We start from the raw sequence: 55801 nt of genomic DNA, 5'->3' as shown, positions 1-55801 counted from the left end.
CTACGAGGCCGTCGAGGTCGCCGTCCTGCCGCCCTTCACCGACCTGCGCTCCGTGCAGACCCTGGTCGACGGCGACAAGCTCAAGATCAAGTACGGCGCCCAGGACATCTCGGCGCACGACGGGGGCGCCTACACCGGCGAGATCTCCGGCGCCATGCTGGCCAAGCTGAAGTGCACGTACGTGGCCGTCGGCCACTCCGAGCGCCGCCAGTACCACGCCGAGACCGACGAGCTGGTCAACGCCAAGGTCAAGGCCGCCTACAAGCACGGCCTCACCCCGATCCTGTGCGTGGGCGAGGAGCTGGAGGTCCGCGAGGCGGGCAACCACGTCTCCCACACCCTCGCCCAGGTCGAGGGCGGCCTGAAGGACCTCCCGGCCGAGCAGGCCGAGACCGTCGTCATCGCCTACGAGCCCGTGTGGGCCATCGGCACCGGCAAGGTCTGCGGCGCCGAGGACGCCCAGGAAGTCTGCGCCGCCATCCGCGGCAAGGTCGCCGAGCTGTACTCCCAGGAGCTGGCCGACAAGGTCCGCATCCAGTACGGCGGCTCCGTGAAGTCGGGCAACGTCGCGGAGATCATGGCCCAGGCCGACATCGACGGCGCCCTGGTCGGCGGCGCCTCGCTGGACGCCGACGAGTTCGTCAAGATCGTGCGCTTCCGCGACCAGTGAGTATGCGGTAGCGGCGATCCGTCGTACCCTTGCGGGGGCGCAGCGACGTCGCTGCGCCCCCGTCGTCATCCGAATCCGAGGAAGTTGGTCCAGCCGTGGTTTTGGGGTTCTCGATCGCCCTGATCGTCTTCAGCCTGCTGCTGATGCTGCTGGTGCTGATGCACAAGGGAAAGGGCGGCGGCCTCTCCGACATGTTCGGTGGCGGTATGCAGTCCTCCGTCGGCGGCTCCTCGGTCGCCGAGCGCAACCTCGACCGCATCACCGTGGTGATCGGTCTGCTGTGGTTCGCGTGCATCGTCGTCCTCGGCATCCTCATGAAGACGAACAGCTGAGCGGACGACCGGCCGCTGAGCGGTCGCCCTGCTGAGAGCGCACACAAACGCACATTCCTCACGTAACGCCCCATGTTCGGTACGCGCGGCTGACCGCGGCCTATCATGGACGCTTGCAGCGCGGGTCCTGTAACTCCGGTCACTGGACGCGCGTTGGGCCTTACGTAGACTGAGGCGCTCGCGGCGAAGCGAAACCCGACTCGCTTCGCGGCACCATCACGCAGGGAGTTACGACCGTGGCAAGTGGCAACGCGATCCGGGGAAGCCGGGTCGGGGCGGGGCCGATGGGCGAGGCCGAGCGCGGTGAGTCAGCGCCGCGTCTGCGCATCTCCTTCTGGTGCTCCAACGGGCATGAGACGCAGCCCAGCTTCGCCAGCGACGCGCAGGTGCCCGAGACCTGGGACTGCCCGCGCTGCGGCTTCCCGGCCGGCCAGGACCGGGACAACCCCCCGGCCCCGCCGCGCACCGAGCCCTACAAGACGCACCTCGCCTATGTGCGGGAGCGGCGCAGCGACGCGGACGGCGAGGCGATCCTCGCCGAGGCGCTCGCCAAACTGCGGGGCGAGATCTAGGAGTTGGAGACCGGCCGGGTGCCTTCGGGTACCTGGCCGGTCGCTTTCCGCCCCGCGCGCGCCGGCCGCCCGGTCCCGCCCGCTCGCGTGGGCCGTGAGGCGAACCGCCCCTTTCGGCCGTATCTGTTGTCGCACCCCCGCACGGGCCCGCGTCAGCTCACCTCGTGGGCTGATCAATTAGGTTGATACCCGAGCGGGACAAGACGCGCAGCACGGACAGGCGAGGAAGAGGGCTGGCTCGACATGAACGCAGACGGCACGAGGCTCAATCAGATGCCCGAGTGGACCGCTCTGGCCAAGCACCGTGAACAGCTCGGCGGGGTGGGGCTGCGCGAGCTGTTCGCCGACGACCCGGGGCGCGGCGAGACGTACACCCTGCAGGTCGGCGACCTGCACATCGACTACTCCAAGCACCTCGTCACCGACGAGACGCTGCGGCTGCTGCGCGAGCTGGCCGCCGCCACCGACGTCTTCGGCCTGCGGGACGCCATGTTCCGCGGCGAGAGGATCAACACCACCGAGGACCGCGCCGTCCTGCACACCGCGCTGCGCGCCCCGCGCGACGCGGTGATCGAGGTCGACGGGCAGAACGTGGTCCCCGCGGTGCACGCCGTCCTCGACAGGATGGCCGACTTCGCGGGCCGGGTCCGCTCAGGCGAGTGGACCGGCCACACCGGCCGCCGCATCCGCAACGTCGTCAACATCGGCATCGGCGGCTCCGACCTCGGCCCGGCCATGGCCTACGAGGTGCTGCGCGCCTTCACCGACCGCGACCTCACGGTCCGTTTCGTCTCCAACGTCGACGGCGCCGACCTGCACGAGGCGACACGGGACCTGGACCCGGCCGAGACGCTGTTCATCGTCGCGTCCAAGACGTTCACCACCATCGAGACGATCACCAACGCCGGCTCGGCCCGCGCGTGGGTGCTGGACGCCCTCGGCGACGACGCCGCTGTGGCGAAGCACTTCGTCGCGCTGTCCACCAACGCCGAGAAGGTCGCCGACTTCGGCATCGACACGGCCAACATGTTCGAGTTCTGGGACTGGGTCGGCGGGCGGTACTCCTTCGACTCGGCGATCGGGCTCTCCCTGATGATCGCCGTCGGCCCGGACCGCTTCCGTGAGATGCTCGACGGCTTCCGGCTCGTCGACGAGCACTTCCGCACCGCGCCCGCCGAGGCCAACGCCCCTTTGCTGCTCGGGCTGCTGGGCGTCTGGTACGGCAACTTCCACGACGCGCAGTCGCACGCCGTGCTGCCGTACAGCCACTACCTGTCCAAGTTCGCCGCTTACCTTCAGCAGTTGGACATGGAGTCCAACGGCAAGTACGTCGGCCGCGACGGCCGGGAGGTGGACTGGCAGACGGGCCCGGTGGTGTGGGGCACGCCGGGCACCAACGGCCAGCACGCCTACTACCAGTTGATCCACCAGGGGACGAAGCTGATCCCGGCGGACTTCATCGGCTTCGCCGAGCCGGTCGCCGAGCTCAGCGACCGCCTCAAGGCGCAGCACGACCTGCTGATGGCCAACTTCTTCGCCCAGACGCAGGCGCTGGCCTTCGGCAAGACGCCGGACGAGGTGCGCGAGGAGGGAGTGCCCGAGGAGCTGGTCGCCCACAAGACGTTCAAGGGCGACCACCCGACGACGACGATCCTCGCGGGCGAGCTGACGCCGTCGGTCCTCGGCCAGCTCATCGCCCTCTACGAGCACAAGGTGTTCGTGCAGGGCGCGATCTGGAACATCGACTCCTTCGACCAGTGGGGCGTGGAGCTGGGCAAGGTCCTCGCCAAGCGCGTCGAGCCGGCCCTGACCGAGGGCGCGGACGTGCCGGGCCTGGACGCCTCCACACGGGCCCTGGTCGCCAGGTACCGCACACTGCGCGGCCGCTGAGCACGCCGCTCAGGTCATGAGCACGCCGCTCAGGTCACGGCGCTGAGCGTGTCCGCGAGTCTGCGGCGCGAGGCGCGGGCGGCCGGAAGCGCCGCCAGGGCGGCCGCGCCCAGCACGGCCGCCGCGCCGAGCAGCAGCAGGAGCGGCAGGGGCGGGGACTGCGCGATCCCCGCCCCGATGCCGCTGGACCGGCCCTGGGCGTCGATCAGCCAGAGCGCGAGAGGCGTGCCCAGGGCCGTGCCCACCACGGCCGCCGTCAGCGTCGTGCAGGCGGTGGCCGTCACCGTGATCGCTGTGATCTGGCGGGGGGACAGACCGACGGCCTTGAGGGCGAGCAGATCGCGTTCGCTTTCACGGACCGTGCCGCCGATCACCGTCAGCAGCTCGATCAGCCCGATCAGGGCCAGGACGGCGATCACCGCCACCACCACCCCGCGCAGCGGGGAGAGCCCGTCGGCCGGGTTGACGGCGGTGTGGACGTCCAGACGGCCCTGGCCGGCCGCGGTGAGGCGGGCCGCGACCTCGGCCGGGTCGGCGCCGGGGGTCAGCCGGAGCTGGTAGAGGGTCGGGCCGCCCAGCCCGGGCGCGTTCTCGTGGAGCGTGTCGAGCGAGGTGGAGATGACCCGGCCGGCGTTCTCCGGTTCGATGCTGCGCCCCACGATGTGCAGGATCTGCGGCTGGTCGCCCACCGTCATCCGCACCCAGTCGCCGACGCCCACGTCCAGCAGGTCGAGCAGCCCCTGCCCGGCCACCGCCTCGTCCGGGCCGTGCGCCGGACGGCCCTCGGCCAGGGTGTACGGGTAGGGGTCCTGGCGGGTGCCGTAGCCGCGCAGGGCGATCGTGGCCGTCTGGCCGGGGACCAGGGCCGCCACCTCCACACCGGGGTAGGCGGCGGCGACCTGCGGATCGCGGGTGAGGAGCGCGCGTGTGGAGGCATCGGCGAGCGCGGCGTCCGGGTGGACCGTGAGCGCGGTGGGCAGGCCCGTGCGCTCGGGTGCGCTGTGGAAGCGGTCGATCGTGGTCCAGGCGCTCAACGCGACCACGATCAGCAGCAGCGGCAGCGCGAGCCGGGCCACCGTCGCCAGGGACCTCAGCCGGCGGGTGAGGAAGGCCTTGTGCCAGCCGAGGACCAGCGCGGGCGGCAGCCGCAGCCCGAGCGCCCGCAGCGCCGCCCCGGACAGCCGTCCGCCCGACGGCGAGACCGGACGCGGCACCGGCACCGGCGGCACACGCCCCGCCCGCCACGCGGCGAGACCGGTGATCGCGGCGATGAACAGCACCGCCCCCGCCGGCACCGCGAACAACGCCACCGTGTGCCCCGGCAGCCCCTGCCAGACGCCGACCGCGTCCCCGAGCCGGCCGGGGACGAGACTGCCCAGCGCCTGGGTGAGGGCCGCCGCGGCCGTCGCGCCCAGCAGCGCGTAGGCGATGTGCTGGAGCAGGAAGATCCGCACGACCTGGCCGGGGGTGAAGCCGATCGCCTTCAGGATCGAGATGTCCCGCAGATGACCGCGGATCCGGGTGGCGATCGCACCGTGCACCGCGAACCCGGCGGCGACGAGGGCGCCCAGCCCGAACAGGCCCAGCACCTGCCCCAGCAGCCGGTTGTCGCCCTGGGCCTCGGCACGCGCCTGCTGCCAGGTGGAGACCTCGCTGACCGCGCCGGCGCCCAGCACCGTGACCGCGCGCTGGACGGCGTAGTCCGTGTCCTCGGGATCGGCCAGGCGCAGCCCGACCACCTGGCCGGACGGATCCGGCACGGCGGACGGCAGCGCCCAGACGAGGCCGGGCCGGTCGCCCGGGCTGTAGCGGGGCTCGGCGCTGTCGGCGATGCCGAGCACGGTCAGTTCGTGCGCGGCGCCGGGCAGGGCGAGGGTGTCACCGGGCTCGGCGACCAGAGTGCGGGCGAGACGGCTCTCCAGGACCACGCCGTCGGGCGTCGCGGGATCCAGCCAGCGGCCGGAGAGCAGCAGCGGGCGGCCCACGGCCGGCTGCTCGGACGTGCCGCGCAGCTCGACAGAGGCGCGGGCGCCGCGCGAGGTCACGGTGGTGGAGGCGGTCGGCCAGGGCCCGGCGACGGAGTCGACGCCGTCCAGCGAGCGCAGCCCGTCCGTCGCGGCGGACGGGCCGGTGTGGATCCACACATGCGCGCCGCGCGCCTGGGTGAACACCCGCTGCCAGGGGTTGGTGGCGTACCCGAACAGCGCCGCCGCCAGCAGCAGTGAGGCGACGACGCCCGCCGTGGCCAGCACCAGGAACAGCGCCTCGCCGCGGTGCGTGCGCAGATCGGAGTGCGCCCAGCGCAAGGTGGCCCGCACCGTCTCAGCCCTTCCGGGATTCGTCGTACGCCCGCACGTCAGTCCCTCAGCTCCAGCACGCCCGAGATGCCGACGCCGCGCGCGGGAGCGCCGTCGAGGGTCGCGTCGTCGGCGATCCGCCCGTCGAAGAAGCTGATCACCCGGTCCGCGGCGCTCGCCAGCCGGGCGTCATGGGTGACGAGCACGATGCTCTGCCCGCGCCGGTGGAAGCGGGACAGCAGCCGCATCACCTCACGGGTGCCCTTGCTGTCGAGGCTGCCCGCGGGCTCGTCGGCCAGCAGCAGCGGCGGACGGTTCACGAGGGCGCGGGCCAGCGCCACCCGCTGCTGCTCGCCGCCGGACAGCTCGCCCGGCATGCTCCGCTCCTTGCCCGCGAGTCCCAGCTCGGCCAGCAGCCCCTCCCGCTCGGCACGCGCCTGCCTGGGGGAGACGCCGGCGAGCAGCGCGGGCAGTTCCACGTTGTCGGCGACGGACAGGTTCGACACCAGGTTGAAGAACTGGAAGACGATCCCGATGCGCTTCCTGCGCTCGATGGCCCAGCGCGCCTCGCTGTAGGCGTCCGTGCACTCGCCGTCCAGCCAGAGGCTGCCGGCGTCCGGCCGTTGCAGCCCGCCGAGCAGATGCAGCAGCGTCGACTTCCCGGCGCCGGAGGGACCCGTGATCGCCACGAACTCGCCGCGCTCCACGCACAGGTCCACCCCGCGCACCGCACGGGCCGGGGCGCCCTCGCCGTGATGCGTCTTGACCAGGCCCTCGGCGCGCAGCACCGGAGCGGGGCGCTCGCTCACTCCAGCTCCTCCAGCTCGTTCAGCTCTTCCAGTTCTTCCTGACACCGCTCCAGCCAGTCCAGGTCGGCCTGCAGGTGCAGCATCGCGCCCTCGATCAGCAGATGGGCGATGCGGTTGTTCCGGTCCTCGGCGGCCGCCAACTTCGACAGCGAGCGCATGGTGTTCAGGTACTGGCGCCGCTGCTGGTTGATGAGGGCGAGCTGGTCGGCGAGGCCGGTACGCGGGGCGAGGGCCAGCTTCATGAAGAACTCGTCCCGCACCCGCGGCTCGTCCTCGGGCTCCGAGAACCAGGTGCGCAGCGCCGCCCGCCCGTCGTCGGTGAGGTGGTAGACCTTCTTGTTGGGCCGGCTGGACTGCTCGACGGCCTCGCCCTCGATCAGCCCTTGCTTCTCGAGGCGGCCGAGGGTCACATAGATCTGGCCGACGTTCGGCTGAGGGTACGCGGAGCCCAGCAGTTGCTCAAGGTCCTGCTTCAGCTCGTACCCGTGGGCCGGTCCGCGCGCGAGAAGTGCCAGGAGGGGCAGGCGCACTCGTGCTGTCCTCCTGTCCTAGCCCTGGGGTCTATTGTGTTCCAGGCCCTAGTATCGCCCATACCTAACAGGTATACATGGCCTCTGACTCCGGGCGAAGGCGCCCGGGGCCCGGGTGCGCTGGGAGGAACCTATGCGGTGGATACGTGCCGCCGGTAGGGGACTCCTTGTTCTGATCGTGGTCATGACCGGGTACGTCGCCTCGGGCGCCCGCGCCGACGAGGGGGGCGGTGACGGCCGCGGGCCGCTGACACTCGCCACCGCCGGAGACCTCACCGGCTACCTCGGCCCCCTGCTCCAGGGCTGGAACCGCACCCACCCCGGCGAACGGGTCACCCTCGTCGAGCTTCCGGACTCCGCCGACGAGACCCACGCGCAGATGGCCACCGACCTGCGCGACGGCGACCGCAGCCGCTTCGACGTCCTCAACATCGACGTCAGCTGGACCTCCGAGTTCGCCGCCGCGGGCTGGATACGCCCGCTGCCCGCCGACCGCTTCCCCCTGCGGGACTTCCTGGCGCCGGTCGTGGACACGGCCACCTACGACGGGCGGCTGTACGCCGTCCCGTACGTCACCAACGCCGGCCTCCTCCTCTACCGCGCGGACGTGCTCGCGAAGGAGGGCGTCCCGCCGCCGCGCACCTGGGCCGAACTGGAACGGTACGCCCGGACCATCGCCCCGAAGCACCGGCTCGACGGCTACGCCGGACAGTTCCTGCCCTACGAGGGGCTCACCGTGAACGCCGCCGAGGCCGTCTACTCGGCGGGCGGCAGCATCCTCGGCGACGAGGGGGCGCGGGTCACCGTGGACTCGGCCGCCGCCCGCGAGGGCATCGGCTTCCTCGCCCGGGGCGTGCGCGAGGGATGGATACCGAAACGGGCCCTCACCTACAAGGAGGAGGAGTCCAGGCAGGCCTTCCAGGACGGCCGGCTGCTCTTCCTGCGCAACTGGCCCTACGCCTACGTCGCCGCCTCCGCCCCCTCCTCGAAGGTCGCCGGAAAGGTCGGCGCCGTGCCGCTGCCCGGACCGGACGGCCCCGGCACCAGCGTCCTGGGCGGCTCCAACCTCGCGGTGAACACGCACGCACGGCACCCCGACTCCGCCGCGCGGCTGATCGCCTACCTCACCAGCGAGCCCGTCCAGCGCCAGGTCCTCACCCGCGGCGCCCTGCCGCCGGTGCGCGCCGCGCTCTACGAGGACCCCGGACTGATCCGGGCGTTCCCGTATCTGCCGACCCTGCGCGAGAGCGTGCTCGCGGCCGCGCCGCGCCCCAAGAGCCCGCGCTACGACCAGGTCAGCCTGGTCGTGCAGTCGGTCGTGCACGACGCCATGGCCGGGCACGAGACGCCCGAGGCGGCGGTGCGCCGGCTGGCGCGGGAACTCGCCGCGATCTCCCGCTGACGAGAGCCGGCCGCGCGCTTCACTCCCTTCACGCCTCCTGTCCATAGTTACTTGTTAGGTAACGCGTAGGTCTCATCTGACCCCGGTGCGGGTTCTTTTCGTTGACATCTTCCTGACACGCTTACCTAACATGCATACATGTTGAGTAAGTACTGCTGGTGGCGGGACGCGGTGATCTACCAGGTCTACGTCCGCAGCTTTCTGGACAGCACCGGCGACGGCGTCGGCGACCTCGCCGGGGTCAGGGCCGGACTGCCCTATCTGAAGAAGCTCGGTGTGGACGGCATCTGGCTGAGCCCGTTCTACCCGTCCCCGCAGCACGACCACGGCTACGACGTCGCCGACTACTGCGACGTCGACCCGCTCTTCGGCGACCTCGCCGAGTTCGACCGGCTGGTGGCGGCCGCCCGCCGGCTCGGCGTCAAGGTGCTCCTGGACATCGTCCCCAACCACTGTTCCAGCGAGCACCCCTGGTTCCGTGAGGCGCTCGCCTCCGCGCCCGGCAGCGCGGCCCGCGCCCGCTTCCACTTCGCCGACGGCCGCGGCCCCGACGGCGCCGAACCGCCCAACAACTGGCACGCCATGTTCGGCGGCCCCGCCTGGACCCGGATCACCGAGCCCGACGGCCGGCCCGGCCAGTGGTACCTGCACATGTTCACCCCCGAGCAGCCGGACTGGAACTGGCGCACCCCCGAGGTCGCCGCCGAGTTCGACCGGGTCCTGCGCTTCTGGCTGGACCGGGGCGCCGACGGCTTCCGGATCGACGTCGCCGCCGGCCTCTACAAGCACCCCTCACTGCCCGACTCCGACGACCCCGAGGCCGACGCCCGCACTCGCGACTCGGTCAACCCGCTCGCCTGGAACCAGCCCGAGGTGCACGACGTGTGGCGGCACTGGCGGGCGGTCTGCGAGGAGTACACGGCCCGCGACGGCCGCGAACGGCTCCTGGTCGGCGAGGTCTCCGTCCCCACCGCCCGCGAACACGCGAAGTACGTCCGCCCGGACGAACTCCACCAGGCCTTCTTCTTCGACCTGCTGAGCGCCCCCTGGAACGCCGACGCCTTCCGCAAGGTCATCTCCGAGGCCATGGCCGACATCGCCGGCACCGGCTCCACGGTCACCTGGGTCCTCAACAACCACGACCAGGTCCGCACCGTCACCCGCTACGGCGAACCGGCCCCCGCCGGCAGCGGACTGGGCACCGCCCGCGCCCGCGCCGCGGCCCTGCTGATGCTGGCGCTGCCCGGCGCCGCCTACATCTACCAGGGCGAGGAACTCGGCCTGCCCGAGGTCGTCGACCTCCCCGACGACGTGCTCACCGACCCCATCTTCCGGCGCACCGGAAGCCGAGCCCGCATCCGCGACGGCTGCCGCGTCCCGCTGCCGTGGTCGGGACAGGCCTCGCCGTTCGGCTTCACCTCCGGCGCGGAGGGGGCCAAACCCTGGCTGCCGCAGCCCGACTACTTCGCCGAGCACGCCACCGACCGGGCCCTCGCCGACACCCGCTCCTTCTGGCACCTGTACCGCGACGGACTCCAACTGCGCTCCGCTCTGCCCCAGTTGGGTGAGGGCGCCATGCGCTGGCTGGACACCCCGCCCGGCGTCCTCGCCTTCGAACGCGGTGACGGCCTGGTCTGCGCCGTCAACTTCGGTACGGCGCCCACCCCCGCGCCGGTCGCCGGCGTCCCACTGCTGTCCAGCGACCCCTGCCCGGCTGGCGTCCTGCCCGGCTCGACCTCGGCCTGGTGGCTCAGCGACCTCTAAAACCCCGTCAACTCCCCACCTCTCGAAGGGACATCAACGATGATGCGACGACGTGCGACCCTGCTCTCCGGCTGCACCGCCCTCGCCCTCGCGCTCGGCGCCACCGCCTGCGGCGGCTCGGGACCGGTCGCGGCGGGCGGCGGCGACAAGGCGCTGAACGGCCAGACCGTCACCGTGGCCGGCGTCTGGTCCGGCAGCGAGCAGAAGAACTTCCAGAAGGTCCTGGACGCGTTCACCGAGAAGACCGGCGCGAAGACCCAGTTCACGTCCACCGGGGACAACGTCTCCACCGTCGTCGGCAGCAAGATCGAGGGCGGCAACGCCCCCGACGTCGTGATGGTCCCGCAGGTCGGGGTGCTTCAGCAGTTCGCCGCCAAGGGCTGGCTCACGCCGCTCTCCGACACCACCCGCAAGTCCGTCGAGGCCAACTACGCCCCGGTGTGGAAGACCTACGGCAGCGTCGGCGGCGCCCTCTACGGCCTGTACTTCAAGGCCGCCCACAAGTCGACCGTCTGGTACAGCCCCGACGCCCTCACCCAGGCCGGCGTCAAGCCCCCGGCCACCTACGCCGACCTGCTGAAGGCCGGACGCACCGTCTCCGACTCCGGCCTCGCCGCGTTCTCCGTCGCAGGGCAGGACGGCTGGACCCTCACCGACTGGTTCGAGAACGTCTACCTCTCCCAGGCCGGACCCGAGAAGTACGACGCCCTCGCCTCCCACAAGCTGAAGTGGACCGACGCCTCCGTCGTCAAGGCGCTCACCACGCTCGGCGAACTCTTCAAGGACAAGCAGCTCATCGCCGGCGGCCAGAAGGGCGCGCTGAACACCGACTTCCCCGGCTCGGTGGAGAAGGTGTTCGGGCCGAAGCCCGAGGCGGGCATGGTCTACGAGGGCGACTTCGTCGCCGGTGTCGCCAAGGACCAGTTCGGCCGGAAGATCGGCCAGGACGCGAACTTCTTCCCGTTCCCGGCGGTCGACGGCGGCGACGCCCCCGTGGTCAGCGGCGGCGACGCGGCCGTCGTCCTCAAGGACGGCAAGAACGCCAAGGCGGGCATGGCCCTCCTGGAGTACCTCGCGACCCCCGAGGCCGCCGCCGTCTGGGCCGAGGCGGGCGGCTTCCTGTCCCCGAACAAGAAGCTCGACCTCGCCTCCTACGGCGACGACGTCACCCGCGCCACCGCCAAGTCCCTCGTCGACGCCGGTGACTCGGTCCGCTTCGACATGTCCGACCAGGCGCCCGCCGCGTTCGGCGGCACCAAGGGCGCGGGGGAGTGGAAGCTGCTCCAGGACTTCCTGCGCGACCCGTCCGACCCCAAGGCGACCGCGGCCCAGCTGGAAGCCGCCGCGGCCAAGGCCTACAAGGGCTGACCGGACATGACCGCCACCCTCGCGAAAGAGGCGGCCACACCGCCCGCCGCCCCGGCCGGCCGCGCCCGGCGCCCGGGGCGGCGGGGGCGGGCCGTCGCCCTTCTCTTCGCCCTGCCCGCACTGCTCCTGCTCGGCGCCCTCGTCGTCTACCCGGTGCTCTTCTCCGTCGGCCGCAGCCTGTTCGACGCCTCCGGCACCCGCTTCGTCGGCGGCGACAACTACGCCGAGATGTTCCGCGACCCCGCCACCTTCAAGGCCGTACGCAACACGGCGATCTGGGTGGTCGTGGCCCCGGCGCTGCTGACCGGGCTGGGCCTGATCCTCGCCGTGCTGGTGGAGAAGATCCGCTGGGCGACGGCGTTCAAGCTGCTGCTGTTCATGCCGATGGCGGTGTCCTTCCTCGCCGCCGGCATCATCTTCCGCCTCGCCTACGACGAGGACCCGGACAAGGGTGTGCTCAACGCCGCCGCCGTCTCCCTCCACGACGCCTTCCAGGACACCTCGGCCTACCCGACGGCCCGCGCCCGCGACGGGCAGGGGCTCACCGCCGACCCGGACGGCTCCTACCGCACCGGCGCGGCCGTCTCGCCGGGCGACACGGTGAACCTCCCCCTCGTCGGCGTGGCGCCCAAGGACCTCCCCGCCGGCGCCGGGCCCGCGTACACCGCCGCCTCCCGCCCGGCCGCCCGGGACGGACTGAGCGGGGTGGTCTACCTCGACTTCACGCCCGGAGGGGGCGGGACGCCGGGCAAGGTCGACCGCAGCGAGAGCGGGCTGCCCGGGATGCGCGTCGAGGCGGTACGCGACGGCAGGACCGCAGCGACCGCCACCACCGCGCCGGACGGCTCCTTCGACTTCCCCCGGCTGGACGCCGGCTCCTACACACTGCGGCTGCCCGCCTCGAACTTCGCGCAGCCCTACGACGGCGTCTCCTGGCTCGGCCCCGCCCTGGTCACACCGGCGATCATCGGGGCGTACCTGTGGATCTGGACCGGCTTCGCGATGGTGCTGATCGGCGCGGGGCTCTCCACCCTGCCCAGGGACGCGCTGGAGGCGGCGCGGATGGACGGGGCGAACGAGTGGCAGATCTTCCGGCGGATCACCGTCCCGCTGCTCGCGCCCGTCCTCACCGTGGTCTTCGTGACCCTCGTCATCAACGTGATGAAGGTCTTCGACCTCGTCTACATCATCGCGCCCGGACCGGTGCAGGAGGACGCGACCGTGCTCGCCACCCAGATGTGGCTGGTGTCCTTCGGCGGCGGCAACGACCAGGGCCTCGGCAGCGCGCTCGGCGTACTGCTCCTGCTGCTGGTGGTCCCGGCGATGGTCTTCAACGTCCGCCGATTCAAGAGGAGTCAGCGATGAACGCCCTCAGGCGTCACCTCGGCAGCGGGATCGTGCAGGCCTTCCTGGTGCTGGTCGGCCTGGTGTGGATGACGCCCCTGGCGGGACTGTTCCTGTCCTCGCTCAGGTCGGCGGAGGACACCGCCGAGGGCGGCTGGTGGACGGTGTTCGCCAGTCCCGGGCAGCTGTCCTTCGACAACTACGCGTCGCTGCTGGGGAACGCCGGCATCACCCAGGCGTTCTGGAACACCGTGCTGATCTCGGTGCCCACGACCGTCCTCGTCGTCGTGCTGGCGGCGCTCGCCGGATACGCCTTCGCCTGGCTGGACTTCCCCGGCCGGGACGCCGTCTTCCTGGTCGTGGTCGCGCTGTTGGTGGTGCCGGTGCAGATCGGCCTGCTGCCGGTCGCCAAACTCTTCGGCCAGCTGGGCCTGTTCGGGACCATCCCCGGAGTGGTCCTGTTCCACGTGGCCTACGGGCTGCCGTTCGCGGTGTTCCTGCTGCGCAACTACTTCGTGGAGATCCCGAAGGAGATGCTGGAGGCGGCCCGCATGGACGGCGGCAGCGAGTGGCGCATCTTCACCCGGCTGGTCGTCCCCGTGGGGCGTCCCGCCCTCGCCAGCCTGGCCATCTTCCAGTTCCTGTGGGTGTGGAACGACATGCTGGTGGCGCTGCTCTTCGCCGACAGCTCCTCACAGCCGCTGACGGTCGCCCTCCAGTCCCAGATACGGCAGTTCGGCAGCAACATCGACGTGCTCGCGCCGGGCGCGTTCCTGTCGCTGGTGGTGCCGGTGGCGGTGTTCTTCGCCTTCCAGAAGCACTTCGTGCAGGGGGTGATGGCGGGCTCGGTGAAGTGAGCCCGCCGCGCACGCGAAGACGGGTGAGGGCGGCGGACCGTGTCGGTCCGCCGCCCTCACCCGTCGACCCGTGCTCAGGCCCCGGACCTCACGGCGAGGCCGGCGGGTACAGCGCCCTGGGCAGCTCGGAGGCGGCCGCCGAGTCCAGCAGCCACAGCGTGCGCGCACGGCCGCGCGCGCCGGCCGCCGGGGCCTGGATCTCGCCCGCGCCCGACAGGGCGATCGCCGCCGCCCGCGCCTTGTCCTCGCCGGCCGCCAGCAGCCACACCTCACGGGCCGCCCGGATCGCCGGGAGAGTAAAAGTGATACGAGTCGGCGGCGGCTTGGGCGCGCCGTGCACGCCGACCACCGTGCGCTCGGTCTCCCGCACGGCCGGCAGCTCCGGGAAGAGCGAGGCCACATGGGTGTCCGGGCCGACGCCCAGCATCAGGACGTCGAAGGTGGGCACGGCGCTGTGGTTCTCAGGGCCGGCCGCGCGGGCCAGTTCCTCGGCGTAGGCCTCGGCGGCGGCCTCCACGTCGGCGCCGTGGGGACCGTCCGACGCGGGCATGGCGTGCACGCGCTTCGGGTCCACGGGCACGGAGTCCAGCAGGGCCTCACGGGCCTGCGTGTCGTTGCGCTCCGGGTCGCCCTCGGGCAGGAAGCGCTCGTCGCCCCACCACAGGTCGATCCGGGACCAGTCGACGGCGTCCCGGGCGGGCGCGGTCGCCAGCGCGGCCAGCAGGCCGTTGCCGTTGCGCCCGCCGGTGAGGACCACGGAGGCGTGGCCCCGGGAGGCCTGCGCGTCCACGATCTTCGTGATCAGGCGGGCGGCGGCGGCCTGCGCCATCAGTTCCTTGTCGCGGTGCACGACGAGCTGAGGGGCGCTCACTTCGCCGCCGCCTTCCTCGCCGGGGCCTTGCGGGCGGTCTTCTTGGCCGCCTGCTGGGCGGGCGCCTTCGCGGCCTCCTCCACGGGAGTGTCGACGGCGGCCGGCTCACCTTCGGAGGAACCATCGGCAGCCGGTTCACCCGCAGCCGGACGCGGTTCCTCCGAAGCCGCGTCACCTGAAGCAGACTCACCCGAGCCGGCCTCTGCCCGCTCCGCCCGGGCCGCCGGCGTGACCTGTCCCGCCGCGAGCCGCTCCACGCCGAACCGCAGCGCCGAGGCGTACGTGTCGTCCGGGTCGAGCCGCCGCAGCTCCTCCGCGATCAGCTCGGCGGTGTCCCGGCGCTTGAGCGCCACCGCGCGGTCGGGCTGGCCCTCTATGGAGAGCGTCGCCAGCGAGCCGTCGGCCCGGTCCAGCGCGATCGGGCCGCAGTCGGTCGACATGCGCACCGCCGTGAGTCCCGGCCCGGCGGACAGCGAGCGCTTGACGGGGACGTCGAGACGGTCGCCCAGCCACATCGCCAGCAGCTCGCAGCTCGGGTTGAACTCCTCGCCCTCCACCTCGACCGACTCCACCTTGCAGGTGACCTGGTCCAGGGCCGCCGCCAGCATCGAACGCCAGGGCGTGATCCGGGTCCACGACAGGTCGGTGTCGCCGGGGGTGTAGGCCTCGGAGCGGGCCGCCAGGTCCCGTACGGGCTGCTCGGCGGCGTAGGTGTCGGTGACCCGGCGCTGGGCCAGCGCGCCCAGCGGGTCCTGGGCCGGGTCGAGCGGCGCGTTGACCGGCCACCACACGACGACGGGCGCGTCCGGCAGCAGCAGGGGCAGCACCACCGACTGAGCGTGGTCGGCCACCTCCCCGTACAGCCGCAGCACGACCGTCTCGCCGGTGCCCGCGTCCGCGCCGACCCGCACCTCCGCGTCCAGCCGGGACTGGGTGCGGTCGCGGGGGGAGCGGGAGACGCGCCTGATCACCACGAGCGTGCGCGAGGGGTGCTCGTGCGAGGCGTCGCCGGCCGCCTTGAGCGCGTCGTACGCGTTCTCCTCGTCGGTGACGATGACCAGCGTGAGCACCATGCCCACGGCCGGTGTGCCGATCGCCCGGCGGCCCTGGACCAGCGCCTTGTTGATCTTGCTGGCCGTGGTGTCCGTGAGGTCTGTCTTCATGGCCGGCGCCAGCTCCGTCCGTCTCGTTCGAGCATCTCGTCCGCCTCGACGGGTCCCCAGGTGCCGGCCTGGTACTGGGCGGGCTTGCCGTTCTTGTCCCAGTACTCCTCGATCGGGTCGAGGATCTTCCAGGACAGCTCGACCTCCTCGGTACGCGGGAAGAGGTTGGAGTCGCCGAGGAGGACGTCCAGGATGAGGCGCTCGTACGCCTCGGGCGAGGACTCCGTGAAGGACTCGCCGTAGGCGAAGTCCATGGACACGTCCCGGATCTCCATCGAGGTGCCCGGCACCTTGGAGCCGAAGCGGACCGTCACGCCCTCGTCGGGCTGGACGCGGATGACGATCGCGTTCTTGCCCAGCTCCTCCGTCGCCGTGTGGTCGAAGGGGGAGTGCGGGGCCCGCTGGAAGACCACCGCGATCTCGGTGACCCGGCGGCCGAGGCGCTTGCCGGTGCGCAGGTAGAAGGGGACGCCCGCCCAGCGGCGGTTGTCGACCTCGAGCTTGATGGCCGCGTAGGTGTCGGTCTTCGACTTGGGGTCGATGCCGTCCTCTTCCAGATAGCCGACGGCCTTCTCGCCGCCCTGCCATCCGGCCGCGTACTGCGCGCGCACGGTGTCCTTGCCCAGGTCCTTGGGCAGCTTCACCGCGCCGAGCACCTTGGTCTTCTCCGCGGCGAGCGCGTCCGCGTCGAAGGAGGCCGGCTCCTCCATGGCCGTGAGGGCCATCAGCTGGAGCAGGTGGTTCTGGATGACGTCCCGCGCCGCGCCGATGCCGTCGTAGTAGCCGGCCCGGCCGCCGATGCCGATGTCCTCGGCCATCGTGATCTGCACGTGGTCCACGAAGGACCGGTTCCAGATCGGCTCGAACATCGTGTTGGCGAAGCGCAGCGCCAGGATGTTCTGGACGGTCTCCTTGCCCAGGTAGTGGTCGATGCGGAAGACCTGGTCCGGGGCGAAGACCTCGTGGACGATCTCGTTGAGCTCCTCGGCCGACTTCAGGTCGTGGCCGAACGGCTTCTCGATGACCGCGCGCCGCCAGTGGCCGCCCGTCTGGTCCGCCAGCCCGTGCTTCTTCAGCTGCTGGATGACCACCGGGAAGGCGCCCGGGGGCACCGACAGGTAGAAGGCGAAGTTGCCGCCGGTGCCCTGCGCCTTGTCCAGTTCCTCGATCGTCGCCCGAAGCCGCTCGAAGGCGTCGTCGTCGTCGAAGGTGCCCTGCACGAAGCGCATCCCCTGGATGAGCTGCTGCCAGACCTCCTCGCGGAAGGGGGTGCGGGCGTGTTCCTTGACCGCGTCGTGGACCTCCTGCGCGAAGTCCTCGTTGGCCCATTCGCGGCGGGCGAACCCGACCAGCGAGAAGCCCGGCGGCAGCAGACCCCGGTTCGCGAGGTCGTACACCGCGGGCATCAGCTTCTTGCGCGACAGGTCGCCCGTGACGCCGAAGATGACCAGGCCCGACGGCCCCGCGATACGCGGGAGCCGTCGGTCTGCGGGGTCACGAAGCGGATTGGCTCCGGAACCGGGGATGGATGACAAGTCCTCAGTCCTCCGAAGGGGCGAGGCGCTGGAGCTCCGCCTCGGTCGACTTGAGCAGGTCGTTCCAGGACGCCTCGAACTTCTCGACGCCCTCTTCCTCCAGCAGCTGCACGACCTCGTCGTAGGAGATCCCGAGCTTCTCGACCGCGTCGAGGTCGGCGCGCGCCTGCTCGTAGGTGCCGGCGATGGTGTTGCCGGTGATCTCGCCGTGGTCGTCGGCGGCGAACAGGGTCGCCTCCGGCATGGTGTTCACCGTGTTCGGCGCCACCAGCTCGTCCACGTACAGCGTGTCCTTGTACGCCGGGTCCTTCACACCGGTGGAGGCCCACAGCGGACGCTGCTTGTTGGCGCCCGCCTTCTCCAGCGCCAGCCAGCGCTCCGACGAGAAGACCTCCTCGTAGGCCTGGTAGGCGAGCCGGGCGTTGGCGACGCCGGCCTTGCCGCGGGCGGCCTTGGCCTCGTCGGTGCCGAGCGCGTCGAGCCGCTTGTCGATCTCGGTGTCCACACGGGACACGAAGAAGGACGCCACGGAGTGGATCTTCGACAGGTCCAGGCCGCGCTCCTTGGCCTTCTCCAGGCCGCTCAGGTAGGCGTCCATCACCTGGCGGTAGCGCTCCAGGGAGAAGATCAGCGTGACGTTGACGCTGATGCCGTGGCCGATGACCTCGCCGATCGCGGGCAGACCGCCCATGGTGGCCGGGATCTTGATCAGCGTGTTGGGCCGGTCGACCAGCCACGCCAGCTGCTTGGCCTCGGCGACCGTCGGCTTGGTGTGGTGGGCGAGCCGCGGGTCGACCTCGATGGAGACCCGGCCGTCCTGGCCGCCCGTGGCGTCGAAGACCGGGCGCAGGATGTCGGCGGCGTCACGGACGTCCGCCGTCGTGATCATGCGGATGGCCTCTTCGACGCTGACCTTGCGGGAGGCGAGGTCCGACAGCTGCTGGTCGTAGCCGTCACCCTGAGAGATCGCCTTCTGGAAGATCGACGGGTTGGTGGTGACGCCCACGACGTGCTGCTGGTCGATCAGCTCGGCGAGGTTGCCGGACGTGATCCGCTTGCGCGACAGGTCGTCCAGCCAGATCGCCACGCCTTCCTCGGAGAGGCGCTTGAGTGCGTCTGTCATGGAATTACATCTCCTACGTGTCGTGTATGGGGCGTCAGCGCTGGGCCGCGGCCAGGGATTCCCTCGCCTGCGCGGCGACGTTCTCGGCAGTGAAGCCGTACTCGCGGAAGAGGACCTTGCCGTCGGCCGAAGCACCGAAGTGCTCCAGGGAAACGATGCGACCGGCGTCCCCGACGTACTTGTGCCAGGTCAGTCCGATGCCCGCCTCGACCGCGACCCGGGCCCTCACCGACGGCGGCAGCACGCTGTCCCGGTACCCCTGGTCCTGCTCCTCGAACCACTCCACGGACGGCATCGACACCACACGGGTGGGGACACCGTCGGCCTGAAGCTGCTCACGCGCCTCGACGGCCACATGCACCTCGGAACCGGTGGCGATCAGGACGACCTGGGCGTCGCCGCCCTCGGCCTCCAGCAGGACGTAACCGCCGCGCGCCGCGCCCTCGTTGGGCTCGTAGGTCGGCACGCCCTGACGGGTCAGCACCAGACCGTGCGGGGCGCCCTTGCCGAACTCCTTCGTCCAGCGCTTGAGGATCTCGCGCCAGGCGATCGCGGTCTCGTTGGCGTCCGCCGGGCGCACGACGTTGAGGCCCGGGATGGCGCGCAGCGAGGCGAGGTGCTCGACCGGCTGGTGGGTGGGGCCGTCCTCGCCGAGGCCGATGGAGTCGTGCGTCCACACGTACGTCACCGGCAGGTGCATCAGGGCCGACAGGCGCACGGCGTTGCGCATGTAGTCGGAGAACACCAGGAACGTGCCGCCGTAGATACGGGTGTTGCCGTGCAGGGCGATGCCGTTCATCTCCGCGGCCATGGAGTGCTCGCGGATGCCGAAGTGGATCGTGCGGCCGTACGGGCTCGCCTCGGGCAGCGGGTTGCCGGCGGGCAGGAACGACGAGGTCTTGTCGATGGTGGTGTTGTTGGAGCCGGCCAGGTCGGCCGAGCCGCCCCACAGCTCGGGGATCACCCCGCCGAGCGCCTGGAGCACCTTGCCGGACGCGGCGCGCGTGGCGACGCCCTTGCCGGGCTCGAACACCGGGAGCTTCTCCTCCCAGCCGGCCGGCAGCTCGCCCGCGGCGATCCGGTCGAACTCGGCGGCCCGCTCGGGGTTGTTGTCGCGCCACTGCTGGAACGACTTCTCCCACTCGGCCTTCGCCTCGGCGCCGCGCTTCAGCGCCTCGCGGGTGTGCCCGATGACCTCGTCGGAGACCTCGAAGGTCTGCTCCGGGTCGAAGCCGAGGACGCGCTTGGTGGCCGCGACCTCGTCGTCGCCGAGCGCCGAGCCGTGCGCGGCCTCGGTGTTCTGCGCGTTCGGGGCGGGCCAGGCGATGATCGAGCGCATCGCGATGAAGGACGGCCTGTCCGTCACCTTCTTCGCTTCCTCGATCGCGTCGTAGAGGGCGTGCGGGTCGAGGTCGCCGTCCGGCTTCGGGGCGACGCGCTGCACATGCCAGCCGTACGCCTCGTACCGCTTGACGGTGTCCTCGGAGACGGCGGTCTCGGTGTCGCCCTCGATCGAGATGTGGTTGTCGTCCCACAGCAGCACCAGGTTGCCGAGCTTCTGGTGACCGGCCAGCGAGGACGCCTCGGCGGAGATGCCCTCCTGGAGGCAGCCGTCACCGGCGATGCAGTAGACGAAGTGGTCGAAGGGGGACTCGCCCTCGGCGGCCTCCGGGTCGAACAGGCCGCGCTCGTAGCGGGCGGCCATCGCCATGCCGACGGCGTTGGCGACACCCTGGCCCAGCGGACCGGTCGTCGTCTCCACGCCCACGGTGTGGCCGTACTCCGGGTGGCCGGGGGTCTTCGAACCCCACGTCCTGAACGCCTTCAGGTCGTCCAGCTCCAGGCCGAAACCGGCCAGGTACAGCTGGGTGTAAAGGGTCAGGGACGAGTGGCCCGCGGACAGCACGAAGCGGTCGCGGCCGACCCAGTCCGGGTCGGCGGGGTCATGCCGCATCACCTTCTGGAAGAGGGTGTAGGCGGCGGGCGCCAGGCTCATCGCCGTACCGGGATGGCCGTTGCCGACCTTCTGTACGGCGTCTGCGGCAAGGACGCGGGCGGTGTCCACGGCCCGCTGGTCCCACTCGGTCCACTCGAGGTCTGTGGTGGTCGGCTTGGTGCTCACCCTGAGTCAGGGCTCCTCTCCACATGTCGAATACCGGCTGTTGCGGGCGCGCGCCCACCGGCTGCCGATGCGCTGTGCGCGCACCGGCCGTTGTCGAGCCTACCCCTGAGAGGAGGCGCCTTTTTCGCGTCATTCCAGACTGCCGGGCCGCGTCGGCATCCGCCTCCCGACCGGGCCGTTTCCCCTGTCGACACATGAATACGGACCCGCTCATCCGACTGCTCAATCGAGCCACGCGGGCACTGATGAGCGACCCCCTCGAACACCCCCCGGCGCCCCCTCGCACCGGCCCCCGTCAACACGACCGACCCCCGCGAAGGACGAAGTATGGGCAACGTCTACAGTGGCGTGGTACGCGCGAGCCTTTACCGGGACTTCACACCGGCAGGCTCGCTGGGAGTCTCTGTCAGGGGTGTGCGTGACGGCCGTTGAATCCCGTCCAGTAGGGATGATCGGGACGAGCCAGAGCCCGAGCCACCGGCCGTTCGGGGCCCGTGTCAAGGCGTTCGTGGCGCTGACCAAGCCGCGGATCATCGAACTGCTGCTGATCACCACCGTGCCGGTGATGTTCCTGGCGCAGCAGGGTGTCCCGGACCTGGGGCTGGTCCTGCTCACCTCCGTCGGCGGCTACCTGTCCGCGGGCGGCGCCAACGCGCTGAACATGTACATCGACCGCGACATCGACGCGCTCATGGACCGCACCTCGCAGCGCCCGCTCGTCACCGGCATGGTCAGTCCCCGCGAGTGCCTCGCCTTCGGCGTCACGCTGGCCGTCGTCTCGACCCTGCTGTTCGGCCTCACCGTCAACTGGCTGTCCGCCTGGCTCGCCCTCGGGGCACTCCTCTTCTACGTCGTCGTCTACACGATGATCCTCAAGCGGCGCACGTCGCAGAACATCGTGTGGGGCGGCATCGCGGGCTGCATGCCGGTGCTGATCGGCTGGTCGGCCGTGACGAACTCGCTGTCCTGGGCGCCGGTGATCCTCTTCGCCGTCATCTTCTTCTGGACGCCGCCGCACTACTGGCCGCTGTCCATGAAGGTGAAGGACGACTACGCGCGCGTGGGCGTGCCGATGCTCCCGGTGATCGCCTCCAACAAGACCGTCGCCAAGCAGATCGTGATCTACAGCTGGGTGATGGTCGCCGTCTCGCTGCTGCTGACGCCGCTCGGCTACACCGGCTGGTTCTACACCGCGGTCGCGCTGGCCGCCGGCGGCTGGTGGCTCTGGGAGGCGCACGCCCTGCAGAACCGCGCGAAGGCCGAGGTGACGGGCGGGAAGCTGAAGGAGATGCGGCTGTTCCACTGGTCGATCACCTATGTCTCCTTGCTGTTCGTGGCGGTCGCGGTGGACCCCTTCCTGCGCTGAGCGCCCGTCCGGCGGATCATCACGGCCGGGGTGCGTGGTCAAGGCCACGCACCCCGGCCGTCGCCGTTCCGCCTACCCGTCGGTAGCATCCTGACCATGGCAGACAGCAAGCAGGTTGAGGCGAAGGCCGAGCGCACGGCGGCCCGGCTGGCCAAGCGGATCGGCGCCTTCTCCAAGGAGCACGGCGGGGCCGAGGGCCAGGTCGCGTACATCGGCGAGCGGGGCGCCCGGATCGTCCTCGTCGGCGAGGACGGCGGCTGGGGCGACCTGGTGGCGCCCTCGGTCGAGATCGCCCGCAAGGCCGTCGAGAAGTCGGGCATCACCGCCCACGAGTCCTTCGACGGCGAGTTCGCGGCCAAGGTCAGGACCGGGCCGTACGAGTGGACCCGGATGGCGGGTATCCAGGTGGGCGGCCCGTCCAACGGCTGACCCCCGGGGCGGGAGCGTCCGCCGCCCACTCCCGCGGCCGCCCGCGACCTGAACCGCGGTTCGCCCGTTAGCCGGGGGAACGACGTGGTCGACCTCGCGGGAGAGCCCGATGATCGAAACGCCGTCCCTGGTGGACCAGTACTGCCACGGCGTGCTGAGAACGGAGCTGGGCCTCGGCACCTTCGAGGCCCGGCTGTCCCGCACCGAGGGCCCGCCCGCCCCCGGCACCACCCTCTTCGACACCCAGACCGGCTTCGCCGTACGCCGCTGGTGCCCGCCGCTGCTCGGCCTGGAGCCGCACTGCCCGCCGGCCGGCTATCTCGCCCGCCGCCGTGAACTCGGCGTGCTGGAGGCGGGCCGTCGGCTGCTGCGGGGGAGCGGCGTCACCACCTACCTCGTCGACACCGGCCTGCCCGGCGATCTCACCGGGCCCGAGGAGATCGCCTCCGCGGGAGCGGCCGAGGCCCGCGAGATCGTACGGTTGGAGCCGCTCGCCGAGCAGGTCGCCGACACCTCCGGGACCGTCGAGGCCTTCCTCGCCAACCTCGCCGAGGCGCTGCACGGAGCGGCCGGGCACGCCGTCGCCTTCACCTCGGTGGCCGGCCTCCGGCACGGCCTCGCGCTCGCGCCCGAGCCGCCCGGACCGGGCCAGGTGCGGGGCGCGGCGGGCCGCTGGCTGGCCGTCCGCCGGGCCGGCGGGGAGATGGGCGACCCGGTGCTGCTGCGCCACTTGCTGTGGAGCGCGCTCGCCACCGGACTGCCGCTGCAACTGCACGCCGGACCCGCGGAGCCCGCGCCGCGCGCCGGCCGCGCCGGCCACCCCGCCCTGCTGACGGAGTTCGCCCGCGCTACGGCGGGCCTCGGCGCCGCTGTGGTCCTGCTGCCCGGCCACCCCCACCACCGGCACGCCGCCCGCCTCGCCGGCGTCTTCCCGCACGTCTACGCCGACTCCGGCACCGCGCTCGTCCACAGCGGCGGCCGCGCGGCGACGATCCTGGCGGAGACCCTGGAACTGGCCCCCTTCGGCAAGATCCTCTTCTCCAGCGGCGCACAGGCGCTCCCCGAACTGCACGTGGTGGGCGCCCGGCTGTTCCGCGAGGCCCTGGGCCGGGTCCTGGGCGCCTGGGTCGCGGAGGGCGCCTGGTCGCTCACGGACGCGCAGCGGGTGGCGTCGATGATCGCGTCGGAGAACGCGCGGAGGGTGTACGGACTGGGCTGAGCCGGTCAAGACTGGCCGTATGAACCGGACCGACGCGTTACTCGACCGCTTCCTGGCCGCCCTCTCCTCCTCCTCGCCGCACCGCTCCGGTCCCGCGAGCCGGCGGCCCCTAGCCGTCTGGGCGCACGGCTCGCTCGCGGGAGGCGACTACCAGGAGGGGCGCAGCGACCTGGACCTGATCGCCGTACTCCCGGAACCGATCACCGCGCGGACCGTCTGGGAGGTGGCCGTGGCCCACGCCCGGCTGCGCACCGAGCCGCTCGCGGGCCTGCTGCACTGCACCTACCTGACGCCCGCGACGCTCTCCGGCTCGGACCGGCGGCACCTCACATGGGCCCACGGACGGCTGTTCCGGCGGACGGTCACCCCGGTCACCCGGCGTGAGCTGCACACCTTCGGCCGGATCCTGCACGGGGGCGCCCCGGCCGAGCTGCTGCCGCCGGTGACAGACCTCGAACTGGAGGCGTTCGTCGTGCGCGACCAGCGGGACTTCTGGCGGCCGGCCGTCGACGAGGCGCGGCTGTGGACCCGGGACGTCTGGGTGGACCTGGGCCTGACGACCTTCGCCCGCGCCGCCGTCACCCTGCGGGAGGGTCGGCTGATCTCCAAGCGGGAGGCGCTGGGGGAACTGCCCGGACTGGGGGCGCCCGCCGACGTCGTCGAGGACGTCCGCCGGCGACGGTACGGGATGCGGCCGCTGTTCGCCGGGGAGGAGTGGCTCGCCCGCAGGAGCGGGCTGACGCGGGACTACCTGGGGCCGGCGATCGACGGACTGGTGGAGAAGTACTCCTGAGCCGGCGGCACGGCGTCGGCCTCGCCGGCGGCGGGCCGCTCGCGCAGGGACAGGACCACGCGCAGGACCCAGATCCACATCAGCGCGGAGCCCAGCATGTGCAGGCCGACCAGGATCTCGGGGAGATCCGTGAAGTACTGGACGTAGCCCACCACGCCCTGGCACAGCAGGACGACGAACAGCTCCCGCGTCCGGTGCAGCGGGGCCTTCGGTGCGTCGACCGCCTTCAGCACGAACCACAGCGCGAACGTCAGGGACACGACGATCCAGGCGAGGACGGCGTGGGCCTTGCTGACCGTCTCCCAGTCGAGCGGCATGCGCTCCACCTCGCTGGAGTCGCCGGCGTGCGGGCCCGCGCCGGTCACGACCGTGCCGACGAGGATCAGCAGGACCGACGCGCCGACCAGGCACCACACCAGCTGCCGCACCGCGCCGCCGACCAGCGGCTCGGGCGCCGCGTCCCCCTCCCGGGTGCGCTGCCACATCACCGTGGCGACGGCGATCAGCGCCGACGTGGCCACGAAGTGGGCGGCGACGGTGTACGGGTTGAGGCCGACGAGGACGACGATGCCGCCGAGCACGGCGTTGCTCATGACCACCCAGAACTGGGCCCAGCCCAGCCGGGTGAGGCCGCGCCGGTACGGCTTCTGCGAGCGGGCGGCGATGATCGCCCAGCCGACCGCGGCGCACAGCACGTACGTCAGCATGCGGTTGCCGAACTCGATGACGCCGTGGAAGCCCATCTCGCTGGTCGCGGTGAGGGAGTCCTCGGTGCACTTGGGCCAGGTCGGGCAGCCGAGGCCGGACCCGGTGAGCCGTACCGCGCCGCCGGTGACCACGATGAGCACCGACATCACGAGTGCGGAAAGGGCCGCCCGCTGGACCGTCCGGGGGGCGGGGGTCCAGCGGTCGGCGATGAAGGCGAGCGGGTTGCGCACGGCCGCCAGGGCGTCGGCGCGGGTCACGTTGGGCACGCCTTCCATCGTAGGGGGCCGCTTGTGCACGCTTTCACGAGGGTGCCCCGTGGCTTCGCCGCCGTCACTCCCACCGGAAGAACCTCCCCGCCGCCGCCAGGCCGGCCACCGCCCACACCGCCAGGATCCCGAGCTCGCCCCACGGCATGCCCGCCCCGTGCTGGAGCACGTCCCGCAGGCCGCCGGACAGGGCCGAGATCGGCAGCAGTGCGAGGACGTCCTGCGCCGCCGGCGGGAACTTGTCCAGCGGGACGATCACACCGCCGCCCACCAGCAGCAGCAGGAACACCAGGTTGGCCGCGGCGAGCGTCGCCTCGGCCTTCAGGGTGCCCGCCATCAGCAGCCCGAGCCCGGAGAACGCGGCCGTGCCGAGGACCAGCAGGAGCAGCACGGCGAACGGGTTCCCGTGCGGCGACCAGCCCAGCGCGAAGGCGATCACCGTCAGCAGGACGACCTGGAGGACCTCCGTGACCAGCACGGACAGTGTCTTGGCGGTCATCAGGCCCCAGCGGGGCAGCGGTGAGACGGCCAGCCGCTTCAGCACGCCGTAGCGGCGCTCGAAGCCGGTGGCGATGGCCTGCCCGGTGAACGCCGTCGACATCACGGCGAGCGCCAGGACGCCCGGGGCGAGGAAGTCCACCGCCTTGCCCTCGCCGGTGTCCACGATGTCCACCGTGCTGAAGAGCACCAGCAGCAGGGTGGGGATCACCACGGTGAGCAGCAGTTGCTCGCCGTTGCGCAGGAGCATCCGGGTCTCCAGCGCCGCCTGGGCCCGGATCATCCGGGGCAGCGGCGCGGCGCCCGGCGCCGGGGTGTGGATGCCGGTGGCGGTCATGAGCGCAGGTCCTTTCCCGTCAGCTCGAGGCTGTGCCTTCCCGGGGAGGCGACCCCCGGACCCCCAGCAGATCCTTGTGCCAGGCGGCGTCATGAACGCAGCTCCCTTCCCGTCAGCTCCAGGAAGACGTCCTCCAGGGTGTGCCGTTCGACCGAGATCCGGTCGGGCATCACCCCGTGCTGCGCGCACCAGGAGGTGACGGTCGCCAGGAGCTGGGGGTCGATCTTCCCGGTGACCCGGTACGAGCCGGGCGTCAGCTCCTCGGCGGTGCTGTCCGCGGGCAGCGCCTTGAGCAGCGAGGCCACGTCCAGTCCGGGGCGGCCGGTGAAGCGGAGCGTGTTCTCGGCGCCGCCGCGGCACAGCTCCTCCGGGGAGCCCTGGGCGATGACCCGGCCCGCGTCGATGATCGCGACGTCGTCGCTGAGCTGCTCGGCCTCGTCCATGTAGTGGGTGGTGAGGATCACGCAGACGCCGTCGGCGCGCAGGTCGCGGACGAGGTCCCAGGTGGCGCGGCGGGCCTGCGGGTCGAGGCCGGCGGTCGGCTCGTCCAGGAAGACCAGTTCAGGGCGTCCGACGACGGCCATCGCCAGCGCGAGCCGCTGCTGCTGCCCGCCGGAGAGCCGGCGGTAGGAGGTCCGGCCGCAGCTGCCGAGCCCGAGCCGCTCCACGAGGGCGTCCACGTCCAGCGGGTTCGCGTGCAGCTTCGCGACATGGCGGAGCATCTCGTCCGCCCGTGCGCCCGAGTAGACGCCGCCGGACTGGAGCATCACGCCGATCCGGGGGCGCAGTTCGCGGGCCTGTCTCACCGGGTCGAGGCCGAGGACGCGCACGGTGCCGGAGTCCGGCTTGCGGTAGCCCTCGCAGGTCTCGATGGTCGTCGTCTTGCCGGCGCCGTTGGGGCCGAGGACGGCGGTGACGCCTGCCCGGGCCTCCAGGTCGAGGCCGTCCACCGCGGTCTTCGTCCCGTACCGCTGCACCAGGGCCTGGACCTGGACGACAGGCTCAGTTCGCATGGACGCAAAGTCTAGGTTCGCGCTCGTCCGCCCGGACGCGCGGGGCCGCCCAGGGGACGCCGGAGGTCCCCCGGGAGAGCCCGGGACGGCCCCGGTGAGACCCGGTTCCCTGGTCGAGCAAAGATCGTTTCCGCAGGTCAGGTTAGCTTTACCTAAGTGATGTAGGGCACCGCCCGGTCGGCCGGACGCGGCTTGCCTGCCTCCGGCGAATTACGCAACAATGGCGTTGTGAAAAACGTCGGACAGGCTCGGGAGACCCCCACGGGGGCCCCTCAGGAGGAGCTGGCGACCGGTGAGCGCTCGACGCGCAACCGGGTCGCGCGCTCCATCCTGGACCACGGGCCGTCGACCGTCACCGAGCTGGCCGGACGCCTCGGGCTCACCCCGGCGGCCGTGCGCAGGCACCTGGACGCGCTGGTCGCCGACGACGTCGTGGAGGCGCGCGAGCAGCGCGTGTACGGCACGCGCACGCGCGGGCGCCCCGCCAAGGTCTTCGCCCTCACCGACTGCGGCCGCGACGCCTTCGACCAGTCCTACGACAAGCTCGCCGCCGACGCCCTGCGCTGGATCCAGGAGCGCTTCGGCGGGGACGAGGCCGTCGTCGCCTTCGCGCGCGCGAGGATCGCCGAACAGGCCGCCGCCTACCGCGAGGCCGTCGAGGCCGCCGCCCCCGAGCAGCGCACCGAAGCACTGGCCAAGGCCCTGAGCGCGGACGGGTACGCTGCTACGGCGCGCAGCGCACCCCTCCCTCAAAAAGGCGAGCAGCTCTGTCAGCACCACTGCCCGGTGGCCCACGTCGCGGAGAAGTTCCCGCAGTTGTGCGAGGCCGAGACGGAGATCTTCTCCCAGCTGCTCGGAACGCACGTCCAGAGACTGGCGACCATCGCGCACGGAGACGGCGTCTGCACGACGTTCATCCCCAAGATTTCCCACACTGATCACCGCAGCCAGAACGCATCTGCAAGCACGGCCGGGAGGAACCCCGCATGACTCTCCCCACGGAGACTGCTCACCCCGAACTCGAGGGCCTGGGCAAGTACGAATACGGCTGGGCCGACTCCGACACGGCCGGCGCGTCCGCGCGTCGCGGCATCAACGAGGACGTCGTCAACGACATCTCCTCGAAGAAGTCCGAGCCGGAGTGGATGACCAAGCTCCGCCTCAAGGGCCTGAAGCTCTTCGAGAAGAAGCCCATGCCGAACTGGGGCTCGGACCTGTCGGGCATCGACTTCGACAACATCAAGTACTTCGTGCGCTCCACGGAGAAGCAGGCGGCGTCCTGGGAGGACCTGCCCGAGGACATCAAGAACACCTACGACAAGCTGGGCATCCCCGAGGCGGAGAAGCAGCGCCTCGTCGCCGGTGTCGCCGCCCAGTACGAGTCGGAGGTCGTCTACCACCAGATCCGCGAGGACCTGGAGGAGCAGGGCGTCATCTTCCTCGACACCGACACCGCGCTGAAGGAGCACCCGGAGCTCTTCAAGGAGTACTTCGGCACCGTCATCCCCGCCGGCGACAACAAGTTCGCCGCGCTGAACACCGCGGTGTGGTCCGGCGGCTCCTTCATCTACGTGCCGAAGGGCGTGCACGTCGAGATCCCGCTCCAGGCCTACTTCCGTATCAACACGGAGAACATGGGCCAGTTCGAGCGGACCCTGATCATCGTCGACGAGGGCGCCTACGTGCACTACGTCGAGGGTTGTACGGCCCCGATCTACAAGTCCGACTCCCTGCACAGCGCCGTCGTCGAGATCATCGTCAAGAAGAACGCCCGCTGCCGCTACACGACCATCCAGAACTGGTCGAACAACGTCTACAACCTGGTCACCAAGCGCGCCGTCGCCTACGAGGGCGCGACCATGGAGTGGATCGACGGCAACATCGGCTCCAAGGTGACGATGAAGTACCCGGCCGTCTACCTGATGGGCGAGCACGCCAAGGGCGAGACCCTCTCCATCGCCTTCGCCGGCGAGGGCCAGCACCAGGACGCCGGCGCCAAGATGGTCCACATGGCGCCGAACACCTCCTCCAACATCGTCTCCAAGTCGGTGGCGCGAGGCGGCGGCCGCACCTCCTACCGCGGTCTCATCGAGATCGGCGAGGGCGCCCCCGGCTCCAAGTCCAACGTGCTGTGCGACGCGCTGCTCGTCGACACCATCTCCCGCTCCGACACGTACCCCTACGTCGACGTGCGTGAGGACGACGTGTCCATGGGCCACGAGGCGACCGTCTCCAAGGTCTCCGAGGACCAGCTCTTCTACCTGATGAGCCGTGGTCTCTCCGAGGACGAGGCGATGGCCATGATCGTGCGCGGCTTCGTCGAGCCCATCGCCAAGGAGCTCCCGATGGAGTACGCGCTGGAGCTCAACCGGCTGATCGAGCTGCAGATGGAAGGCGCCGTCGGCTGACCCCCGGCCCGTCCGTCACGCCCCTTACGTCAACGAAAGCGAGCACTACGACAGCCATGGCTGAGGCTCAGAATCTTCCTGTGGGGTCGACCACCACAGGCTCCATCGCGGTGGCCGCCGAGTCGACCGTCGCCACGCGCATGAGCGCGCCGCCGTCCTTCGACGTCGCGGACTTCCCGGTCCCGCACGGCCGCGAGGAGGAGTGGCGGTTCACCCCGCTGGAGCGCCTGCGCGGCCTGCACGACGGCACCGCCGTCGCGGGCGGCAACGGCGTCAAGGTCACGGTGGAAGCCCCCGAAGGCGTCGTCGTCGAGGCCGTCGGCCGCGACGACGCGCGGCTCGGCAGGGCCGGCACGCCCGTGGACCGCGTCGCCGCCCAGGCGTACTCCGCCTTCGAGCAGGCCGGCGTCGTCTCCGTCCCCAAGGAGACGGTCCTCACCGAGCCGATCCGGATCTCCGTGCACGGCGAGGGCGGCGTCTCCTACGGCCACCAGATCATCGAGCTGGGAGCCTTCGCCGAGGCCGTCGTCGTCATCGACCACACCGGTGACGCCGTGGTCGCAGCCAACGTCGAGTACGTCCTCGGCGACGGCGCCAAGCTGACCGTCGTCTCCGTCCAGGACTGGGACGACAAGGCCGTCCACGTCGCCCAGCACAACGCCCTCGTCGGCCGGGACGCCACCTTCAAGTCGGTGGTCGTCACCTTCGGCGGCGACGTCGTCCGCCTGCACCCGCGCGTGCAGTACGCCGGCACCGGTGGCGAGGCCGAGCTGTACGGCCTGTACTTCACGGACGCCGGCCAGCACCAGGAGCACCGCCTCCTGGTCGACCACAACACCCCGCACTGCAAGTCGAACGTCGCCTACAAGGGCGCCCTCCAGGGCGAGGACGCGCACGCCGTGTGGATCGGCGACGTCCTCATCGAGGCCAAGGCCGAGGGCACCGACACCTACGAGATGAACCGCAACCTCGTCCTCACGGACGGCGCGCGCGTCGACTCGGTGCCGAACCTGGAGATCGAGACCGGCGAGATCGTCGGCGCCGGCCACGCCTCCGCCACCGGCCGCTTCGACGACGAGCAGCTCTTCTACCTGATGGCCCGCGGCATCCCCGAGCACGAGGCCCGCCGCCTCGTCGTCCGCGGCTTCTTCGCCGAGCTGGTCCAGCAGATCGGCGTCGACGACATCGAGGAGCGTCTGCTCGCGAAGATCGAAGAGGAGCTGGAGGCCTCGGTCGCATGACGACCTACGTACGCGCCTGCGGACTGGGCGAGCTGGAGGAGGACACCCCGAAGCGGGTGGAACTCGACGGCACGCCGGTCTCCGTGGTGCGGACCGAGGGGGAGGTGTTCGCGATCCACGACATCTGCTCGCACGCGAACGTCTCGCTCTCCGAGGGCGAGGTGGAGGACTGCCAGATCGAGTGCTGGCTGCACGGCTCCGCCTTCGACCTGCGCACCGGCAAGCCGTCCGGCCTTCCCGCGACGCGCCCCGTCCCCGTATACCCCGTAAAGATCGAAGGGGGCAGCGTCTTCGTCGACGTACGCGCCCCCCTCACCCAGGAGTCCTGAGGCATCCATGGCAACGCTTGAAATCCGAGACCTGCACGTCACCGTCGAGGCCGACAACGCCACGAAGGAGATCCTCAAGGGCGTCGACCTCACCGTGAAGCAGGGCGAGACGCACGCCATCATGGGCCCCAACGGCTCCGGCAAGTCGACGCTCGCCTACTCCCTCGCGGGTCACCCGAAGTACACGATCACCGGCGGCACCGTCACTCTCGACGGCGAGGACGTCCTGGAGATGTCCGTCGACGAGCGCGCCCGCGCCGGCCTGTTCCTCGCCATGCAGTACCCGGTCGAGGTCCCCGGCGTGTCCGTGTCGAACTTCCTGCGCACCTCCGCCACCGCCGTCCGCGGCGAGGCCCCCAAGCTGCGCACCTGGGTGAAGGAGGTCAAGGAGGCCATGCAGCGCCTCAACATGGACCCCTCCTTCGCCGAGCGCAACGTCAACGAGGGCTTCTCCGGCGGTGAGAAGAAGCGCCACGAGATCCTCCAGCTCGAACTGCTCAAGCCGAAGGTCGCGATCCTCGACGAGACCGACTCTGGCCTGGACGTCGACGCGCTCCGCATCGTCTCCGAGGGCGTCAACCGCGTCCGCGAGACCGGCGAGGTCGGCACCCTGCTGATCACGCACTACACGCGCATCCTGCGCTACATCAAGCCCGACTTCGTCCACGTCTTCTCCGGCGGCCGCATCGTCGAGTCCGGCGGCGCCGAGCTCGCCGACAAGCTGGAGAACGAGGGGTACGAGGCATATGCGAAGCACGACGCAGTCGACACGAAGGGTGGCGTATCCGCGTGACACAGCTGCCGGGCCTCCTCGACACAGAGGCGATCCGCAAGGACTTCCCGATCCTGGACCGTCTGGTCCACGACGACCGGAAGCTCGTCTACCTGGACAACGCGGCGACCTCGCAGAAGCCGCGCCAGGTGCTGGACGCCCTGAGCGAGTACTACGAGCGCTACAACGCCAACGTCCACCGCGGTGTGCATGTGCTCGCCGAGGAGGCCACGGCGCTGTACGAGGGCGCGCGTGACAAGGTCGCGTCCTTCATCAACGCGCCCTCGCGCGACGAGGTGATCTTCACCAAGAACGCCTCGGAGTCGCTCAACCTCGTGGCGAACATGCTGGGCTGGGCCGACGAGCCCTACCGCGTGGACTCCGAGACCGAGATCGTCATCACGGAGATGGAGCACCACTCCAACATCGTGCCGTGGCAGCTGCTCTCGCAGCGCACGGGCGCGAAGCTGAAGTGGTTCGGCCTCACCGACGACGGCCGCCTCGACCTGTCGAACATCGACGAGATCATCACGGAGAAGACGAAGATCGTCTCCTTCGTGCTGGTGTCGAACATCCTCGGCACGGTCAACCCGGTCGAGGCGATAGTCCGCCGGGCGCAGGAGGTCGGCGCGCTGGTCTGCATCGACGCCTCGCAGGCCGCCCCCCACATGCCGCTGGACGTGCAGGCCCTCCAGGCCGACTTCGTGGCCTTCACCGGCCACAAGATGTGCGGCCCGACCGGCATCGGCGTGCTGTGGGGCCGCCAGGAGCTGCTGGAGGACCTGCCTCCGTTCCTCGGCGGCGGCGAGATGATCGAGACGGTGTCCATGCACTCCTCGACCTACGCGCCCGCCCCGCACAAGTTCGAGGCGGGCACGCCCCCGGTCGCCCAGGCGGTCGGTCTCGGCGCGGCCATCGACTATCTGTCCTCGATCGGCATGGACAAGATCCTCGCTCACGAGCACGCGCTCACCGAGTACGCGGTGAAGCGGTTCGCCGAGGTCCCCGACCTGCGGATCATCGGCCCGACCACGGCCGAGGACCGCGGCGCGGCGATCTCCTTCACGCTCGGCGACATCCACCCGCACGACGTGGGCCAGGTCCTCGACGAGCAGGGCATCGCGGTCCGCGTCGGCCACCACTGCGCGCGACCCGTCTGCCTGCGCTACGGAATTCCCGCGACGACGCGAGCGTCGTTCTATCTGTACTCCACGCCCGCCGAGATCGACGCTCTGGTGGACGGCCTGGAGCACGTACGGAACTTCTTCGGCTGAGGGGTTGGCGAGCGAGCGCATGAAGCTGGACTCCATGTACCAGGAAGTCATCCTGGACCACTACAAGCACCCGCACGGGCGTGGTCTGCGCGACGGCGACGCCGAGGTGCACCACGTGAACCCGACCTGCGGCGACGAGATCACCCTGCGGGTGAAGTACGCCGGCACGAAGATCGAGGACGTCTCGTACGAGGGCCAGGGCTGCTCCATCAGCCAGGCGAGCGCGTCCGTGCTGAACGAACTCCTCGTCGGCAAGGAGCTGTCCGAGGCGCACCGGATCCAGGAGACCTTCCTGGAGCTGATGCAGTCCAAGGGCAGGATCGAGCCGGACGACGCGATGGAGGAGGTGCTGGAGGACGCGGTCGCGTTCGCCGGCGTCTCCAAGTACCCGGCCCGGGTCAAGTGCGCCCTCCTCAGCTGGATGGCGTGGAAGGACGCGACGGCCCAGGCGCTGGGCGCCGACGCCGAAAGGAAGACGGCATGAGCGAGACCCTGGAGATGAAGCCGGCCTCGGAGGACGAGGTCCGCGAGGCGCTGTACGACGTCGTCGACCCCGAGCTGGGCATCGACGTCGTCAACCTCGGCCTCATCTACGGCATTCACATCGACGACGCGAACATCGCGACGATCGACATGACCCTGACCTCCGCGGCCTGCCCGCTGACGGACGTCATCGAGGACCAGGCGAAGTCCGCCACGGACGGCCTCGTCAACGAGCTGCGCATCAACTGGGTCTGGATGCCGCCGTGGGGCCCGGACAAGATCACCGACGACGGCCGCGAGCAGCTTCGGGCGCTCGGCTTCAACGTCTGAGGAGTGCGGTGACGCGTGTGGCCCCCGGCGGGAATCGCCGGGGGCCACACGTGTGTGCGGGTGACGGTCCGCTCAGGCGAGACCGTCGACGAGGCGGAACGCGAAGTCCTCGCTCCCGCGGGTGTTGTAGCCGTACTGGTCCAGACGCAGCTGCATGTTCTGGTGCCGCAGCGCGCGGTCGGGGTAGTTGACCGAACGCAGCGTCATGGAGCCCGAGTAGGGCGACCAGTTGGGGCAGAAGGTGGCGTCCTGGGAGAACAGGTTCGAGCCGTCGTTGCGTTCCGCGCGCAGCACGAAGTTGCGGTGGCGCAGATACGTGCCGTCGGCCGTCCTGAACGAGTAGCAGGAGCTGTTGGACAGGCCCGCCACGACGTCGAAGGAGGCGTCCTCGCGGAACTCCGAGCCGCCGCTCTGTTCGAGCCGCACCAGGCCGCCGCTCGCGCGCCAGTAGCGGTCGGGGTAGTTGACCGACTGCACCGACTTGCGGTTGCTCGCCGGCCGCGGCGCGGGCACGTCCTTGACCGGCGGCGCCTGCGGGGCGGGGGCGGTGGACGGGCGGGGCGACGAACTCCCCTGCGGCCGGGGCGACCCCGAGGCGGACGGCGAGGCCGACGCCGAAGCGGACGCGGACGGCGAGGGGCTCCCGGCCGACGCGGACGCCGAAGGGGATCCGCTCGCCGAGGGTGTGGCGAAAGAGATCAGCCCCGAGGTCGTCTCCTTGTCGGACGTCGTCCGGCCCTGACGGGCGGCCGACTGCTTGTCGTTGGCCTTTTCGGTCACGGATATCGCCGTCACGCAGGCCACCACGGTGGCCACGGCGAGAGCGCCGGCCAGCCACAGCCGTCGCGTTCCGGGAGCCCGGGAGCTTTCCGGGGCCCAACCGTTCCCCCAGGGTTGCTCCGGGGAAGGCCGGGACTTGTTGTCTGGCATGCGCTGTTCCTCCAGCGGCGCTCGTGTCGGCGGCCGCGGCTGCGAAGGCCCGGTATGTGAACGGTGAAACATTAGTGGAACGTGTGGCTGGTGAGCAGCCGTTTCAGCGAGCGGTTTCCATAACGGTTTCTCATACAGGGGCACTTGTGGGCGGGCCGGCCCGCGCGGTGGCGGTCGGGACGCGCACGGCGCCGCCGAAGCGGACCCGCGCCCGCCCCGACCGCCACCTGAGACGCCGGGCGGCAGGTTGGCCTCGGGTGGGGCTTGCCGGTTAGGTTGCGCTCATGACCGAAACGACTGCTCCTCGCACCACCGGCGCCGCGGCCGCCGGGCTCGCCACGCTCGCCGCCGACGGCACCGTTCTCGACACCTGGTTCCCCGCGCCCGAGCTCACCGCCGAGCCCGGTCCGGCCGGCACCGAGCGCCTCTCTCCCGAGAAGGCCGTGGAGCTGCTCGGCGAGGGCGCGGCCAAGGCCGTCGGCCCGGACGCCCGCCGGGGCGTCGAGGTCGTCGCGGTCCGCACGGTCATCGCCTCCCTCGACGACAAGCCGCTCGACGCGCACGACGTCTACCTGCGGCTCCACCTGCTCTCCCACCGCCTGGTCAAGCCGCACGGCCAGAGCCTGGACGGCATGTTCGGCCACCTGGCCAACGTCGCGTGGACGTCTCTCGGCCCGGTCGCCGTGGACGACGTCGAGAAGGTCCGTCTGAACGCGCGCGCCGAGGGCCTGCACCTCCAGGTGACCTCGATCGACAAGTTCCCGCGCATGACGGACTACGTGGCCCCCAAGGGCGTCCGCATCGCCGACGCGGACCGCGTCCGCCTGGGCGCACACCTCGCCGATGGCACCACGGTCATGCACGAGGGCTTCGTGAACTTCAACGCCGGCACGCTCGGCACGTCCATGGTCGAGGGCCGCATCTCCGCGGGCGTCGTCGTGGGCGACGGCTCCGACATCGGCGGCGGCGCGTCCACGATGGGCACGCTCTCCGGCGGCGGCAACGTGATCATCTCCATCGGCGAGCGCTGCCTGGTCGGCGCGGAGGCGGGCGTCGGCATCGCGCTGGGCGACGAGTGCGTCGTCGAGGCGGGCCTCTACGTCACGGCGGGCACCCGGGTGACCATGCCCGACGGCCAGATCGTCAAGGCCCGCGACCTCTCCGGCGCCTCGAACATCCTCTTCCGCCGCAACTCGGTCACCGGCGCGGTCGAGGCCCGCCCGAACAACGCGGTCTGGGGCGGCCTGAACGAGATCCTGCACAGCCACAACTGAGACGCTTCGCGTCGGTGGTGGAGAGCGCCCCTCGGCTTTTGGCTGAGGGGCGCTCTCGCTGTTTCTCGCGGCCGCGCCGGCCGGTGCGGCCTCCTACTCCGGGCTCGTCATGAGGTGGTCGTAGGCCGCTCGGAGGGCGCGGGTCGTTTCCGGGGTGGCGGGGAGCAGCGGGGGGCGGAGCGCGCCGGAGGGGAGGGCGAGGGAGGTCAGGAGGGCCTTGGCGGTGACCGTGCCGGGCAGGTCGGTGGCCATCATCGCCTCGATGAGGTCCAGCGCGCGCAGCTGGAGCCGGGCGGCCTCGCGGGTGTCGCCCCGGTCGAACGCGTCCAGGATCGAGCGGAGCCGGCGCGGGGCCACGTTGGCTACCGTGCTGACGTAGCCGGCCGCGCCCACCGCGTACAGGGCGAGGATCTGCTCGTCGCAGCCCGCGTAGTACGCCAGTCGGGTGCGGGCCAGGATCTTCTGGACGCCCAGGAGGTCGCTGGAGCAGTCCTTCACCGCCACGATCCCCGGGTGCTCCGCGAGCCGGATCATCGTCTCCGGCGCGATGCGCACGCCGGTGCGGCCGGGCACGTCGTACAGCATCACCGGCAGCCCGCAGGCGTCCGCGACCTCGCGGAAGTGGGCCTCCAGGGCGTCCTGCGGGGGTCTGCTGTAGTAGGGGGCGGCGACGAGGACGCCGTCCGCGCCGGCCTTCCCGGCGGACAGGGCGAGATCGACGGTGTGCCGGGTGTCGGCGGTGGTCACGCCCGCCACCAGCGGCACCCCGTCGCCGACGGCCTCGCGCACCGCCCGGACCAGCTCCGCCTTCTCCGTGTCCGACGTGGTCGGGGACTCGCCCGTCGTCCCCGACAGCACGAGCCCGTCGCAGCCGTGCGTGACCAGCCGGTCGGCGAGCCGCTGCGCGCCGTCGAGGTCGAGCACCCCCGACTCCGTGAAGGGCGTGATCATCGCGCAGAGGGCGCGGCCGAAGGGAGGAACGGGGCTGTGCGGGAGTCCGGTTGTCATACGGGTAGCTTCGGCCAGGCAGGAGTGAAGCTCCACTTAAATCTGCTACGGGATAAAGATTAGCGCTGCTGCATGGTGAGAGGCATGGGCGGGCAGGGGTAGCGCCCGGCGCGTGCGGGTACCCGGAGGGTCCGGACCGAGAGGAGGCGGAACAGCGTGACCGGGACCACGGACATCCGGCCCGTCCACGACGGGCACCACACGGTCGGCGAACTCGTGAACCAGGCCGGCGAACAGCTCTCCCAGCTCGTGCGGCAGGAACTCGCCCTCGCCAAGGAGGAGCTGACCGAGAAGGGCCGTCGCGCGGGGCGCGGCGGCGGAATGCTCGGCGGTGCGGGCGCGTTCGCCTACGCGGGTCTGCTCGGGCTCGCCGGGACGGGCGTCGCCGCGCTCTCGCTCGTGCTGCCCCTCTGGGCGGCGGCGCTCATCGTGACGGCGGTGCTGTTCGCGATCGCCGCCGTGCTGGCCGTGACCGGCCGCAGCCAGCTGCGCCGGGCCACGCCCCCCACCCCCGAGGAAACCATCGGCAGTGTCAAGGCCGACGTCGAGGAGATCAGGGAAAGGGCGCATCGATGACGGACAGGACCACGGCGGCGGAGCTGCGCCGACAGATCGCCGAGACGCGCAGCCAACTCGGCCACACGGTAGAGGAGTTGGCGGCGAAGACGGACCTTCGCGGACGGGCCCGCGCGCGGGCGGCGGACCTCAGGGACCGCGCGGGCGCGATGACGGTCCAGCTCCGCAGCACAGCGGCCCAGGCGGGCCACACCGTGCAGGAGAAGGCCGGCCGCGCGACCCACACCGTGCAGAGCAGGGCCGGGCGCGCGACGCACGCGGTGCAGGACGGCGCGGGACGGGCCGGTCATACGGTCCAGGAGAAGGCGGGGCTGGCGGGCCACGCCGTCCAGAGCAGGGCCAGGGAGGCCGCTCTCACCGCCCAGGACAAGGCCGTGCACGCACGGCACGGCCTGCAGGAGACGACGTCCCGCGCGGGCCGCGGCATGCCCGAGGCGATGCGCGCCCCGGCGCGGTTCGCCCGGCAGCATCCGCGTCCGATGATCGTCGCCGCGGTGGCGGGCGCGGTACTCCTCACGGCGGGTGTCATGGGGCGGCGCCGGGCGGCCCGCCGCTGACGGCTTCCTGTGACGGCGGCAGGACGGAAGGGCCCGGCACCCCGTGTGGGTGCCGGGCCCTTCCGTGTGTGCCGGGCCGGTCGCGCGGTGTGCTGCGCTGGTCGCGCGTCCGCGCCCTCAGGCCGACGGCGCCGAGGGCGGCGGGGCCGAGCGGCCGCGCCGGGCCGCCGCCCACGTCGTGCGCAGCCAGGCCGGCCACTTCCGGGTGTCCCGCGGCTCCACGTACGGCTCGGTGTACGGGGCCTCGGTCTCCTCCCGTTCCCGCCCGCCGCACACGATCGCCCGCTCCCGCGCCAGCTCCGCGTCGAACTCCAGCCCCAGCAGGATCGCCAGATTGCTCAGCCACAGCCACACCAGGAAGACGACGGCCCCCGCGAGAGTGCCGTACGTCCGGTTGTAGAGCGAGAAGTTGGCCGCGTAGAGCGCGAACCCGCCCGAGGCGACGAGCCAGATGAGGGTGGCGACGAAACTGCCGGGGGAGACCCAACGAAAGCCGCGGCCACGGACGTTGGGAGCGGCCCAGTACAGCAGGGCGATCATCAGCACGACGAGGAGCAGCAGCACCGGCCACTTGGCCACGCCCCACACCGCGATCGCCGCGTCGCCGGCCCCCACCAGCCTGCCCGCCCGCTCGGCCAGCGGCCCGGTGAAGACGACGATGAGCGCGCTCGCCGCCAGCATCAGCATCAGCGTCACGGTCAGCGCGAGGCGCAGCGGCGTCAGCTTCCACACCGGCCGGCCCTCCGGCAGGTCGTACACCGCGTTCGACGCCCGGATGAACGCGGCGACGTAGCCGGACGCCGACCACAGCGCGGCGAGCAGGCCGGCGATCGCCAGCACGCCGCTCGTGCCGCCGCTGTCGCCGAGCTGGACCACCGAGTCGCGCAGGATGTCCCGGGCCGGCCCCGGTGTCAGCTCCCCTATGTTGTCGAGGATGGCGTCGGTGGCGCGGCGGCCGACCACGCCCAGCGCGGACACCATCACCAGCAGCGCCGGGAACAGCGACAGCACGCCGTAGTACGTCAACGCGGCGGCCCGGTCGGAGAGTTCGTCGTCGAGCAGTTCCTTCGCCGTGCGCCGGGTCACCGCCCACCACGAACGGGCGGGCAACCGGCCGGGAGCACGCCCCGCCTCCTGCGAATCCTCGTCCATGACCTGCGTGTCTCCCGAAACGGGGCCGCGAACCGCGCGCAGACCGGGTTTGCCCGGCCGGAAACCCGGGGCCGGCCGAACCGTGTGTCCGGCCGGCCCCGCCGGCCTGTGCCGGCCGCCGCCTACGGCTGGAAGCGCAGCACCTGCGGGTCGTGGTCGCTGATCTGGTCGTGGAACTCCGAGTTCACGTGCACGCTGTCGTACTCGAAGACCCCGCGCCGGATCGCCGGGCTGACCAGGATCTGGTCGAGGACCTGGCTGTTGCCCTGGTAGACGTAGGAGTAACGCTCCTCCCTCGGCAGCGACTTGATCGCCGACCACAGCTCGCCGTCGCCTTCGAGGACGTCCGCGGTGCCGGAGAACTCGAAGTCGTTGATGTCGCCGAGCGCGATGACGTTCGCCTTGCGCTCGGTGTCCAGGATGTCCTTCACGAACCCGTTGACCAGGGCCGCCTGCTGGTGGCGCTGGACCTCCGAGCTGCGCGCCGCCGGCTGGTACTGCGAGGTCAGACCCTGGTCGCCGCCCTTGGAGTTGAAGTGGTTGGCGATCACGAAGACCGTGCGGCCCTGGAAGACGAACTCGCCGACCAGCGGCTTGCGGCTGGAGTTGAAGGCGGTGTTCGCCGGGTCGATGCGGCCGGGGGAGACCGTCAGGGCCGCCTTGCCGCGGACCCCGGTGACGCCGGCCGCGGTCGTGGCGTCGCCGCCGGCGCGGTCGGTGAAGGAGACCCGCTCCGGGTTGAACAGGAAGACCTGGCGGATGTTGCCGCCCGGCTCCCCGCCGTCGGCGTTGTTCACCGGGTCGACGGAGCGCCAGTCGTAGCGCGGGCCGCCCGCGGCGACGATCGCGTCGATCAGCTTGCGCACCGTCTGCCCGGCGGTCACCGTGCCGTCGTTCTTCGCGCCGTTGTCGTCCTGGATCTCCTCCAGGGACACGATGTCGGGCGACTGCAGGTGCTGCACGATCGCGGCGGCGTGCGCGGCGAAGGTCGTGTCGCCCGGGTCGAGGTTCTCGACGTTGTACGTCGCCACGGCCAGCTCGCGCTCGCCCTGCTTGCGCGTGGTCTCACGCTGCAAGCCGGCGCTCTCCAGCGTGCCGATCCGGTTGCCGACCAGGGTGTACCCGCCGAACTGGTTGTAGTCCAGGGGCCCTTCGGTCACGCCCGCGAGCACGTCGCCGACGTTCGCCTTCGGGAAGGCGGCCACCGCGCCGAGCGACTGGATCTGCAGCCGGCCCGTGTTCTGCTGCTTGTACGAGCCGTAGACCGTGCCGCCGCTGGGGTTGGCGTTCTCCTGCGGCTTCACCGTGACCCACAGCTCGGTGTACGGGTCGGTCGCGCCGACCACCCGGGTGTCCTTGACCCGGATGTTCTGGCCTTCGAGGGACTCGTAGTAGTCCAGGGCGTACTTCCGCGGCTTCAGCGTCAGGCCGTTCACCGAGCCGTTCGCGGCCGGGTCGCCCTCCGGGGCGTACTTGTTCGGGACCGACCCGGCGTCCACGACCACGGCGGACGGGACCGGGTTGCCGCTGGAGACGACGGTGACCGTCGGCCGCACGATCTCCGTCACCGACTGGTTGCCGGTCGAGGCGCCGCCGGGGACGAACTCCGAGACCGTGCCGTTCACGGTGACGGAGTCACCCACGGCGACCTTGGGCGCGGAGCTGGTGAAGACGAAGACGCCCTCGCTGGTGGCGGGGTCGGCGTCCGGGGACGGGTCCTGGATCCAGAAGCCTCTGGAGGAGCCGTAGGAGCGCACCCCGGTGACGATTCCGGTGACGTCGGTGACCTGCTGACCGGCGTACGGGGATATCCGGGTGGTTCCCTGGATGTCGTGGATGCGCACGGCGTCGGCGTGCGCGGGCGAGGCGATGGCGACGGCGGACGCCGCGGAGCAGACGGCGGCGACGGTGAGCGCGGCGAGGCGCGCGGAAGACCTGCTAGGCAACGGATTCCCTCCGGGGGACGTGCATGAGCGCCGGGACGAGGGTGAGGCGTGGGCGCGGACGGACGCGCGGAGAAAGATCAGTGAACACCTGTCCCCCCAACTTCTACGCGCGTCAATCTCCTGCCTGCTCCGGCCAGTTGTCAAGGTTTCGGCCATGTACGGATGCCGTCCGGCAGATGAACCGGGCGGCATGGGTGGATATCCGTCTAGGCTGAGCGACTGAGTGGCACCACGCGTTTCGAGGAGAACCAGCCGATGTCAGACAGCTCGCCCCTGCCGCCCGTACGGCTGATCTCCGAAGCGGAGCTGGCGCGCGACGCGCTGTCGACCCCGTTGCTCGCCCGGGCCGCCCGCCTCGCCCGCTGGGCCGGGCCCGGCACCCTCGTCGACGCCGGGGGCGGACTCGTCGACGAACAGCTTCCGGCCGCCGCCGAACTCCTCGGCCTCACCGGCGACGACGCCGCCGCCTGCGCGAGCGAGGCGTGGCGGGTGGCGGTGGACACCGGTCTTGTCGAGATCACCGACGAGGAGAACGGCGCCGTCGCCCCCGGCGAGGAACTCGCCCTGCTGACCGGCGGTTCCCCGCACGACGTGCTCGCCGTCTGGCTCGCCGCGCTGGAGACGGTCCTCGCCGACGCGAGCGTGCCCGACCTCGACGACCTGATCGACGCCATGGACGCCGACGGCGGTCATGTCGACTTCTCCCAGCTGGACTTCGACCCCGAGCGGGAGGCCGCCTTCCTCGACGGCGTGCTCGGCAACCTCTACCTGCTCACCGTCGGCGAGGACGGCCCCGGCGACGCGGCCGTCCCGCTGCCCGCGCTCGCCGCCTCCATGATCGTCCCCGGTGACGCGGCCGAGCCCAGCAACGACATGCTGGAGCAGATCTCCGACGCGATGATGCGCCTCGACGACCAGTTCCGCCTGCTGGAGCCGATCGGCCTCGTCTCCTACCGGCCCGTCGACGAGGCGCTGATGCGGGACGCCGACGAGAGCGGCGGGACCGCGGGGGCTGAGGGTTCCGGGGGGTCCGGCGGGGCCGGTGGCTCGGGGGAGGGGGCCGCCGCCTCGGCCGACGACATCGAGGTCGCCCGCTACGGCATGGTGCGCCTCACCCCGCTCGGCCTGTACGGGCTGCGAGCGCGGCTGCTGGAGGCCGGCTTCACCGCGCCCGCCGTCGGCGACCTCGCCGACAAGGGCGCCGACGCCCTCCTCGACGGCAGCGCCGGGTACGGTCCGCAGGCCGCCCGTGCCGAGACCGAGCACTGGCTCGCCCGCCGCGAACCCCTCGCCGCCGCGCGCGAGTTGCTCGCCGCCGCCAGGGGCTCCGACACGGGAGCGCCGCTGCGCCGGCTGCGCTGCCAGCAGGCCCTGTCCCTGGTCGGGGACCAGGCCGAACCGGCCGTGCGGGAGGTCCTGGACGACGCCGAACTCGGCGGTCTGGCCCGGGTCTGGCTGACCGAGCTGGGCGCGACCGACGTTCCGCCGCCGTCAGAGGCGATGATCTTCTGGCTCACCATCGACACCCTGGCCGCCCAGCTCGCCGCCGAGGGCAACTCCGAGGAACTCCAGGCGCTGGTCGAGGGGCTGGCCCAGCAGCACAGCGGGTTCTTCGCCGCGGCCTGGCGGGTCGAGCACCCGGCCACTGTGGACGTGCTGGAGGCGATGGGCCGCCTCCACCCCGACAAGCGCGTCGCCAAGGAGGCCCGCAAGGCCGCCTTCAAGGCCCGCTCCCAGCAGGGCGGCTGACGCCGGTCCCTGAAGAGGAGGCGCGGTATGACGCGGGCCAGACCCATGCGCGCGGACGCCCGCCGCAACTACGAGCGGTTGCTGGAGGCGGCCGCCCAGGCCTTCGCCGAACACGGGGAGGGCGCGTCCCTCGACGACATCGCCAAGCGCGCGGGCGTCGGCTCGGGCACGCTGTACCGGCACTTCCCGACGCGTCAGACGCTGCTGGAGGCTGCCTACGTCGACCGGATCGAGGCGTTCGCGGTCCGCGCGGACGAACTCGGCGCGCGGCTCCCGCCGGGGGAGGCGCTGGTGGCGTGGCTGATCGACCTGTGCGCCGGCACGCTCCAGGTCCGCGGCTTGAAGGCGCTGTTGGGCTCAGCCGTCACGGACGGCGGCGGCCGTGCGGTCCCGGCGTGCGCGACGAGCGTGACGGAGGCGGCGGCCCGGCTGGTGGAAGCGGCGCAGCGGGAGGGGGCCCTGCGGGCGGACGTCACCCCCATGGAACTGCTGCGGCTGGCGCACGGCCTGGCGACGGCGGCGGAACTGACCGACGGGGGCGGCGACAGCATCCGGCGGTACGTCACGCTGCTGACGGAGGGACTGCGGCCGGGGCGCTGAGGCGGGCGGCGGGCGCGCCGTCGGGGAGCGCGCCCGCGGCTGCCGTGCGGGGTGTGATCGGGCGGGGTGTGGTCGGGAGCGGGTGTGATCGGGCGGGGGCCCGCGTTCAGAGCGCCTGGGCGGCCGGCTTCACCATGTTCCGTACCGTCCGGGCCTTCACGAACTCGCCCATCGCCGTCATCTCCCACTCACCGGAGAACTGGCGGATCAGCTTCGCCATCATCACGCCCGTCTGCGGCTCCGCGCCGGTGAGGTCGAAGCGGACCAGCTCCTCGCCGGTCGTGGCGTCCAGCAGACGGCAGTAGGCCTTGGCCACCTCGGTGAACTTCTGCCCGGAGAACGAGTTGACGGTGAAGACCAGGCCGGTCACCTCCTGCGGGAGCCGGCCCAGGTCGACGGCGATCACCTCGTCGTCCCCGCCGCCCTCGCCGGTGAGGTTGTCACCGGAGTGCTTGATCGCGCCGTTGACGATGCTCAGCTTGCCGAAGTAGCAGCTGTCGATGTGATTGCGCTGCGGGCCGTACGCGATGACCGAGGCATCGAGGTCGATGTCCCGGCCCCGGTACGCCGGCTCCCAGCCGAGGCCCATCCTGACCTGCGACAGCAGGGGCTGGCCGCCCTTCATGAGGGAGACGGTCTGGTTCTTCTGGAGGCTGACGCGGCCCTTGTCGAGGTTGATCTTGCCGGTGCCGGCGGCCGGCGTAGGGGGTACGGGAGGCGGCGCCTGCGGCATCGGCGGCGCGGTGACGGCGGGGGCTGCGGGCGCCGCGGGGACGGTGGGCGCCGCCGGCTGGGGCGGCGTAGCCGGTTCCTCTACCGTGACGCCGAAGTCGGTGGCGATGCCGGCCAGACCGTCGGCGTACCCCTGGCCCACCGCGCGGGCCTTCCACGCGCCGTTGCGCAGGTAGATCTCCACGACCAGCAGCGCCGTCTCGTCGCCCAGCTGCGGGGGCGTGAACGTCGCCAGGACGCTGTGGTCGTCGGCGTTGCGGATGGTGGCCGTCGGTTCGATGCCCCGGAACGTCTGTCCGGCGGCGTCGGGGCTCGCCGTGACGACGATCTTCTCGATGCCCGGCGGGACCGCGGAGGTGTCGACCGTGATCGCGTCGGGGGCCGCGCCGCCGCCGGAGCGGTAGGTCACGCCGGGGCCGCTCGGCTGGTTGTAGAAGATGAAGTCGTCGTCGGAGCGCACCTTGCCGTCGGCGGTGAGCAGCAGGCCCGAGACGTCGAGGCGCACGGGGGCGGTGACGTCGACCGCCACGCGGGGGGCGGTGAGGGGGATGTTCGAGCCGGGGGTCATAGCTGTCATGCCAGGAGAACGAGCGAGGCCGTTTTACCGTTCCCTTACCGTCCCCGTTCGATCTCGTTCAGCCGAGGAGGCCGTTCTCCGCGGGCTCCGCCGCTGTCAGTACGGCCAGATCGGGGGGTCGGTCACGAAGGGGCCGCCCAGGTGGGTGTGGGCGGGGTTGGACGGATCCGGTTCGCCCTGTTCGGCGATCAGCTTCTCGGCGTACGGCTCGGAGTCGTCCTGCGGCTCGTAGCCGAGGGCCCGCGCGCTGGTGAGGTCCCACCACAGACGCGTGTTGGCGGAGGAGCCGTAGACCACCGTGTGGCCCACGCCCTGGGCGGTGAGCGCGGCGTGGAAGAGGCGGGCGCCGTCGGCCGGGCTCAGCCACACCGACAGCATGCGCACGTTGGTCGGCTCGGCGAAGCAGGAGCCGATCCGCACCGACACCGTCTCCACGCCGTGCTTGTCCCAGTAGAACTGGGCGAGGTCCTCGCCGAAGGACTTGGACAGGCCGTAGAAGGTGTCCGGGCGGCGCGGGGTGTGGACCGGGATCAGCGACTCCGGCGGGAGGGGGGCGTCGCCCTCGGGCCGGGGGGTGAAGCCGACCGCGTGGTTGGAGGAGGCGAACACCACGCGCCCGACGCCCTCCTGGCGGGCGGCCTCATACAGGTGGTACGTCCCCTCGATGTTCGCCTTGAGGATCTTCTCGAAGGGGGCTTCCAGGGAGATGCCCGCGAGGTGGATGATCGCGTCGACGCCCCGCACGGCCTCCCGCAGCGCGTCCAGGTCGGCGAGGTCCGCGGTGATCGCGTCCGGCGCGCCCTCGACGGGACGCACGTCGAGAAGGCGCAGCTCGTAGCCGTAGGCGGGGAGCAGCTCTCGCATGAGGGTGCCGAGGCCACCGGCGGCGCCGGTGAGCAAGATCGTGCGCGGAGCGGGCATCCTCGGGTCTCCTTGGAACTCATGGCCGAGTCTGTGGACGTCATTCACATGCGTGGACACGCTAGGGATCTCGCCCGACCTCCGTCAAGGGGGTGCCGAGTCGACAAGTCTCCTCTCGTGTCGCCGTCCGTGCGCTTGACCGGGCCTGATCGGCTCCCTAGGGTGAACTGCGTTCAGAGATGTGGATGCCGGTCATAACAATGCACGCGTCGCCTCAGGGAGAGTCCGTGACGTCAGCGTCAGCTCCGCTCGCCGCACGCCTTCGCGTCCCCAGCGGACCGCTGTTCTTCCCCGTCACCGCCTTCGGCCCCGACGGCTCCGTCGCCCTCGACGTCTACCGGGAGCACGTGCGTCGCGGGGTGGAGGCCGGCGCGGCGGCCGTCTTCGCCTGCTGCGGCACCGGTGAGTTCCACGCGCTCACCCCGGAGGAGTTCCAGACGTGCGTCCGGGCGGCCGTGGAGGAGACGGGCGGGCGGGTGCCCGTGGTCGCGGGCGCCGGGTACGGGACCGCGCTCGCCGTCCGCTACGCACGGCTCGCGCGGGACGCCGGCGCCGACGGACTGCTCGCGATGCCGCCCTACCTCGTCGTCGCCGCCCAGGAAGGGCTGCTGCGCCACTACCGCGAACTCGCCGCCGCCACCGAACTCCCCGTCATCGTCTACCAGCGCGACAACGCCGTCCTCACCCCCGCGGCCGCCGTCCGACTCGCCCGCACCGAGGGGATCATCGGCCTCAAGGACGGCGTCGGCGACCTCGACCTCATGCAGCGCGTCGTCAGCGCCGTCCGCAGCGAGGTCCCCGGCGACTTCCTCTACTTCAACGGCCTGCCCACCGCGGAACAGACCCAGCTCGCCTACCACGGCATCGGCGTCACCCTCTACTCCTCGGCCGTGTTCTGCTTCGCGCCCGAGATCGCCCTGGCCTTCCACCGGGCGCTCACCGCGGGCGACCTGGCCGTCGTCCACCGCCTGCTGGACGGCTTCTACCGGCCCCTCGTCGAGCTGCGCGCCCTCGGCCGCGGCTACGCCGTCTCCCTGGTCAAGGCGGGTGTGCGGTTGCGCGGCCTCGACGTCGGCGAGGTGCGCCCGCCGCTGCACGAACCGCACGAGGACCATGTCAAGCAGCTCGCCGCAGTGATCGAGCGCGGACACGCGCTGCTGGAGGAGGACCGGTGAAGGCGTCGGCTTTCGTCTATCCCTGGGACGTCAACGGGGATCCGGAGGCGCCCGAGCGGATCGCCGCGCTCGGCGTACGGCAGGCGACGCTCGCCGCCGCCTACCACTCCACCCGCGCCCTCACCCCGCGCCACCCCCGCCACCGCATCGTCACTGCCGAGCACGCCGCCGTGCTGTACCCGACGGACCCGGCCGGCCCGCGCTGGGCGGGCCGCGCCCTGCGGCCCCACCCGGCCGGCGACTGGGCCCCGGGCGACGCCTACGGCGAGGCCGCCACCGCCCTGGAGCGGGCCGGCCTGGAGGTGCACACCTGGGTGGTCCTCGCGCACAACTCCCGCCTCGGCGCCGAGCACCCCGGCACCTCGGTCGTCAACGCCTACGGCGACCGCTACCCGTGGGCCCCGTGCATCGCGCAGCCCGCCACGCGCGCGTACCTCGTCGACCTGGCCGCCGAGGCCGCCGTACGGCCCGGCGCGGCGGGCACCGAGCTGGAGTCCCTCGGCTGGTACGGCCTCCAGCACCTGCACGCCCACGACAAGACGTCCGGGGTCGCCCTCGGGGACGCCGGCATGTACCTGATGGCGCTCTGCTTCTGCCCGTCCTGCCGGGAGGGCTACGCCGGCCGGGGCCTGGACCCCGACCTGCTGGCGGACTCGGTGCGCACCGCGCTGGAGCCGCTGTGGCAGGGTGCCCCCGACGACGACGACGGCTGGGCGGGCGTCGAGAAGCTCCTCGGGCAGGAGACGGCGAGGGTCACACGCGCGTGGCGCGACGAGACCGCCCGCACGCTCCAGGAGGCGGCGGTGGCCGCCGTCCGCGCCGAGGCCCCCGAGGGCTTCCAGGTGCTGCTGCACGCCGACCCGGTGACGTACCACGTCGGCGCCAACCCGGGCGTGGACCCCGCGCACATCCTGTCCGTCGCGGACGGTGTGGTCGTCCCCTGCGCGGACGGCCCCGGCCTGATCACACCCTTCGCCGAGCAGGGCCGCGACGGGGCGGTGCTCGCCGCCAACTTCCCGATCGTCTCCGGCATGGGCGGCGACCCCGGCGGCCTCGCGGCCGGCGCGGCCCGCGCGCGCGACCTCGGAGCCACCGAGCTCCGCCTCTACCACGCGGGCCTGGCGTCCGACGCCGACCTGGAGACGACCCGGAAGGCCCTCGGCGCGCTCTGAAGCCCACGCCCCCCGCAGGGGGGGCCGGGGGCATGGGGCACGAACGTCCGCGCGGAGCGATGAGTTTCCCGCCTCCGCGCGGTCCACCCCATATGACCGACATCGCCACCACACTCGACCTCGCACCTCAGGCCCGTATCGTCGCGCGGCTCGCCGCGGACGTCCGGGACGAGCAGCTCGACGGGCGCACGCCCTGCCCGCGGTACGCCGTGCGGAACCTGCTCGGCCATCTCGGGCACCTCGCCGTCGCTTTCCGGGACGCCGCATGCAAGGACCTGGGCGCCACGACCGACACGGACCCCGGTACGACCCTGCCGGACCTCCCGCCCGGCTGGCGCGAGGAGCTGCCGGCGGCGCTCGACGCGCTCGCCGAGGCCTGGCGGGACCCCGCCGCCTGGACCGGCATGACCCGCGCGGGCGGCGTCGACCTGCCCGGCGAGGTCGCCGGCGCCGTCGCCGCCGACGAACTCGTCGTCCACGGCTGGGACCTCGCCCGGGCCACCGGCCAGCGCTACGCGCCCGACCCGGCGGCGCTGCGCGCCTCCCACGCGTTCCTGCGGGCCGCCGCCGAGGAGGCCGGCGACGACGGCAGCGGGATCTTCGGCCCCGTCGTCCCCGTCCCGCCGGACGCCCCGCTGCTCGCCCGCGCCGTCGGCCTGAGCGGCCGCGACCCGGACTGGACGCCGTGAGCGCTCCGGCTGCGTACGCGTAGACGCATCGCGTAGACGCACCCATGAGCACGACGTAGAGGGAGGTGATCGCGGCGCTTCGCGCCGTGCTGAAACGTACGCTCCCCACCATGCCCCTCAGCCTCACCGTCCTCGGCACCGCCTCTCCGCATCCGGGGCCGGGCCACCCCTGCTCCGGCTATCTCCTGCGCGGCGGGGGCGCCGAGGTGTGGGTGGACGCGGGCACGGGCACGTTCGCCGAGTTGCAGCGGCACACCGACCCGCGGCGGCTCACCGCGATCTGGATCTCCCATCTGCACGCCGACCACTGCGCCGATCTCCTCCCGGCCGTCTACGCGTTCGCGTTCGGCGGCCTCACCCCGCCGGCGCCGGTCCCCGTGTACGCGCCGAGGGACTGCGCGCGGCGGCTGGCCGCCTTCTTCGGGCAGCCGGACGCCCGGTTCCTGACCGGCATCCTCGACTTCAGGGCCCTGCACGACGGCCACTCGGTACGGCACTGGAACCTCAAGCTCACCTCCCGCGCGGTGGCCCACGACACCGAGGCGTACGGGCTGCGCGCCGAGTGCCAGGGGAGCGTCCTCGCGTACTCGGGGGACAGCGGGCCGTGCCCCGCGCTCTTCGAACTGGCCTCCGGCGCGGACCTGTTCCTGTGCGAGGCGGACATCGACCGGCATCGCGACGGCGAACAGGTCCATCTGACCCCGGAGGACGCGGGGGACACGGCCCGGCAGGCCGGTGTGCGCGAACTCGTCGTCACCCACGTCGGGCCCACGCTGACCCGTGAGAACGCGGCCGCGCGGGCCGCCGCCGCGTTCGGCGGCCCCACCCGCTCCGCGCACGAGGGCGACACCGTCCCCCTCTGACCCCGCCGGCGCGGCAGCCCCTTCCTCAACTTCCTTTGCCGGAAGCATTGACGAAACCCCGGCCTGCTCCTACCTTCAACGCGTCGTACTTCGTACGTCATATATGAGACGCGATACACGAGATCCGACGCGGCGCGTCAGCCACGCCGCGCGTCGCCACACCGCACGTCAGCCACGCAGCACGTCACACAGCTCGTCAGACACCGAGAGGCGCGCATGACCTCTGTGCCCACGCCGATCCCCTCCCGCACGCAGTACGTGCTGGAGGAGATCAAACGCCGTATCCTCACCGGGCAGCTGACGCCAGGTCAGGCGCTGGTCGAGACCGAGCTCGCCGCTCAGTTCGGGGTCTCCAAGACCCCGGTGCGGGAGGCGCTCAAGACGCTCGCCGGCACCGGACTGGTCGTCATGAGCCAGTACAAGGGCGTCACGGTGCGCATGGTGGACGCGGACATGGCGCGCGAGGTCTACGACGTACGGCTCCTCCTCGAACCCGAGGCGCTGAAGCGGGCCGTGCGGCGCGGGGCGCCCCTGGACGCCGCCCGCTCGGCGCTGACCCGTGCCGACGAGGCCGCCGACACCGCCGAACGCTCCCTGGCCAACCGGGAGTTCCACCGCGCCCTCTACCTGCCCTGCGGCAACCCGCTGCTCGGCCGGATGCTCGACGAGGTCCGCGACCAGGCCGCCCTGGTCTCCGCCGTCGCCTGGGCCGCCTCCCCCTCCTGGGAGCGGGAGGCCGGCGAGCACCGCGAGATCCTGCGGCTCGCGCTGGCGGGCGACGCCGACGGCGCGGCCAGCGCTCTGCACGCGCACATCGCGTCGTTCGTACGGCGGGCGTTCCCCGAGGCCGGGGAGGCCCAGGGACAGGAAGGCCGGCAATGAGCAGCGTGGCGTTCGAGACCCAACGGGCGGCCCTGGCCGACGTGGTGGCGATCCCGGTGACCCCCTTCGCCGAGGACGGCTCCGTCGACCGGGACACCCACCGGGCCCTGCTGCGCAGGCTGCTCGACGGCGGGATCACCACCCTCACCCCCAACGGCAACACCGGCGAGTTCTACGCCCTCACCCCCGAGGAGCGCCGCCTGGTCACCGAACTGACCGTCGAGGAGGCCGGCGACCGGGCCGTCGTCCTGGCCGGCGTCGGCCACGACGTGCCCACCGCCGTCGCCTCCGCCCGCCACGCCCGTGAGCTGGGCGCGCGCATGGTGATGGTCCACCAGCCCGTCCACCCCTATGTGTCGCAGAGCGGCTGGGTCGACTACCACCGCGCCGTCGCCGAGGCGGTGCCCGAGCTCGGCGTCGTGCCCTACATCCGCAACGCGCGGCTCGCGGGCCTTCGGCTCGCCGAACTCGCCGACGCCTGCCCGAACGTGATCGGCGTGAAGTACGCCGTGCCGGACGCCGCCCGCTTCGCCGCCTTCGCGCGGGACGCCGGTCTTGAGCGGTTCGTCTGGGTCGCCGGCCTGGCCGAGCCCTACGCCCCCTCCTACTTCTCCGCGGGCGCCACCGGTTTCACCTCGGGCCTGGTGAACGTGGCCCCGGCCGTCTCCCTCAACATGATCGAGGCGCTGCGCTCCGGCGACTACCCGGCCGCCATGAAGGTCTGGGAGCAGATCCGCCGCTTCGAGGAGCTGCGCGCCGCCGACGCCTCCGCCGACAACGTCACCGTCGTCAAGGAGGCCCTCGCCTCCCTCGGGCTGTGCCGCCGCGAGGTCCGCCCGCCGAGCCGGCCGCTGCCCGAGGGCGAGCGCGCCGAGGTCGCCGCCATCGCCGCCGGGTGGTCCATATGAGCGACGACGTCAGGAAGCGCCCCGAGGAGCTGCGCAGCCACCAGTGGTACGGCGCCGACGGCTTACGCTCCTTCAGCCACCGCGCCCGCACCCGCCAGCTCGGCTACCTCCCCGAGGAGCACCTCGGCAAGCCGGTCATCGCGATCCTCAACACCTGGTCGGACATCAACCCCTGTCATGTGCACCTCCGTGACCGGGCGCAGGCGGTCAAGCGGGGCGTGTGGCAGGCGGGCGGGTTCCCGCTGGAGTTCCCGGTCTCGACCCTGTCCGAGACCTTCCAGAAGCCGACCCCCATGCTCTACCGCAACCTCCTCGCCATGGAGACCGAGGAACTGCTGCGCTCCTACCCGGTCGACGGGGCGGTGCTGATGGGCGGCTGCGACAAGACGACCCCGGCCCTGCTGATGGGGGCGGCGAGCGTCGACCTGCCGACCGTGTTCGTGCCCGCCGGGCCGATGCTGCCGGGCCACTGGCGCAGCGAGGTCCTCGGCTCCGGCACCGACATGTGGAAGTACTGGGACGACAGACGGGCCGGCCTCATCGGCGACTGCGAGATGGCCGAGCTGGAGAACGGCCTCGCCCGCTCGCCCGGCCACTGCATGACCATGGGCACGGCGTCCACGCTGACCGCCGCCGCCGAGGTGCTCGGAGTGACGGTCCCGGGCGCGTCGAGCATCCCCGCCGTGGACTCCGGACACGACCGGATGGCCGCAGCGGCGGGCCTGCGCATCGTCGAACTGGTCCACAAGGGCCGGACGTTGAACGACATCCTCACCCAGGACGCCTTCACCGACGCCGTCACCACCGTCCTCGGTCTCGGCGGCTCCACCAACGCGGTGATCCACCTCATCGCCATGGCGGGCCGGGCCGGCGCCGCGCTCACCCTCGACGACTTCGACCGCATCGCCCGCACGGTGCCCGTCCTCGCCGACGTGCGCCCCGGCGGCCAGAAGTACCTGATGGAGGACTTCCACTTCGCGGGCGGCCTGCCCGGATTCCTCTCCCGGATCCCCGACCTGCTCCACCTGGACCGCCCGACCGTCGCCCACGACACCCTGCGCGAGCAGATCGCCGGCGCCCTGGTGCACGACGACGACGTCATCCGCACCCGGGACAACCCGGTCGCGAGCGAGGGCGGGGTCGCCGTCCTGCGCGGCAACCTCTGCCCGGACGGCGCCGTCATCAAGCACATCGCCGCCGAGCCGCACCTGCTCAAGCACACCGGCCCCGCCGTCGTCTTCGACGACTACCGGACGATGCAGCGCACCATCAACGACCCCGCGCTGGACATCACCGCCGACAGCGTGCTCGTCCTGCGCAACGCCGGCCCCAAGGGCGGCCCGGGCATGCCCGAGTACGGCATGCTCCCCATCCCCGACCACCTGCTCAAGCAGGGCGTGCGGGACATGGTCCGCATCTCCGACGCCCGTATGAGCGGCACCAGTTACGGCGCCTGCGTCCTGCACGTGGCGCCCGAGTCGTACGTCGGCGGACCCCTCGCCCTCGTGCGCACCGGGGACTCGATCACCCTGGACGTCGAGGCGCGCTCCCTTCAACTCAACGTCGACGACGAGGAACTGGAGCGCCGCCGGGCGCGGTGGACGCCGCCGCCCGTGCGCTACGAGCGCGGTTACGGCGCGCTCTACAACGAGCAGATCACCCAGGCCGACACCGGCTGCGACTTCGAGTTCCTGGCCCGCCCGGGCAAGGTGCAGGACCCGTACGCGGGCTGAAACGCCGCACCACGCGCACAACTCGGCACACCCATGTGCAGCGAGAAAGCGCTTCCCGCGCCACGCGTGACCCACGCACCCCACACGCGGGGCACCACGCACGCGCACGCACCACGTACCAGAACGGAGAAGAGTCATGGCCCAAGCCGCAGCCGTGGCCAAGCGGCCCGCGCCACCGAGGCGGCGCCGGGCCTCCGCCACGCCCCGCAGACTGCCGTACCTGCTGATCGCACCGGCGGCCCTGCTCATGCTGGGCTTCATCGCCTACCCGGTCATCAGCGTCTTCTACTACAGCCTGCAGAACTACAACCCCACCAAACCGTGGCGCAACGGCTACGCGGGCTTCGACAACTTCGTCCACGCCTTCACCGAGGACCCCGTCTTCTGGGACACGCTGGCCTTCAGCGCCAAGTGGGTCTCCGTCGAGGTCGGACTCCAGCTGATGTTCGGCCTCGCCCTGGCCCTCATCGTCAACCAGACCTTCGTGGGCCGCGCCCTGGGCCGCGCCCTGGTGTTCTCCCCCTGGGCCGTCTCCGGCGTGCTGACCTCCGCGATCTGGGTACTGCTCTACAACTCCCAGACGGGCATCACCCGTTACCTCGCCGACGTCGGCATCGGCTCGTACGGGACCAGCTGGCTGTCGGACACCTCCACCGTCTTCCCGGCGGCGATCGTCGCCGACCTGTGGCGCGGCGTGCCCTTCTTCGCGATCCTCATCCTCGCCGACCTCCAGTCCGTCTCCAAGGACCTGTACGAGGCCGCCGAGGTCGACGGGGCGTCCCGGCTCCAGCAGTTCCGGCACATCACGCTGCCCCACCTGAAGGACGCCATCGTCCTGTCCACGCTGCTGCGCGCGGTGTGGGAGTTCAACAACGTCGACCTGCTCTACACCCTGACCGGCGGCGGCCCCGCGGGCGAGACCACCACCCTCCCGCTCTACATCGCCGACACCAGCGTCGACGCCCACAACTTCGGATACGCGTCCGCGCTGACCACGGTCGCGTTCGTCGTCCTGCTCTTCTGCTCCATGGTCTACCTGCGGCTGAGCAAGTTCGGAAGGGAGGCCAAGTGATCACCAAGGAGGCCACCGTGCCGGCGCCCACGCCCGTGAGCGCGCCCGCCGCGCCCGAGCAGCGGCCGCGCGGCAGCGACCGCTCCTGGGACGAGGTCCCGCGCTGGCAGATCTACCTGCCCCTGTCGGTCTACCTCGTCTTCACCCTGATCCCCTTCTACTGGATCCTGCTCTTCGCGCTCCGCCCGCCCGGCTCGACCTCGCTCGTGCCCTGGCCGATGACGTTCGACCACTTCGACAAGGTCTGGACGCAGCGGGGCTTCGGCACCTACTTCCAGAACAGCCTGCTCGTCGGCGTCGCCACCCTGGTGATGACGACGGTGGTCGCGCTGGCCGGCGGCTACGCCCTCGCCCGCTTCGACTTCAAGGTCAAGCAGGGCTTCATGCTGGCCCTGCTCTGCTCCCAGTTCGTGCCGGGCGCGCTGCTGCTGGTCCCGCTGTTCGAGATCTTCGCCGGACTGAAGATGATCAACTCGCTGGGCAGCGTCATCCTCGCCGAGACCGTCTTCCAGCTGCCGCTGTCGATCATCCTGATCAGCAACTTCATCAAGAACGTGCCGTACTCGCTGGAGGAGGCGGCCTGGGTCGACGGCTGCAACCGTCTGACGGCGTTCCGGGTCGTCGTGCTGCCGCTGCTGCGGCCCGGTCTGATCGCCGTCGGCTCCTTCGCCTTCGTGCACTCCTGGAACCACTTCCTGTTCGCCCTGATGTTCCTCAACAACCAGGACAAGCAGACCATCCCGGTCGGCCTCAACACCCTGATGAGCGCCGACAGCGTCGACCTGGGCGCGCTCGCCGCGGGCGGCATCATCGCCGCCGTCCCCGTGGTGATCGTCTTCGCCTTCATCCAGAAGTGGCTGATCACGGGCTTCAGCGCGGGGGCGGTCAAGGGATGAGCGCTTGCACGGCACACCCCGGCCGGACGCCTACCCTGCACCGAAAGATCGACGGCGCCGCGGCGGCCGCCCGTGAGGCGGCGCCCGGCGCGGGCGCAGGGAGGACCCCATGAACACCGCAGTCCCCATCGTCCTCGCGGGCGCGCGCGGCCACGGCCGCTGGCACCTGGACAACATCCGCCGGCTCCAGGACAAGGGCGTCGTCCGCCTGGCGGGCGTGTGCGAGCTGACCCCGCTCACCCCGGACGAGATCCCCGAGGGCCTCGGCACGCCC

Annotated in this window: 54 protein-coding genes (2 of these 54 cut by a window edge); 37 read left to right on the top strand and 17 right to left on the bottom strand. The window is 71.6% G+C overall.

Going from position 1 to position 55801, the window contains the following annotated elements; genetic code table 11:
- The 4 genes from tpiA to pgi form a co-directional block, all read left to right on the top strand.
- On the top strand, positions 1-670 hold the 3' portion of the coding sequence (gene tpiA, locus ACFYXA_RS13575) for a triose-phosphate isomerase (RefSeq protein ID WP_352252834.1). 107 nt of this gene lie to the left of the window's left edge; 670 of the gene's 777 nt are visible here — the last part of the coding sequence; its start codon lies beyond the left edge, outside the window; its stop codon occupies positions 668-670.
- Positions 671-771: 101 nt separating this feature from the next.
- Positions 772-1002 carry a preprotein translocase subunit SecG gene (gene secG, locus ACFYXA_RS13570; RefSeq protein ID WP_207228689.1) on the top strand — a complete coding sequence of 77 codons (231 nt, stop codon included), beginning with the start codon at positions 772-774 and terminating at the stop codon, positions 1000-1002.
- A 236-nt stretch (positions 1003-1238) separates the two neighbouring features.
- Positions 1239-1574 carry an RNA polymerase-binding protein RbpA gene (locus ACFYXA_RS13565; protein WP_078637775.1) on the top strand — a complete coding sequence of 112 codons (336 nt, stop codon included), beginning with the start codon at positions 1239-1241 and terminating at the stop codon, positions 1572-1574.
- A gap of 243 nt (positions 1575-1817) precedes the next feature.
- Entirely contained in the window at positions 1818-3464 is a 1647-nt protein-coding gene (gene pgi, locus ACFYXA_RS13560) for a glucose-6-phosphate isomerase (RefSeq protein ID WP_352252837.1), read from the top strand.
- Between the two features lie 29 nt (positions 3465-3493).
- Here the strand turns inward: pgi and ACFYXA_RS13555 are convergent, their stop codons facing one another.
- Genes ACFYXA_RS13555 through ACFYXA_RS13545 form a run of 3 tightly spaced genes read right to left on the bottom strand, consistent with a single transcriptional unit; the run spans position 3494 to position 7100 of the window.
- Positions 3494-5782, bottom strand: a complete 2289-nt coding sequence (locus ACFYXA_RS13555; RefSeq protein ID WP_389032064.1) for an FtsX-like permease family protein — start codon at positions 5780-5782, stop codon at positions 3494-3496.
- A gap of 38 nt (positions 5783-5820) precedes the next feature.
- On the bottom strand, positions 5821-6570 hold the full coding sequence (locus ACFYXA_RS13550) for an ABC transporter ATP-binding protein (RefSeq protein WP_389032061.1): 750 nt from the start codon (positions 6568-6570) through the stop codon (positions 5821-5823).
- A complete protein-coding gene (locus ACFYXA_RS13545; RefSeq protein WP_352252844.1) occupies positions 6567-7100 on the bottom strand; it encodes a PadR family transcriptional regulator in 534 nt (177 codons plus the stop codon). Before ACFYXA_RS13545 ends, ACFYXA_RS13550 begins: the two co-directional genes overlap by 4 nt.
- A gap of 133 nt (positions 7101-7233) precedes the next feature.
- Between ACFYXA_RS13545 and ACFYXA_RS13540 the strand changes: the two genes are divergently transcribed.
- From ACFYXA_RS13540 to ACFYXA_RS13520, 5 genes are all read left to right on the top strand, one after another.
- Complete coding sequence (locus ACFYXA_RS13540; RefSeq protein WP_352252846.1) at positions 7234-8502, top strand: ABC transporter substrate-binding protein; 1269 nt, start codon at positions 7234-7236, stop codon at positions 8500-8502.
- A gap of 138 nt (positions 8503-8640) precedes the next feature.
- The gene (locus ACFYXA_RS13535) at positions 8641-10266 is read left to right on the top strand and encodes a glycoside hydrolase family 13 protein (RefSeq protein ID WP_352252848.1); all 1626 of its coding nucleotides are present in this window, start codon (positions 8641-8643) and stop codon (positions 10264-10266) included.
- A gap of 39 nt (positions 10267-10305) precedes the next feature.
- Positions 10306-11634: an ABC transporter substrate-binding protein gene (locus tag ACFYXA_RS13530; protein ID WP_389032055.1), complete on the top strand. Its 1329-nt coding sequence runs from the start codon at positions 10306-10308 to the stop codon at positions 11632-11634.
- Between the two features lie 6 nt (positions 11635-11640).
- A complete protein-coding gene (locus ACFYXA_RS13525; protein WP_389032051.1) occupies positions 11641-12999 on the top strand; it encodes a carbohydrate ABC transporter permease in 1359 nt (452 codons plus the stop codon).
- Positions 12996-13835 carry a carbohydrate ABC transporter permease gene (locus ACFYXA_RS13520; RefSeq protein WP_130437377.1) on the top strand — a complete coding sequence of 280 codons (840 nt, stop codon included), beginning with the start codon at positions 12996-12998 and terminating at the stop codon, positions 13833-13835. The genes ACFYXA_RS13525 and ACFYXA_RS13520 overlap by 4 nt, the downstream gene beginning before the upstream one ends.
- Positions 13836-13923: 88 nt before the next feature.
- Here the strand turns inward: ACFYXA_RS13520 and pgl are convergent, their stop codons facing one another.
- The 5 genes from pgl to tkt are packed head-to-tail and all read right to left on the bottom strand — an operon-like array spanning position 13924 to position 20649.
- Positions 13924-14706 (bottom strand): 6-phosphogluconolactonase, encoded by a 783-nt coding sequence (pgl, locus tag ACFYXA_RS13515; RefSeq protein ID WP_352253625.1) that lies wholly within the window; start codon positions 14704-14706, stop codon positions 13924-13926.
- A complete protein-coding gene (gene opcA, locus ACFYXA_RS13510) occupies positions 14703-15869 on the bottom strand; it encodes a glucose-6-phosphate dehydrogenase assembly protein OpcA (protein ID WP_389032046.1) in 1167 nt (388 codons plus the stop codon). Before opcA ends, pgl begins: the two co-directional genes overlap by 4 nt.
- Positions 15866-17395 carry a glucose-6-phosphate dehydrogenase gene (zwf, locus tag ACFYXA_RS13505; protein WP_352253627.1) on the bottom strand — a complete coding sequence of 510 codons (1530 nt, stop codon included), beginning with the start codon at positions 17393-17395 and terminating at the stop codon, positions 15866-15868. Before zwf ends, opcA begins: the two co-directional genes overlap by 4 nt.
- 13 nt (positions 17396-17408) lie before the next feature.
- A complete protein-coding gene (gene tal, locus ACFYXA_RS13500) occupies positions 17409-18527 on the bottom strand; it encodes a transaldolase (RefSeq protein ID WP_389032043.1) in 1119 nt (372 codons plus the stop codon).
- A 34-nt stretch (positions 18528-18561) separates the two neighbouring features.
- A complete protein-coding gene (gene tkt / locus ACFYXA_RS13495) occupies positions 18562-20649 on the bottom strand; it encodes a transketolase (RefSeq protein WP_389032040.1) in 2088 nt (695 codons plus the stop codon).
- A 448-nt stretch (positions 20650-21097) separates the two neighbouring features.
- Here tkt and ACFYXA_RS13490 point away from each other — a divergent pair, with 448 nt between their 5' ends.
- From ACFYXA_RS13490 to ACFYXA_RS13475, 4 genes are all read left to right on the top strand, one after another.
- Entirely contained in the window at positions 21098-22015 is a 918-nt protein-coding gene (locus ACFYXA_RS13490) for a heme o synthase (RefSeq protein WP_351096948.1), read from the top strand.
- Between the two features lie 96 nt (positions 22016-22111).
- A complete protein-coding gene (locus ACFYXA_RS13485; RefSeq protein ID WP_351096946.1) occupies positions 22112-22444 on the top strand; it encodes a hypothetical protein in 333 nt (110 codons plus the stop codon).
- A gap of 109 nt (positions 22445-22553) precedes the next feature.
- On the top strand, positions 22554-23663 hold the full coding sequence (locus tag ACFYXA_RS13480) for an amidohydrolase (RefSeq protein WP_389032035.1): 1110 nt from the start codon (positions 22554-22556) through the stop codon (positions 23661-23663).
- Between the two features lie 19 nt (positions 23664-23682).
- On the top strand, positions 23683-24456 hold the full coding sequence (locus ACFYXA_RS13475) for a nucleotidyltransferase (RefSeq protein ID WP_389032031.1): 774 nt from the start codon (positions 23683-23685) through the stop codon (positions 24454-24456).
- Here the strand turns inward: ACFYXA_RS13475 and ACFYXA_RS13470 are convergent.
- From ACFYXA_RS13470 to ACFYXA_RS13460, 3 genes are all read right to left on the bottom strand, one after another.
- On the bottom strand, positions 24411-25439 hold the full coding sequence (locus ACFYXA_RS13470; RefSeq protein WP_352247584.1) for a COX15/CtaA family protein: 1029 nt from the start codon (positions 25437-25439) through the stop codon (positions 24411-24413). The genes ACFYXA_RS13475 and ACFYXA_RS13470 overlap by 46 nt on opposite strands.
- Positions 25440-25494: 55 nt before the next feature.
- The gene (locus ACFYXA_RS13465) at positions 25495-26265 is read right to left on the bottom strand and encodes an ABC transporter permease (protein ID WP_389032026.1); all 771 of its coding nucleotides are present in this window, start codon (positions 26263-26265) and stop codon (positions 25495-25497) included.
- Positions 26266-26354: 89 nt separating this feature from the next.
- Positions 26355-27278 carry an ABC transporter ATP-binding protein gene (locus ACFYXA_RS13460; protein WP_351340871.1) on the bottom strand — a complete coding sequence of 308 codons (924 nt, stop codon included), beginning with the start codon at positions 27276-27278 and terminating at the stop codon, positions 26355-26357.
- 228 nt (positions 27279-27506) lie between these two features.
- Between ACFYXA_RS13460 and ACFYXA_RS13455 the strand changes: the two genes are divergently transcribed.
- From ACFYXA_RS13455 to ACFYXA_RS13420, 8 genes are read left to right on the top strand one after another with little or no spacing between them, the layout of a single operon-like run.
- Positions 27507-28268, top strand: coding sequence for a helix-turn-helix transcriptional regulator (locus tag ACFYXA_RS13455; RefSeq protein WP_389032022.1), 762 nt, complete (start codon positions 27507-27509; stop codon positions 28266-28268).
- Positions 28265-29686 (top strand): Fe-S cluster assembly protein SufB, encoded by a 1422-nt coding sequence (sufB, locus tag ACFYXA_RS13450; protein ID WP_351096933.1) that lies wholly within the window; start codon positions 28265-28267, stop codon positions 29684-29686. The genes ACFYXA_RS13455 and sufB overlap by 4 nt, the downstream gene beginning before the upstream one ends.
- A gap of 56 nt (positions 29687-29742) precedes the next feature.
- A complete protein-coding gene (sufD, locus tag ACFYXA_RS13445) occupies positions 29743-30927 on the top strand; it encodes a Fe-S cluster assembly protein SufD (RefSeq protein ID WP_351340866.1) in 1185 nt (394 codons plus the stop codon).
- On the top strand, positions 30924-31256 hold the full coding sequence (locus ACFYXA_RS13440) for a non-heme iron oxygenase ferredoxin subunit (protein WP_130437392.1): 333 nt from the start codon (positions 30924-30926) through the stop codon (positions 31254-31256). The genes sufD and ACFYXA_RS13440 overlap by 4 nt, the downstream gene beginning before the upstream one ends.
- A 7-nt stretch (positions 31257-31263) precedes the next feature.
- Positions 31264-32049, top strand: a complete 786-nt coding sequence (gene sufC / locus ACFYXA_RS13435; RefSeq protein ID WP_352247588.1) for a Fe-S cluster assembly ATPase SufC — start codon at positions 31264-31266, stop codon at positions 32047-32049.
- On the top strand, positions 32046-33302 hold the full coding sequence (locus ACFYXA_RS13430; protein ID WP_352247589.1) for a cysteine desulfurase: 1257 nt from the start codon (positions 32046-32048) through the stop codon (positions 33300-33302). The genes sufC and ACFYXA_RS13430 overlap by 4 nt, the downstream gene beginning before the upstream one ends.
- A gap of 19 nt (positions 33303-33321) precedes the next feature.
- Entirely contained in the window at positions 33322-33786 is a 465-nt protein-coding gene (gene sufU / locus ACFYXA_RS13425; protein WP_130437395.1) for a Fe-S cluster assembly sulfur transfer protein SufU, read from the top strand.
- Positions 33783-34115, top strand: a complete 333-nt coding sequence (locus ACFYXA_RS13420) for a metal-sulfur cluster assembly factor (RefSeq protein ID WP_352247590.1) — start codon at positions 33783-33785, stop codon at positions 34113-34115. The genes sufU and ACFYXA_RS13420 overlap by 4 nt, the downstream gene beginning before the upstream one ends.
- Before the next feature lie 72 nt (positions 34116-34187).
- Here ACFYXA_RS13420 and ACFYXA_RS13415 read toward each other — a convergent pair whose 3' ends face one another.
- Positions 34188-34628, bottom strand: a complete 441-nt coding sequence (locus ACFYXA_RS13415; protein WP_352247591.1) for an AbfB domain-containing protein — start codon at positions 34626-34628, stop codon at positions 34188-34190.
- A gap of 4 nt (positions 34629-34632) precedes the next feature.
- On the opposite strand from ACFYXA_RS13415, the gene ACFYXA_RS13410 reads away from it, so the two are divergent.
- Both ACFYXA_RS13410 and dapD read left to right on the top strand, forming a co-directional pair.
- Positions 34633-34857 (top strand): hypothetical protein, encoded by a 225-nt coding sequence (locus ACFYXA_RS13410; RefSeq protein WP_352247592.1) that lies wholly within the window; start codon positions 34633-34635, stop codon positions 34855-34857.
- Between the two features lie 472 nt (positions 34858-35329).
- On the top strand, positions 35330-36319 hold the full coding sequence (dapD, locus tag ACFYXA_RS13405) for a 2,3,4,5-tetrahydropyridine-2,6-dicarboxylate N-succinyltransferase (RefSeq protein ID WP_352247593.1): 990 nt from the start codon (positions 35330-35332) through the stop codon (positions 36317-36319).
- A gap of 93 nt (positions 36320-36412) precedes the next feature.
- Here the strand turns inward: dapD and dapA are convergent, their stop codons facing one another.
- Positions 36413-37327 (bottom strand): 4-hydroxy-tetrahydrodipicolinate synthase, encoded by a 915-nt coding sequence (gene dapA / locus ACFYXA_RS13400; RefSeq protein WP_389032011.1) that lies wholly within the window; start codon positions 37325-37327, stop codon positions 36413-36415.
- A gap of 156 nt (positions 37328-37483) precedes the next feature.
- Here dapA and ACFYXA_RS13395 point away from each other — a divergent pair, with 156 nt between their 5' ends.
- Both ACFYXA_RS13395 and ACFYXA_RS13390 read left to right on the top strand, forming a co-directional pair.
- A complete protein-coding gene (locus ACFYXA_RS13395; protein WP_389032008.1) occupies positions 37484-37903 on the top strand; it encodes a phage holin family protein in 420 nt (139 codons plus the stop codon).
- The gene (locus ACFYXA_RS13390; RefSeq protein WP_389032005.1) at positions 37900-38460 is read left to right on the top strand and encodes a DUF3618 domain-containing protein; all 561 of its coding nucleotides are present in this window, start codon (positions 37900-37902) and stop codon (positions 38458-38460) included. The genes ACFYXA_RS13395 and ACFYXA_RS13390 overlap by 4 nt, the downstream gene beginning before the upstream one ends.
- A 117-nt stretch (positions 38461-38577) precedes the next feature.
- Here ACFYXA_RS13390 and ACFYXA_RS13385 read toward each other — a convergent pair whose 3' ends face one another.
- A complete protein-coding gene (locus tag ACFYXA_RS13385; RefSeq protein ID WP_389032001.1) occupies positions 38578-39612 on the bottom strand; it encodes a YihY/virulence factor BrkB family protein in 1035 nt (344 codons plus the stop codon).
- Positions 39613-39734: 122 nt separating this feature from the next.
- Positions 39735-41558, bottom strand: a complete 1824-nt coding sequence (locus ACFYXA_RS13380) for an endonuclease/exonuclease/phosphatase family protein (RefSeq protein WP_389031998.1) — start codon at positions 41556-41558, stop codon at positions 39735-39737.
- 255 nt (positions 41559-41813) lie between these two features.
- On the opposite strand from ACFYXA_RS13380, the gene ACFYXA_RS13375 reads away from it, so the two are divergent.
- Both ACFYXA_RS13375 and ACFYXA_RS13370 read left to right on the top strand, forming a co-directional pair.
- Positions 41814-43307, top strand: a complete 1494-nt coding sequence (locus ACFYXA_RS13375; protein ID WP_389031995.1) for a hypothetical protein — start codon at positions 41814-41816, stop codon at positions 43305-43307.
- A 27-nt stretch (positions 43308-43334) separates the two neighbouring features.
- A complete protein-coding gene (locus ACFYXA_RS13370; RefSeq protein WP_389031992.1) occupies positions 43335-43907 on the top strand; it encodes a TetR/AcrR family transcriptional regulator in 573 nt (190 codons plus the stop codon).
- Between the two features lie 106 nt (positions 43908-44013).
- Here the strand turns inward: ACFYXA_RS13370 and ACFYXA_RS13365 are convergent, their stop codons facing one another.
- On the bottom strand, positions 44014-45207 hold the full coding sequence (locus tag ACFYXA_RS13365; protein WP_389033372.1) for a TerD family protein: 1194 nt from the start codon (positions 45205-45207) through the stop codon (positions 44014-44016).
- A 105-nt stretch (positions 45208-45312) separates the two neighbouring features.
- Positions 45313-46137, bottom strand: coding sequence for an NAD(P)-dependent oxidoreductase (locus ACFYXA_RS13360; protein ID WP_352247602.1), 825 nt, complete (start codon positions 46135-46137; stop codon positions 45313-45315).
- Between the two features lie 200 nt (positions 46138-46337).
- Between ACFYXA_RS13360 and ACFYXA_RS13355 the strand changes: the two genes are divergently transcribed.
- The 10 genes from ACFYXA_RS13355 to ACFYXA_RS13310 form a co-directional block, all read left to right on the top strand.
- Entirely contained in the window at positions 46338-47312 is a 975-nt protein-coding gene (locus ACFYXA_RS13355; protein ID WP_389031988.1) for a 5-dehydro-4-deoxyglucarate dehydratase, read from the top strand.
- Positions 47309-48484 (top strand): hypothetical protein, encoded by a 1176-nt coding sequence (locus tag ACFYXA_RS13350; RefSeq protein WP_389031985.1) that lies wholly within the window; start codon positions 47309-47311, stop codon positions 48482-48484. Before ACFYXA_RS13355 ends, ACFYXA_RS13350 begins: the two co-directional genes overlap by 4 nt.
- 92 nt (positions 48485-48576) lie before the next feature.
- Positions 48577-49173 (top strand): TIGR03086 family metal-binding protein, encoded by a 597-nt coding sequence (locus ACFYXA_RS13345; protein WP_389031982.1) that lies wholly within the window; start codon positions 48577-48579, stop codon positions 49171-49173.
- A gap of 110 nt (positions 49174-49283) precedes the next feature.
- Positions 49284-50036, top strand: a complete 753-nt coding sequence (locus ACFYXA_RS13340) for an MBL fold metallo-hydrolase (protein ID WP_352247605.1) — start codon at positions 49284-49286, stop codon at positions 50034-50036.
- Between the two features lie 216 nt (positions 50037-50252).
- Positions 50253-50918 (top strand): GntR family transcriptional regulator, encoded by a 666-nt coding sequence (locus ACFYXA_RS13335; RefSeq protein ID WP_352247606.1) that lies wholly within the window; start codon positions 50253-50255, stop codon positions 50916-50918.
- Complete coding sequence (locus tag ACFYXA_RS13330) at positions 50915-51826, top strand: dihydrodipicolinate synthase family protein (RefSeq protein ID WP_389031977.1); 912 nt, start codon at positions 50915-50917, stop codon at positions 51824-51826. The genes ACFYXA_RS13335 and ACFYXA_RS13330 overlap by 4 nt, the downstream gene beginning before the upstream one ends.
- On the top strand, positions 51823-53559 hold the full coding sequence (gene araD / locus ACFYXA_RS13325; RefSeq protein ID WP_389031974.1) for an L-arabinonate dehydratase: 1737 nt from the start codon (positions 51823-51825) through the stop codon (positions 53557-53559). Before ACFYXA_RS13330 ends, araD begins: the two co-directional genes overlap by 4 nt.
- Before the next feature lie 136 nt (positions 53560-53695).
- Positions 53696-54631 (top strand): sugar ABC transporter permease, encoded by a 936-nt coding sequence (locus ACFYXA_RS13320; protein ID WP_352247609.1) that lies wholly within the window; start codon positions 53696-53698, stop codon positions 54629-54631.
- Positions 54628-55527 (top strand): carbohydrate ABC transporter permease, encoded by a 900-nt coding sequence (locus ACFYXA_RS13315; RefSeq protein WP_352247610.1) that lies wholly within the window; start codon positions 54628-54630, stop codon positions 55525-55527. Before ACFYXA_RS13320 ends, ACFYXA_RS13315 begins: the two co-directional genes overlap by 4 nt.
- Before the next feature lie 109 nt (positions 55528-55636).
- Positions 55637-55801, top strand: partial view of a Gfo/Idh/MocA family oxidoreductase gene (locus ACFYXA_RS13310; protein WP_352247611.1) — the 5' portion only. 1008 nt of this gene lie beyond the right edge of the window; 165 of the gene's 1173 nt are visible here — the first part of the coding sequence; its start codon is at positions 55637-55639; its stop codon lies beyond the right edge, outside the window.

It is taken from the genome of Streptomyces sp. NPDC002566 (genome assembly GCF_042889585.1).
In the GTDB taxonomy this organism is placed as follows: Bacteria; Actinomycetota; Actinomycetes; order Streptomycetales; family Streptomycetaceae; genus Streptomyces.
The sequence above is the reverse complement of the archived record's forward strand: the minus strand, read 5'-3'. Positions and strand labels throughout refer to the sequence as shown.

Excerpts from the sequence above, each read along its gene's own strand:
- pgi (WP_352252837.1), top strand. The coding sequence starts at position 1,818 with ATGAACGCAGACGGCACGAGGCTCAATCAGATGCCCGAGTGGACCGCT.
- ACFYXA_RS13540 (WP_352252846.1), top strand. The coding sequence starts at position 7,234 with ATGCGGTGGATACGTGCCGCCGGTAGGGGACTCCTTGTTCTGATCGTG.
- ACFYXA_RS13535 (WP_352252848.1), top strand. The coding sequence starts at position 8,641 with ATGTTGAGTAAGTACTGCTGGTGGCGGGACGCGGTGATCTACCAGGTC.
- ACFYXA_RS13530 (WP_389032055.1), top strand. The coding sequence starts at position 10,306 with ATGATGCGACGACGTGCGACCCTGCTCTCCGGCTGCACCGCCCTCGCC.
- ACFYXA_RS13525 (WP_389032051.1), top strand. The coding sequence starts at position 11,641 with ATGACCGCCACCCTCGCGAAAGAGGCGGCCACACCGCCCGCCGCCCCG.
- ACFYXA_RS13520 (WP_130437377.1), top strand. The coding sequence starts at position 12,996 with ATGAACGCCCTCAGGCGTCACCTCGGCAGCGGGATCGTGCAGGCCTTC.
- opcA (WP_389032046.1), bottom strand. The coding sequence starts at position 15,869 with ATGAAGACAGACCTCACGGACACCACGGCCAGCAAGATCAACAAGGCG.
- tal (WP_389032043.1), bottom strand. The coding sequence starts at position 18,527 with ATGACAGACGCACTCAAGCGCCTCTCCGAGGAAGGCGTGGCGATCTGG.
- ACFYXA_RS13490 (WP_351096948.1), top strand. The coding sequence starts at position 21,098 with ATGATCGGGACGAGCCAGAGCCCGAGCCACCGGCCGTTCGGGGCCCGT.
- ACFYXA_RS13485 (WP_351096946.1), top strand. The coding sequence starts at position 22,112 with ATGGCAGACAGCAAGCAGGTTGAGGCGAAGGCCGAGCGCACGGCGGCC.
- ACFYXA_RS13480 (WP_389032035.1), top strand. The coding sequence starts at position 22,554 with ATGATCGAAACGCCGTCCCTGGTGGACCAGTACTGCCACGGCGTGCTG.
- ACFYXA_RS13475 (WP_389032031.1), top strand. The coding sequence starts at position 23,683 with ATGAACCGGACCGACGCGTTACTCGACCGCTTCCTGGCCGCCCTCTCC.
- ACFYXA_RS13470 (WP_352247584.1), bottom strand. The coding sequence starts at position 25,439 with ATGGAAGGCGTGCCCAACGTGACCCGCGCCGACGCCCTGGCGGCCGTG.
- ACFYXA_RS13465 (WP_389032026.1), bottom strand. The coding sequence starts at position 26,265 with ATGACCGCCACCGGCATCCACACCCCGGCGCCGGGCGCCGCGCCGCTG.
- ACFYXA_RS13460 (WP_351340871.1), bottom strand. The coding sequence starts at position 27,278 with ATGCGAACTGAGCCTGTCGTCCAGGTCCAGGCCCTGGTGCAGCGGTAC.
- sufB (WP_351096933.1), top strand. The coding sequence starts at position 28,265 with ATGACTCTCCCCACGGAGACTGCTCACCCCGAACTCGAGGGCCTGGGC.
- sufD (WP_351340866.1), top strand. The coding sequence starts at position 29,743 with ATGGCTGAGGCTCAGAATCTTCCTGTGGGGTCGACCACCACAGGCTCC.
- ACFYXA_RS13440 (WP_130437392.1), top strand. The coding sequence starts at position 30,924 with ATGACGACCTACGTACGCGCCTGCGGACTGGGCGAGCTGGAGGAGGAC.
- sufC (WP_352247588.1), top strand. The coding sequence starts at position 31,264 with ATGGCAACGCTTGAAATCCGAGACCTGCACGTCACCGTCGAGGCCGAC.
- sufU (WP_130437395.1), top strand. The coding sequence starts at position 33,322 with ATGAAGCTGGACTCCATGTACCAGGAAGTCATCCTGGACCACTACAAG.
- ACFYXA_RS13420 (WP_352247590.1), top strand. The coding sequence starts at position 33,783 with ATGAGCGAGACCCTGGAGATGAAGCCGGCCTCGGAGGACGAGGTCCGC.
- dapD (WP_352247593.1), top strand. The coding sequence starts at position 35,330 with ATGACCGAAACGACTGCTCCTCGCACCACCGGCGCCGCGGCCGCCGGG.
- dapA (WP_389032011.1), bottom strand. The coding sequence starts at position 37,327 with ATGACAACCGGACTCCCGCACAGCCCCGTTCCTCCCTTCGGCCGCGCC.
- ACFYXA_RS13390 (WP_389032005.1), top strand. The coding sequence starts at position 37,900 with ATGACGGACAGGACCACGGCGGCGGAGCTGCGCCGACAGATCGCCGAG.
- ACFYXA_RS13385 (WP_389032001.1), bottom strand. The coding sequence starts at position 39,612 with ATGGACGAGGATTCGCAGGAGGCGGGGCGTGCTCCCGGCCGGTTGCCC.
- ACFYXA_RS13375 (WP_389031995.1), top strand. The coding sequence starts at position 41,814 with ATGTCAGACAGCTCGCCCCTGCCGCCCGTACGGCTGATCTCCGAAGCG.
- ACFYXA_RS13370 (WP_389031992.1), top strand. The coding sequence starts at position 43,335 with ATGACGCGGGCCAGACCCATGCGCGCGGACGCCCGCCGCAACTACGAG.
- ACFYXA_RS13365 (WP_389033372.1), bottom strand. The coding sequence starts at position 45,207 with ATGACCCCCGGCTCGAACATCCCCCTCACCGCCCCCCGCGTGGCGGTC.
- ACFYXA_RS13360 (WP_352247602.1), bottom strand. The coding sequence starts at position 46,137 with ATGCCCGCTCCGCGCACGATCTTGCTCACCGGCGCCGCCGGTGGCCTC.
- ACFYXA_RS13355 (WP_389031988.1), top strand. The coding sequence starts at position 46,338 with ATGCACGCGTCGCCTCAGGGAGAGTCCGTGACGTCAGCGTCAGCTCCG.
- ACFYXA_RS13345 (WP_389031982.1), top strand. The coding sequence starts at position 48,577 with ATGACCGACATCGCCACCACACTCGACCTCGCACCTCAGGCCCGTATC.
- ACFYXA_RS13340 (WP_352247605.1), top strand. The coding sequence starts at position 49,284 with ATGCCCCTCAGCCTCACCGTCCTCGGCACCGCCTCTCCGCATCCGGGG.
- ACFYXA_RS13335 (WP_352247606.1), top strand. The coding sequence starts at position 50,253 with ATGACCTCTGTGCCCACGCCGATCCCCTCCCGCACGCAGTACGTGCTG.
- ACFYXA_RS13330 (WP_389031977.1), top strand. The coding sequence starts at position 50,915 with ATGAGCAGCGTGGCGTTCGAGACCCAACGGGCGGCCCTGGCCGACGTG.
- araD (WP_389031974.1), top strand. The coding sequence starts at position 51,823 with ATGAGCGACGACGTCAGGAAGCGCCCCGAGGAGCTGCGCAGCCACCAG.
- ACFYXA_RS13320 (WP_352247609.1), top strand. The coding sequence starts at position 53,696 with ATGGCCCAAGCCGCAGCCGTGGCCAAGCGGCCCGCGCCACCGAGGCGG.